Consider the following 57,671-nt stretch of genomic DNA (forward strand, 5'->3'; position numbering starts at 1 on the left):
TTGTGTGGATCGCCGGGATCGAGTTGGATCTGAAAAAAGCCTGGCAGGACAGGCGGGATAGCTGCGTTACTGCCGGATTGGCATTGGGTTGTCCGCTGTTATTAGGTTGTCTTGCGGCAGCGTTGCTGATGGCATTCATTGGTGCTGACTGGATAGGCCCGAAGGGCATGGATTGGCAGTTCATCATTGGAGTGGGAATGGCCTGTGCAGTCACTGCCTTGCCCATTCTCATTATGTTGATGGAAAAGCTGGAAATTCTGCGCGAGCCGATCGGCCAGCGGATCATGCGTTATGCCAGTCTGGATGATATCGCGATCTGGATTGTGTTATCGCTGGTTCTGCTGGACTGGGATAGAGTCAGTCTTCAAGTTATTTTCTTGGTGAGTTTTGTGATCGTCAGCTTTTTATATCGTAAACTGATGCTTTCGCTCCAGCAAAATGATCGCTGGTATGTGAGTTTCATTTGGCTGGCGGTTTGCGGTTTAGCGTCGGATTGGGCGGGTTTGCACTTCATGGTTGGAGCCTTCTTGGCGGGCGTAGTGATGGATTCTGAATGGTTTAATCAGGAGGACATGGACAAACTGCGCCACTTCATAATGATGACGATGTTGCCGGTCTATTTTATGAGCACCGGTTTGCGCACCAATTGGGAAATGGATGGCGTCGCGGTGTTAGCCGCGGCCGGCATATTGTTGTTTGCCTCCATCAGTGGAAAATTGGCAGGCGCCTACGCCGCCGGCAAGATTCTAAAATGGGAAAAAGGTGAAGCCTGGATTATTGGCTGGCTGCTGCAGACCAAGGCCCTAATCATGATTGTTTTTGCGAATGTCTTGCTGGATAAACAGATCATCACCAGCCAAACCTTCACAGCTCTGCTGGTGATGGCGGTAGTCAGCACCATGTTGACAGTGCCTGTGGTGACGCCGAAGCTGTATCGGTATCGGCATCTAATTTTTAAATGACAACAAAAATTCTGGTTTCAGGATATTTGAATATCATTGGTTCTGTTGATTCATCTTCATCAAAAAATAGATCAGTGGTTGTCGTTTTCTGTGTTAGAAAGACCTTAGGGAACATGGCGTCGCTTAACTGATCGATTGATTCGTTTTCCGAAGAAATGCGGGAAAATGAACAATTTCCTCGTCTTTACAAATACAAAGGCCACGCTGTAATATTAGTCCCAATTTTAAGTGGGAATACGCGATAATTTCATTATTATTCAATATAAACATGTGGTTATTTGTCGACATCTGATTGCTTTTCGCCGTTTTTGAGATCAGTAAGGACTGCGACAACATGAGCTGCAGAAGAATGAGATTGATGTTTTCTGAATCGAATCTATAAAATAAACATTCAAGCAATGACTAATTCTATCGACAACACTCACCTGACTTCCAATTTAGAAAGGGAAATTGCCAATCTTATTGTGTCGACATTAAATCTTGAAGTCGCATCGGAGCATATTGATCCAAATTTGCCCTTGTATGGGGATGGCTTAGGGCTTGATTCTATTGATATTCTGGAATTGGCATTGGCGGTATCCAAACAGTACGGTTTTCAAATAAAGTCCGATGATCCTGAAAATAAAACGATTTTTAGTTCATTACGGCATTTGGCCGCTTATATCGCTGCTAATCGCACCAAATAACCCATTGGATCTATAAGTTAATGTAATCTTCAATGAAGTCATTGTTAAAAACCAAGTCGAGTAAAATCATAACGGTCACAATCACCGCTATTGCCGCCATTGTAGGCTATCCATTACTGATGCATCATTTTTTACACAATGGACAATATCAGGATTTAGCATTGGTTTATCTGTTGCAATTCCTCGTTACTCAGCTTTTGCTCGCGACAGTCTTTGCTTCAACACTATTTGCTGGTAAGACACCGCTGATTACTCATTTTGCTCAAATGGCCTACGGATTGGAATTGCCATCGGAAGTTGATCGATATTGTAGGAATACCACATGGGCATGGGCTTTGTTTTTCGTTGCGTTGGCATTGATAAGCATCATACTGTACCTATGCGCGTCCGCGGCAGTATGGTCTTTTTTCTGTAACATATTGTATTTTCCATTGATTGCGATGATGTTCGTGGTTGAGTATGTCGTACGTTCCTATTCCTTGCCTCATCTGAAAAGATTGCCGATTCTGAAAGGATGGAATCTCTACTGGGAAAATAAAAAATCTTCCTGAAGCTTTTCGTTAAGCGAGTCTATGCCTAAGCTGATTGCCCACCAGATACCGGATGCAATAATTGCTTATACGCAAAGTCATGCGAAGACTGCACATGATTTTCTACGTGACTGTGGCTGTCTGGCAGAGCGACTGCCAAACAGGCCTTTTCTGCTGAATTTTTGCAAAAGCCGTTATTTGTTCGCTGTAGGGATGGGGGCGGCGGCCTTGAACCGGCAAACGATGCTGTTACCGCCTACCTATAATCAGGGCATGCTTTCTCAATTGCAGAAAACATATCCTGATTTTTATATCCTTTATGACCAGGATATGCTTGAGATAGCCGAATTTCCACGGTTTAAGCTGGAGTACCCAGCTATGCCAAGTCATGCAGGCCGTGAGTTTTCAGCCGATTCAAAACAAGAGTTTTCAGTTCCGGAGATTCCTGCTGATCATGTGATGGCGTATGTGTTCACATCCGGTTCTACCGGTGAGCCTGTTCCGCATGCCAAGACCTGGGGCAGCATGACGCGTAACGCACAGGCGCAATTGCGCAGAATCAGGGAGGATGTCAGTTTTCTGAATAGAGCATTTACCGTGCTGGCTACCGTGCCCCCGCAACATATGTATGGATTGGAATCGAGTGTATTGATCGCCCTGCTCGGTGGTCAGGCGTTCAGTGCGGCGCATCCTTTTTTTCCACAAGACATTTGCACGGAATTGGCACGTTTGCCGCATCCGCGGGTATTGGTGAGCACGCCGTTTCATCTGAGAGCGTGGATGGAAAGCGGTATCGAATTACCCGCAGTGGATTTGATCATCAGCGCTACGGCGCCTCTGAGCATGCAGCTTACTGAGAATATCGAAGCAAGATTCCAGATTCCTGTCCAAGAAATTTATGGATGCACGGAAACCGGCCAGATCGCCACTCGTTTGCCCACGGTTAATCCAGTATGGCAAACCTATGGTGAGGTAGAAATTATACAAGTCGAGGGTGGAAATGATGGGTGTGGCGGCGCAGTGGCACAGGGCGATTATATCTTGTCACCTACCGAACTCAATGATGTACTCGAAGTGATCGATAAAAATCACTTCAGGCTGCTGGGGCGCAAGGTTGATCAGGTCAATATAGCGGGTAAACGAAGCTCATTAGGCTATTTAAATTTTCAGCTCAATACCATTGACGGGGTAAAAGACGGTGTTTTTTTTATTCCGGACAATGCGGACACGCTGAAAGATAAGCTCGGCGAAACCCGTCTGGCGGCCTTTGTGGTTGCTTCGGGCATCAGTAAGGCTGACATTCTGAAAGCCCTGCGTAGCCGCATCGACGCGGCGTTCATGCCCCGACCGCTTTTTATCGTGGATGAGCTACCTCGTAATAGCACCGGTAAGCTTCCGCATCATGTATTGACAGAACTCGCTCAAAAATTACAAGCGGTGCAGAATGCAACAGAACCTCAAAAGCAGTAGTCTTGCAGAGCTTACCCCGTCGTTTCTCACTGGTGAAATAACATTTATTCCTCTTGAACAATGTATCGATCAATCTGTATGGATTATTTGGCGTATTTCTGGGCATCATGCGAGAAAAGAGGATGAGAATGCATCCGAGTGGATCTGGCCGTATTCTTGGAAAAGATGACTGATATAAAAACAGATGTGGATTGGATGAAGCGAAAAGAGCGTGGCAGTCTCTTTCTGTTACGTTTACTGGTCTGGTTGAGTCTGTTTTTTGGCCGAAATTTCGCGAGGCTCCTGCTCTACCCTATCAGTTTGTATTTCATGCTGGTCGCTACACAAGCCCGACAAGCTTCGCGCCAATATCTACAGAAGGTTCTGGGGAGACCGGTGCGCTGGAGGGATATCTTTAGCCATTTTTTTTGTTTTGCGACCATATCGCTCGATCGGATTTATTTTTTGAATGGACAGGTTCAGCTATTTTCTATCACCCTAGAGAACGAACATCTTCTGCGCACAGCCATGCAGCAACATTCCGGAATTTTTCTTTTCGGTGCACATATGGGCAGCTTTGAAGCGCTGCGGGCGTTGGGACATCAACATACGGATTATTCGCTGGTACAGTTGATGTATCAGGAGAATGCAAAAAAACTCGGCCAAGTGCTGGCCGCCATCAATCCGGAACTCCAACAGGAAATCATACCGTTGGGTAATCTGGAGACGATGATGCGCGTGCATGAAGCGCTCAAGCAGGGTGCAATGATTGGTATACTGGCAGACCGTACCTTGCAACAAACAAACCTTAAGAAACAGTGGTTTCTGGGTGAAGAAGCTGCATTCTCCGAAAGCGCCTTCCGGCTTGCAGCGATATTGCGCAAGCCTGTGCTGTTGATGCTGGGTTTGTATCTGGGTGGGAATCAATATCGATTGGTGTTTGAAGAGATTTATGATTTTTCCATAGTGCAGGAAGATCAAGCACAGGCCATAACAGTCGCTCGCGAACGATACGTAGATTTGTTGGCAAAATACTGTCAAGAACATCCTTATAACTGGTTTAATTTTTATAATTTTTGGCAAACGTCATGCAAAGAATGAGTCATTATCAATATTGGTTTGCTGGCTTATTATTGTTGCTTAGTTCGAACATTCGGGCACAAGTTGAAGCTGATCAAATCAGTCTCGACCAATTGATGCAGTTCATGGCCAAACATAAAGAAATCCATGCAACTTTCGTTGAAAATAAATACATCAAAGGCGTGGATGTACCGCTGGAGTCTTCCGGAGAGCTAATGTTCATGGCGCCTTCAACCATGATCAGGAATACGCTGCTACCCAAACCGGAAATGCTCAAGCTCACAGGCAATACCGTTACAGTAGAGCGCATGGGTCGAAAGCACAACTTGCAGATTGATGACTATCCCGAAATCAGTCTGCACTTTGAAGGGGTACGGGCTTTATTGGCAGGCGACGTCGAACGGTTGACCCATCTTTATCATGTTGAATTAACCGGTACCCCCGTTGACTGGAAGCTGGTGCTGAGCCCCTTGCGGCAGGGCACCGCTCTAAAATCGCTGAATCTGCTGGGAAGCCATGACAGTGTAAAGGCGGTTGAAGTGCATTTGGAAGATGGTGATTATTCCATTATGCAAGTCAGCAGAAAAGATGTAGCTGAGTAGGCCGGGACTGTACGACCTGACCTGATTGCTTATAGAATTCAATGTACGCTACTCAAAAAAATCAACTCATACTGCAAATTCTGTGGTTTTTAGGTGTGCTATTGTGCGGTTGGGTAATAGTCAATACCGACTACAGAACCGATTTATCGGTTTTCTTGCCCTCCGAACCCAACAAGAAAGAAGCCATGTTGCTGGGGCAATTACAGAATGGCGCCGCGAACCGCATCCTTTTGGTCGGTATCGAAGGAAGTGATACCGCTACCCTTGCTCAGATAGGCAAATCCTTTGCCGGGAAACTACGAAATCATTCCGTTTTTTCTCATGTACTGAATGATCAGAGTGTGATCGATCCTGCCGAGCAGGAACTGATTTACACCTATCGCTACTTATTATCTCCAAATACAAGCGCTGAGCTGTTTACTCCAAAAAGCCTCGAAACCCTGATCCACGGCAATTTACTGGAACTGTCCTCCGCTTCAGGGCTATTGAGCAAGTCACTTTTCATGCGTGACCCTACCGGAGAAGTCATGGCTTTGGTAGATCGGCTGACCCCTGTGCAAGGCCCGCAAACTATCAATGGGCAGTGGTTCAATGATCGGGGCGATCGCGCATTGCTATTGGTGCAATTAGCCAGCACTGGTACGGATACCAAGGCCCAGGAAACTGCATTACAGCTCATGCAAACCGGTTTCAAGGACGTGGTGCAATCATATCAAACGCAGAACCAACAACATGCACAAAAAACGGAAAATATCAGGATAGTCATCAGCGGGCCTGCCAGTTTTGCCGTCTCAACGCAAAATATCATCAAGGAGGAAGCGTCCCGTCTATCTGGAATCGGATTGATACTGATCATCACGATTTTGCTCTATGTGTTGCGCAATCTTAAGCTGCTGTTTGCGGGTTTATTGCCGGTGTTTAGCGGAGTGTTTGCAGGAATTGTGGCCGTAAGTCTGGGTTTTGGCAGTGTCCATGCCATGACGATCGGCTTCGGCATCACATTGATTGGAGAATCCATAGACTATTCCATTTATTTTTTCTTGCAACGTTCACAAACTGCAGAAAATAGCGGTAATAACCCAATGTTTTGGCGTACGGTAGGTTTAGGCGTGATGACGTCCATTTGTGGCTTTTCGACTCTGCTGTTTTCCGGTTTTACCGGATTGATGCAACTGGCTACGTTCTCAATTGCAGGTTTGCTGGTAGCCGTTCTCTGCACTCGATGGATCTTGCCCACGCTACTGCCGCAGCGGCTGAGTATCCATGATCTCAATCCCGTCGGAGCATGGCTAAGGCAGATGATGAAGAAGGGCCACCATTTCCGGTATTTCATAGGGTTCTTGACGTTAAGCGCTGTGCTGTTGCTTGTGAGCAGACAGGATCATTTGTGGAGCTATGAGTTAAATGATTTAAGCCCGATACCCGCAGCATTGCTCGATTTGGATGGCGAACTGCGCGCCGATATGGGCGCAGCCGATGTGCGGCATATGCTGTTGCTACAGGACAAAACGCAAGAGCAGGTTTTGCAGCGCTGTGAGCAGTTTTTGCCCAGATTGGATGCGCTCGTTGCACAGGGTTTGTTGGGAGGCTACCAAGCGCCGTGTGTGTATTTGCCAAGTCAGGCCAAGCAAATACAACGACAGCAGGCGCTTCCGGATCGGGAACGACTCGAACAGGTGCTTCAAGAAGCCGCCCATGCCTTGCCCGTATCAGCGCAGAGTTTGCAGGGTTTCGTCGAAGATGTCGCTTACAGCAAGACACTGCCTTTGTTACGAGCAGATAAGCTGGAAAACAGCACGTTCGGAATCACGTTGGGCGTTACGCTCTACTCGGTAAAAGCGGGAGAGGATCTGATTCATCATGCGTTGATACAGTTGCAAGCGCCGTTGCAGGACGGTAAAGCCGCAAGCCTCAACCATGAGGCGCTGCAAACGGAATTATTCGATATATTGGATGAGCAGTCGGTATTATTGGATTTGAAACAGGATTTCAACTCGATCTATAAGACTTATCTGAGTAAAATCTTGAAATATTCGGCTGCTGGTTTTATTGCCATTATTGTTTTATTGTTAGCGGCGCTACGATCTTTGCGAGCAACGCTTTGGGTCATTTTACCGTTGGCGTGCGCGATGCTTTGTGTAACAGCCCTCTTGCATTTGCTCGGATCGCAACTGAATCTACTGAATGTTATCGGCTTATTGCTGATTTTTGCTGTGGGCTCAAACTATGCGTTGTTTTTCAGTTCTTCACAAAGTAATATGACTTTGGCGTCGTTGCTGTTGGCTACGACCACGACTGTCATTGGATATGGTGTGTTGATTTTTTCGCAAATTCCTATTTTACAAACGATTGGTATTACCGTTGCATCGGGAGTTTTTCTGGCGTTAATTTTTTCTGCACTGATGGCGCCTGTTGCGTTGCGGAAAGACTCAAGCTCTATCAGCCGGAACTGAATGAGTACATCAACGATTTATCGCTATAACGGGTTGTTGATACGTGTCAGTATCATAGTGCATTTACTGGCGGTCTGCCTGCTGTTTGTACCGGATGGATGGCGCTATGCTTTGTTTGTCATGTTTGGCAATCATGCTGTTCTGGTCGCACAGGGCCTATGGCCGCGCAGTCAGTGGCTGGGTAGGAATATAACGCGCGTGCCTCCTGCGAAAGCAGGCAATGCCGTGTATATCACGATTGATGATGGACCTTGCCCCGAAGTTACTCCACAAGTGTTGAAAATTCTTGAGCAATTCCATGCAAAAGCTACTTTCTTCTGTATCGGCAAGCATGTGCAGCAATATCCGGATTTGGCCAGATTAATCGTAGCCGCTGGTCACAAACTAGAGAACCACAGTATGGCGCATAGCTATACTTTTTCGTTGTGGGGTATGCAAAAAATATATGATGATGTCGCCAATGCGCAGACTGTGATACAGGAAGCGACGGATAGTCGCCCGTGTTATTTCCGTGCGCCGGCAGGGTTGCGTAATATTTTCCTGGATGGTGTATTGCAGAAGCTCGGATTGTGTCTGGTGAGCTGGACGCGCCGGGGTTTCGATACGCGTCAGCGCAATGCAAGCGCAGTCCTTGAGAGCTTATGCAGGAATCTGCAGGCGGGCGACATATTGTTGTTGCACGATGGTAACGCGGCGCTGACATGCAATGGCAGGGCGGTGATCGTGGAGGTGCTGCCGGTATTGTTGCAAACGTTATCTGATAATAAACTCAGTCCTGAGGCGTTGCCGGATGATTTATAGCTATTTCCTCTCTAACTCAAAAGATTACTAGGAATGGGTCATTTCTTACCGTCTGAACTCCTAGATCATATTTGTAAGCCTTACCAACGCGCAGGCAAGTTTGCCTGGCATTTCGCCCGAGGTAAGCTGGATCGGGATCCAGTATTTGCGCACATTCTGCAAGCACGCTACATATCTCATCATGCCCGGGTACTGGACATTGGGTGTGGGCAAGGCTTGCTGGCTGCTTTACTGTGCGGAGTGGATAATTACGCGTGTGCGTATCCCGAACACAAGGCAGAGTTCAAGGCGGTTTCGATCACTGGAATTGAACTCATGCACAACGACGTGATGCGAGCGCAGCAAGCGCTGCAGGATTTTGGTCCACGTATCCGGATCGTACAAGGCGATATGCGCCAGACCGATTTCGGGGTTGCGGATGTCGTTGTCATTCTCGATGTGTTGCATTATGTCCCTTATAACGAACAGAACGACATACTCAAGCGAGTTTATGCATGCTTATCCTCCGGTGGGTCACTTCTGCTTCGAGTGGGAGATGCTGCCGCAGGCCTGCCTTTCTTGTTCAGCACGTGGGTGGATGCGGTGGTATTTGCATTACGAGGGCATACGTCGGTTCGTGTTTATTGCCGATCTTTAGCGGAATGGAAGGATCAGCTTGAAAACATCGGTTTCAAGGTCACGGATATTCCCATGCACCAGGGAACGCCGTTTGCCAATATTCTGCTGCATTGTCGACGCCCCTGATCACTAATGAGTTTTATCTGAATCGCCTATGAGAAGCCCAGCATTTCTAGCGATGCCTGCATTTACCGCAACGTCCAGTCTGGGTAATGGTTTGGCGAGTTTGCGCTCCAGTCTTGTGGCGCAACATACTGGCTTGGTGCCCTGTCAGTTCGAATCGGTTGATTTGGAGACTTATATCGGAATCACGAACATTCCGGAGGATGACGTATTTTTACCTGCCGAGTTGCAGGCCCTTGATTGCCGCAACAATAGGCTGGCTTTTTTGGGCTTGCAGCAGGATGGTTTTATCGATGCCGTGGGAAAAGCTAAATGCCATTTCGATAACACCCGGATCGGCGTGTTTCTCGGCACCAGTACTTCCGGGATGTTGCAGACAGAAAAGGGTTATCGCGAGCTCGATCCACAAACCGGGGCATTACCCTCGTGGGTGAATTATCGTTTCGCCCAGAACACAGGCTCGGCTGCGCATTTCGTTCGCCTGGCGCTCGGCTTGGGTGGTCCCGCAGCAGTGGTGTCTACGGCCTGTTCTTCCAGTGCAAAGGTATTTGCCATGGCGCAGCGTATGCTGCTATTGGGCGCCATTGATGCCGCCATTGTTGGCGGTGTCGATAGCTTGTGTCTGACGACACTATACGGCTTTCATTCCTTGCAACTGCTCTCTCGGAATCCATGTAAGCCGTTTGACACTGGCAGAGATGGTATTTCGATCGGTGAAGCAGCGGTTTTCGCACTATTAACACGCGATGATGCACATACGCCGTCTGGAAGTTTATTGATCAAGGGCGTGGGCGAAAGTAGCGATGCTTATCATATGTCCAGTCCTCATCCAGAAGGGCTGGGTGCTCGCCAGGCCATGCAATCGGCTTTGCAGCAGGCGCGACTTGGTACACCTGGAATCGATTATATCCACTTGCACGGCACCGCTACAAAAAATAACGATGCAATTGAAAGCATTGCAGTTTCGGCGATTTTTGGGGAACAATCGCCCGCGAGTTCAACCAAAGGCGCTACCGGGCATTGTTTGGGGGCGGCGGGAGCATTGAATGTGGTCATCGGAGCGTTGGCCCTGCAACAACAGACTGCATGGGGCAGCCCTGGTACCGAGAAGCTGGATGCCACTCTCTCTCCGATTCATTATCTGACGCAAAATGCGGCTCGGCCGATGCGTCATGTGCTCAGTAATTCATTTGGTTTTGGAGGATCGAATTGTAGTGTTGTTCTTGGACTGAAAGATTGAGAATGAGTGGGGGTGCTGATTTCTCGGAAGATCGACTACAGTGTCATGTGCAGAGTATTGCTATCCTGGGTCCCGGTTTGCCCGATTGGAATGCGGCTCAGTCAATTTTGGACGGAGAGCGGCACTATGAGCGGGCAGACTTCGAAATTCCTGCGGTGACCTGGCTGCCTGCTACGGAACGTCGGCGAGTCGGAAAAATGGTGCGTCTCGCACTGACTGTCGGGAATGCTGCAGTACAGGCTGCAGCTATTGATGCCCGCCAACTGGCGACGGTATTCACTTCCTCATCGGGAGACGGAGACAATTGCGATGCGATTTTCACAACGCTTGCGCACACAGAAAAAAGCGAGCGGTTTATTTCACCGACACGCTTTCATAATTCCGTCCATAATGCGCCGGCGGGTTACTGGAGCATTGCCAATCAATGCACGCTGCCATCGACCAGCTTGTGCGCGTATGATGCAAGTTTTGCAGCCGGGCTCGTGGAAGCCTGCAGCCAGGCGTTGTGGACGGGTGAATCCATCTTATTGATATCCAGTGATGTCATGTACCCTTATCCATTGAGTGACATCCGACCCATCGGCAGTAATTTTGCAGTGGCTATGGTGTTGAATCCGGTCGTCACTGACGCTGCTCTCGCAACATTGACGCTAGGATATGCGGCTGAATCAGAGACTCGAATGGAAATGCCTGAATTGGATGAGTTGCGACTGTCCAATCCAAGCGCACGCTGTCTTCCGTTGCTGCAAGCGATTGCACAAAAGGCGCTTCATTCGGATCATACTGCTCCAAAAAAGGTTCATCTCGAATATGTTGAGCCCTTGTCCCTGGAGGTCATGGTCGTTGATCATGCATAATAAAGTACATGCGCTGGTCACTGGCGGCAGTGGCTCGATCGGAACCGCAATCAGTCGCGCGTTGGCGCAAGCCGGACATCATGTCCATATTCAAGCAAACCGGAACTTCGAAAAGGCGCAAATTCTAGCAGACCAATTGCAACAGCAAGGGTTAGCTGCAAGTGCCCTGCAATTCGATGTCACTGATGCCGAGCAGGCGCGTCAGGTATTGGAAGAACTGACAGAGCAGATGCCCATACAGATACTGGTCAATAATGCCGGAATACATGAGGATGCTGTTTTTCCGGCCATGCAGCCGCAGCAATGGCAGCGTGTTATCGATGTATCGTTGAACGGTTTCTTTAATGTTACCCACCCTTTGATCATGCCGATGATACGTAGCCGTTTCGGCCGTATCGTCAGTGTTTCTTCAGTTGCAGCAATGATGGGGAATAAAGGGCAGGTGAATTATGCCGCAGCCAAAGCAGCACTGCATGGTGCCAGCAAATCCTTGTCTTTGGAACTCGCCAGCCGCAACATCACGGTAAATGTCGTGGCGCCAGGCATCATTGCTTCGCCCATGATCGAGAATGCGTTCGACGCGAGGACAATTGCAAGTCTTGTCCCGATGAAACGCGTTGGAGAGCCGGAGGAAGTTGCCAGTCTGGTTGCCTATCTGTGCAGCAGCGGTGCAAGTTACATCACAGGACAGGTGATTTCTGTGAACGGGGGAATGATTTGATTTCAGAGCTTCATTTAGCGGCTTGATATTCCGAGAAAATCTTTAATTCACGATGCCGCCGGACGCATGAGAAGCCGACGCTCTCCAGTGCTTGAATGATGGTCTGGGGCGGAACGCAGGCTTCTATGCTATCCCAGTAATATTTCCACAGCCTGGACGTCTGTCCGGTCGTAGAAATCGCTTTGGCGAGCAACGGAACGATGGTTCGCATGTAAGTCTTCAGTAGGCTGGAACCCAATCGTGTTTCTGGCCGGGTAATTTCAAGGATACAGAGTCTACCCTCCGGTTTGAGCACTCGGTGAAATTCACGGAACACCTTTTCCAAATCAGTCACATGACGAAGCGCATAACCCATGCTTAAGAAATCAAAGCTATTGTCGGGAAAAGGGATGTGTTCTGCTTTGCCTCCAATCAACGCGATCTGTTTGAATAAGACGCTTGCCTGCAACATGCCCAAACTGGGGTCAAGACCAGTCAGTAGCGTTGATGAACCGATAATTTCAATGGCCTGGGTTGCCACCAACCCTGTGCCGCAACCGACATCCAATACCTGCATTCCCGATTGCAATCCGGCTCGCTTCAATGCCTGGCCGCGGTACCACTGACCGGTGCCGAATGCCAGGAGGTTTTCGATACGATCATAATCGACACCGGTGGCATCGAACATGTCACGCACAAAACTGGTGCGCTCCGTTTCAGTCGAGTAATAGCCTGCAATGGGCTTATGGGGAGCTTTTACGGAACTGCTGGATTGCTCTGAATCTGGCATGATGAGGTCAGAAGTTGAATTTGCGCCACACTAGCAGCGGCAGGCGTACCATTAAACCGGCAATCAGACGGATGTGCATCCACGTTAACAATGCGTTGTCGCGCCAGTAGTTGAAATGCGATACGCCGCCTTCGTTCGCGTTTAGATATTTTACCGGCGCATCGACATTGATTGGACGGATGTTTTTCCAGCATAAACGCACCGCTGCTTCGATGTCAAAATCAAAACGACGCATAAAACGATGTTTCTGCATGATGTGTAGAAGCGGAGCAATGGGATAAACGCGAAAGCCGTAAAGACAATCGCCGATGCCCATCCAAAGGGTGTCAAGATTCGCCAGGAAATTTGAGATTTTGCGTCCCTGCACGCGTAGCTGAGGCGCGCTGTCATCAAAAACGGGTCTGCCGAGTATCATGCTGTCGGGATGGTCCTTGGAGCTGTTCATGAAGTGGGGAATGAGGTAGGCGGGATGCTGACCATCGGCATCCATCGTCAACGCATGGGTAAATCCTGATTCCACTGCCTGACGCAAACCTTCCATGACGGCCGCGCCTTTACCTTGATTAGACGACAATACGATCACCCTCAGGTTGGAAACATTTTCGCTCATCTTTTGAAGGATTGCGGTACTCCCGTCGGTACTGCCGTCGCAGACCACCCACACCGGTTGCCATTGTGCTAAGGCATCCTGCACCGTATTGACAATCAGGTTACCCGGATTATAACTGGGTATAAGCAGCACGTGGCTGGTGGAAGGAGTCATCGAGGGTGCGGTCATAATAATTTTGCAAAAGATTGATCATTTCTGCGGTTTTGCCTGCGGGTTCGAAACGTTGACCCATAACCGCTCTGAAAGAGATGGGAAAGGAGGGAATTTTCCAGATGGGCCAATGTTTGGACAGGTAAGGTGAATCGGTAAGCAGCAAAACTGTTTGAATAGGGGCTTGCGCTTTGGTGCTGATAAGCCCTACGCCCGACTTCAGGCGATTGATGGGATGCCGCACCGTTCGAGTACCCTCCGGAAAAATCAACAAATTACTGTCACTGTGGAGCTCCTTGACCGATCGGCGAACCATGTTTTTGATGGAGTCGTTCCGTACATAGCCGGCCAGTCTGGCGCCCGAATGTAAAAAAGTACTGCCCCAGAGGCTGGCTTTCATCAAACAACTGGTGTTTTGAATGCGCGATAGAATCAATAGCGCATCCAGCATGCTCGGGTGATTGGGCGCGATGATAATTCCTTTCTCGGCATTGAGCGTATCGAGCGCTTGCAAATCTAAGCGCATCAAGCCCAGATGACAGCACCCGTTCAAGAAGAGCCGAAAGACAAAGCTGTTCAGTTTTCTTCCAAAGGTTTTCCCGGTGTCGCGGGGAAGCGCGTAATAAAGAAAAAATACCACGAAATTTCCGATCAACAGCATGAGGGCAAGCCATAGCAGCACCAGATAAAACGCTATGATATGAAAAAAACGTAAAACAAATTTAGTCATTTTAAGCGGTTATATTGCCAGAATGCGGAATGAAGCAATTCGCACTTGCTTCCATCTCCAATAATAACTCTGTTCTGCAAATATCGGCTTCTACATAGACAGCTTGGCTGATACCCGCTTGCTCTAAAACGCTTCGTACGATTGTTAGATGTTCCGGTAAGCGGATATACACGCGCCAGGAAAGCTCATTCAAACTCAAGGAATATGGGGTGCCGGTAGAGTCCATTGGGATTTTTTTCATGATCCTATTGGCTTGAGTCAGTATAGTATTCAAATTTTGCAATGTTTCACAGGCTTGTGCTTGAATATTATGTGCATGACGCGACTCATGTCCAACGATGCTGGCAGTGCCGCTGATGAAAAGTGCAGCACCGGCTTGTTGAGGAAGAAGTGTGGCGCGCGAAAAAAGCGGAGGGACAATACCGTATTGTTCAGGATAAAAACTGGAGCTCATTTGCCGCGGATTCTCGATGAAATAGGGCTTGTGAACAGATGCCAAGAAAACGATCCGCAGAGTGCCGTCAAAAGATCCCAGAGCACAAGCTGCGGGATATCCATCCTGGACTAGCTGGGGATAAGCGTCAAAGGCCATTTTTCTGCCGATATTAAATAAACGATAGCGCTCAGTGGTACCTTCAACTTCATTGATATGAGGCACATAATTCCAGATGCGTAAAAGATTTGGTATTCGCAGTGCCTGGCATAATTCCAGTATGGCGAGGTAGGCATGCCGACTTGCTTCTTCCAAATGTTTCAGGCCTGAATATTGTTCAGTTTCGAGATATCCGAAAACAAATTGCCGAGTCTGGCTATACCGGATCGTTCCATAAGGAAAGGAATATTGCTGTGTTACAGGAAGCGTATCGATCAGGAACACTTCATCCAATCCCGTTCTTTTTTCCAGCAATGATAGAGGCAAAGGCAATACGGTGCCTCCCTCAGTGGCTGGTTCATGGGTATGGCGAATGCCTCCCAGCACGTGCTGACCGGACTTCAGTTGCTGTGCTGATGGCGAGATCGTCAACGTCTCCATGGCGCACGATACTTTTTTACAGATTCGGGAAATTGGATTGTTTTAATGTCTATGAACTGAGAAGAGAGTTTTATGATGCGTCACGTCGTGAAACTAATTTCAAATCATCGATTGCCCGGGTATCTTACTGCACGGTGTTTTCCACGTCACGAATATTATGGGCACGCCGCTTCATTGCTATCCATGTGCGTTTGAAATTCATTGCAGATGACAAATAATAGATGAATTTGAAAGCATACAAAGACGGCCAGATTTTCGGGTTATCGAAAATATCGCCTGCCAGGACACTGAGGATACTGGCTTTAGTTTTCAGAATATTTCGCGGATGCATAAACAATTCTCGTATCATCGGATTGGTTACGCGATGTATAAACCAGGAAAATTCTTTCGGGCCATGCGTAATAATATGCTGAAACTCTTTCAGTTTACCAGCAGCTTCCGCGGATTGGTTCAAAACGGCCTCAGCGACTTCCGCGCCTTTGAAAGCGCTGTTCATTGCCAGCATAACACCGGACGAAAAAACCGGATCGACGAAGGCATAGGCATCTCCGATCATGATGAAGCGCTTGCCGTGGGATACCGTACTTGAGTACGAGTAATTGCCAGTCGCATAGGTTTCGGATACCAGTGTCGCATGCTTCATGCGTTCAGCCAATTGCGGACTTAAGCGGATGGTATCCCACAAAAAATCATCCAGAGGTTTTTTTCGGGAATTGAGGTAATACGGCCAGCAGACCGCACCCACACTGGTCGTTCCATCAGCCAGGGGAATGAACCAGAACCAGCCATGCTCAAACCAGAAAATGGAGATATATCCCTCTTTATCCCCGGGCAATCGGGTAGCCTGATGGAAATGCCCGAAAATTGCGGAACTACGATGTTTCTTGTTTTTTTGTTTGGTGTTGTATTTGTTGGCCAGAAAAGTATCGCGCCCGGAAGCATCTACGATGAATCTGGCTTCAAAGGAAATTGCTTGACCGGTTTCCATTTCTGCATGGATATGAACCGGGGCAGTGGCAGTAGTATTATCGTCAATTTGAATATCTCGAACACGACATTTTTCTAGCGTATGCACCCCTTTGTTTGCCGCATTACGAAATAATATTTCATCGAATTCTGATCGCCTGACCTGGTAAGCCCACGATAAATCCTTATTCCAACTCTCTGAAAACTCTATTAGAGAGACATCTTCATGATCAGGTGAGTTAAATTCGATGCCAAGTTTTAGTAGGCCGATTTTTTTTATTTCCTCGGCAACGCCCAATCGTTCCAACAGAGGCATATTAGCGGGCAGCAGCGATTCGCCGATATGAAATCTTGGGTGTTGCTCTTTTTCCAGCATAATGACTTGGAAGCCTTTCTCAGCCAATAACGTGGCGCAGGTTGAGCCGGCAGGGCCGCCACCGATGACGAGTACATCGCATTGCATGGGTGCGGCTCCAGCTCCAGGTGTCGGCGTCGTCACGGCGTCAGTGCTGTCCATTTTTTGCTTAATCCTTATGTAATATCACAGAAGAGAAGTGGTTTTTATCCATTCGAAATATACTGAATGTTAAATATTTAATCAAACTGCCATTGAACGGCTCATAGGCGATGAAAGAGCGGCTGTCGACTCTGAACAACGGGGCACGTACTGCAATGTTAAGCCAAATTTCATTCCACCTTTTTCATTACATTAACCTTAGACGAAGAAGTGTTTTTTTCTATACGAACCTGGAAAAGGTGTTAAGCTGAACTTCGAATGAAGGCAAAAGAAATTGGAAATGGCAAATTTGTTAATAAACGGTTACGGATTTATAAAAGATGTGGCTACATAACATCTCCGACTAAGGTATCCATCTCAATCAAGAGGAGATGGATTATGAGCAGGATTAAGACATTTGCGGTGCTTGCAATGGTATCAGCTGCGGTCGGTTGTTTTCATTGCCTGAATTAGCATTGGCGAACGGCAATTGTAAGAACATGAATGGTAATTTAAGTGTTGTTAATAACTTAGATGGCACGACGAGCGGAACAATTACTCAAGGGGGAAAACTCAACGGAACCACAAAAGCCATTTTCAACAGTGCTCCAATCCCTAGCGGTAGGGGTATATCGGTGGGCACAGTCACTCATAACTTAGATATTTCAATTTGTATAATCAAATAGTTATAAGCAATTATTGATCGGTGTGGATTTAACTCAGGTGGTGACCTGATCCTACAATTGATGTTGATTTAAATTTTTATCAAATAAAAAATATTCATTTTTCGTATGGAGTAATACATCATGAGCATACAAAACTCAACGAAATCATTAATAGCTACATGCAGTTGGAAAAACATATTTGTTATTTCGACGCTACTGATAAGTATGTTTCCTATAACAGTTAAAGCTAGTTCATTAGAAAAATCTAATTCACAGGTTAATTACAAAGAATGCATAGATGTATCCCATCGTCCACTCTCGCATTTCCTGGATAATCAAGGAACTCTAAATAACCCACCGTTATTCTTTCCTGGTGTGAAAGATTATGTAGGCTGGACCGATAATAATCCTCAGACTACCTTCGCTCTTGTTGACTATGCGGGTTTAGCAAATAAATATATCAAAAATCAGACCGGACATTCTATGGGTACCAAGGTCAGTGGTTTCATCATCGAATGTGCACTTTCGGATGGTAGAGCTCAGGTCACGGTTAACATTATCGCCACAAAAGCATTAGGTTTTGCACAGTCTATCGATGAGTTGGTAAAGAACAATTTTGATTTTCTGAACACACCTACCATTTTTGGTGCCAAGGCTCAGGAGGTAATAGCAGGAAAAAAACCCTCTGTTGGGCCAGTTCTTTTCTCAATTTCTTTTTCAATTCCCACGCCGGGTGCTAGTTTGCCCGACTTGATAGATGTAATAAATCTTGATTCAAATAATAAATACGCACCAGTCAAACTGAACTTTAAATCAACTACCTTTGGAAAGTGCGCCAATGGAATGAAAGCTCGTTTAGAAGTACATCAAATAGCCTCCACTAATGATCTGAATGCGTTAATTTTTACAAAAGAAAAAGTGGAAATTACTGATAGCAAAGGGGGCAAATGTTCTGAGTAAAAAAGCTTAATATTCGGTTACTTTTTGATTCTTTAAGTTTGAGGCCTTTGCGAAATCACGACAACTCTATTTCACTGTAATACATATTAATAAATAATTGTGCCATCTGAGCTATCGTTTCAAGGATTGTAACCGTGCAAAGGTCTCCAAACGTATTCCGCCAATAATGCAATCAACTAAAACACAATAAGACTTGGTGTCATTCATGACGTGTATTGACTTGAGGTTGAGTGAGTATCAGCAAAAAAATAACCGCACTAGCCTTCTTAATCACAACTAGTACCGAATCAGTTTTTGACTATATGTCATGGGCAATACTTCGACGAAATTGATCTTTTGTGGGATCTTATATGAGGAAAGACGATTTCGGCAAAAGTTGATTAATTCTTCTGCATCGCATTGTTTTTTGCCATCAGCCAAGACAATTTCCGCCTGAACGCGCTCGCCTAGGAAACCGTGCATAAAGCCGCTTATCCGGCACAGTTTTACCGCAGGATGCTGGCTCAGAACGGCCTCCACTTCTTCTGGAAACACTTTATTGCCCGCGACATTGATCATGCTTTTCATTCTCCCTGCGATGCGTATCAATCCATCGGTGTCCATTGAAGCAAGGTCGCCGGTATGAAACCAACCGTTTTTCAGAATTTCTTCTCGGGCGCGGGGAGGATCAAGATAACCGTCTAACATGCCAGGGCCGCGTATGATCAGATGTCCCACCTGTCCAGCAGGAAGGGTATTTCCCTGATCGTCGATGATGTGTGCTTGGTAATCCGGCAGCGCATAGCCTATCGCGTCAGGATAGTCTTTATTTTTTTTAAGATTGACGATGGGAAGTCCAATTTCGATAATGCCATACGCTTGGCTGACGGGGAGCTCAAATCGGTTTGTAAATGCCTGGCATTGCGCCTTGGCAATAGAGACGGATGTGGAGATGACCTGTTTCAAAGAGGGCATTTTCCGGCCACTGTGATCATTGACCAACAGCCGTATGTGCAGGGGTGAACAATACAACAGAGTCGCGTGGTGGCGGTTGGTCGTTTCAATCACGGTGTCTGCGGTGAAATCTTTACAGATGACAATGCTGCTTCCATAACGGAGATAAAGAATGATCGTCACTACGAAATGGTAGGCCATCGACAGTACCCAGGTGATGGTGTCTGCCGGGCCGAGCTGGAGTGCCTTGTTGGCTGACTCTGTGCGTTCTGCGATGCTTTCATGAGAGAGAACGACCCCTTTGGAAATACTCGTGGTGCCGGACGTGAAGCGAACGAAGGCAGGATTCCTGACATGTGGGGCAAAGGGAATGCTCTTATCAGCATTCTTGAGAAAAAATAAATGCCATTCCTGGTGCGCCAGTTTGATCAAATCCGCTGTGTCATCAAAATATGCTCTGCCGGTTTGATCCTCCAAGATAGCGTGTAAGCCCGTGGTTTCGATTATTTCATTGATTTCATCTGTTGTTATCTGATTGGAAATTGGAATGACCACAGCGCCGCATTCCATCACGGCAAAACATTGCGCAATGAAATAACGGCTATTTTTCCCGATGACGGCTACCCCAAGATGAGGGGTAATACCCAATGCGAGTAGGCTTGTTGCAATGTGTCTTACCAAGGCTTCCAATTCGGCATAGGTCATCATGCCCCATTCATCGATGACAGCGGGATTGTTCGGCCAACGGCGCGCGGATTGATAGAGGAAATCCGGTACTTTCATCATCGCTTTTATTCGAAGAAGGTCGATCGTTGAATCGTGGTTATGGCTGCTTCATAGCTTTCATCACGGACAACAGCCGCTGCGAGGTGACCCGCAGCATATCCCGTCGCTAAACAAGTCCCGATGACTCTGGTGCTGGCCAGCGCATCTTCAGAAGCCGAAATGTTTCTGCCCGCAAACAATAAATTTGTTACAGACGCTGATTGTAAGGCTCCAGCCGGTATGTCGTAGTGATCGTTTGAAGCGAAATACTCCAAGTGAAGCTTTTTTCCGGGAGCCCAAAGTTCAATGGGCCACGTGCCCCGAGCCACGGCATCGCCTACTTTGCGGCAGTCCATGACGTCTTCTTTTTGCAGGACGGTTTTTCCGGCATTCCGTGGCCCCGTGCGGATGCCTGTTTCGGGGGCTATCATCGACAGCACGGCATTCTTGAATAAATGGTTGTGTATTTGCAGATAATGCGCAATTTCAGTTACCGCTTTTCTCGCAAATAATTGCAATCGAGTCATCTCGGATGGGTCGTTTCTCACTTCAAACGGGAGTCCCAACTTGAAAACGGCCCGGCTCCTTTTCAGGCTGCCAGGCACGACCGACAGCATGTCGTAATGTTTTTGGTACGTTCCATCGTCGATACCTTTGCAGATGCTGCGTAAAAGACTCAGATGAAGTATTTGCTCATCATCGGTCGCAATGCCCGTCATGATAAAGATTTGGGCGGCAGCTTGATAGGTTTTGTTTTCGACAGTGTCCATACCGGCAAAACGCGCAACGGTCGATTCGCCGCTCGTGTCTATCACGACTTTGGGATGAAAAGTAATGGAGCGATTATGAATCACTGCACTGACTTTATGAATGCGATGACCATCCTTTTCGACGTGCATTAGATGGGCATCAAGGTAAAGCGTGACTTTATTTTGTTGCACAACATCATCACATAATTGAATAAACGCGAGGTGATCGTAAGGCAGAAAGCGAAGACCATGCTTATAAAAAAAGGGCGATGAATCGCTCAAGCGCTGGAGTTTTTCTGCAAAAACGCGAGGAAAGCCATTGGCTGCATATCTGACGACAGGATCGTCGTTACGATAATAGAGTCCACAGACCGTACCCACATAAGCGGCGGTTGCTTTACCGCCGAGAAAGGTATTTTTTTCCAATAATACAACGTCTGCTCCTGTTTCCGCTGCTCCTGCCGCTGCGGCTATGCCTGCTGAGCCGCCACCAATGATGAGGACATCGGGGTGAGCCATTATGTTATTGGTAAGAAAATTGTTCACCCACAAAGATTTTTCCGCAACGATGATTCAAAATAGGCTATGTCTTCCTCGTTTGCAGTGGCTTCGGTGTAGGCGATCATGCCTTGTAGCTTGTGTTGAAAATCCATGAAGATAATGGTGAAGCCTGGGTGACTGCTATTGGGAGGATAGTGGGCGGCATTGCTGACGGGTAAGCCGCAGAAGTCATTGAAATCTTCCAATGTCTTGCCGGTATCGGAAAAGAAGAAACTGGCTAGCGCCCCTTTAGTAGGTGATTTAACGATTTTGTCATATAACCATAAAGGAAGTCTCAGCAATAAGTCCATCATGATGCTAAAACTGGCGGGAATGCCTTCGCGCATCTGGTCGATCATTTGTTGCTGGATAACGTCAACGGTTTTTTGCATGGTTTCCAAATGTTGAGGGAAAAGACGGTAAAACAGATAAGAAAGCTGATTACCGACGACTGGACCGAAGCCACCTTTCTTTCTGTTGTTTTGGGGAATGGGTACCCAGATTGCGGTGTTGATTATCCCTTTGCGTTTGAGCAAATCATTGAAGCTGTGCATGCAAGCCGCCAGTAAAAAAGGGCTTCTTCCGAACCGTGCGCCAGCATGTTTGCAGTTGGCGATGATCTGTTCAGTTTCCGTTTTTGAAAACTGCAGCGCGTGATAAGAATTGATCTGCCTGCTGTCGCGTTTTCCCAAGCAAGAAATGAGGATCGGTTTATTTTCAAAAAAAATGAAATCCCTCGTTTTTTGTGACTGTTTCAACTGTTCGATAAACGAGCGCTGCGTATCTTTTGAGGCAAAAAGCTGGATCGGTTGGTCATTCAACGCATTGCCCATATGGCGCACCAAAATTTCCGCACCGTACGCATCCAGTAATATGTGACTCCAACTGAATAACAGAATAGTGCGATCCTGTTCAAAATTGATCAAGTCCAATCGGCAGGGTGGATCGTGATAGGGATTGATGTCCCTCTGGAATAATTGGGTAAGGATGTTTTCATCCTTTTGAGATGCTTCAAACCTATTAATCGGAATCGGATCGGCGGATTGAACCCGTATCCATTGAGGCAATCGGAACGGCAATAGCTTTTTTAAACGCAGCGAATGTAACCAGTAGAACATTGGATCGTCGTTGATGATTCGTTCCAACTGGCGGACATCTAATCGCCCTTTCACTTCCACCGCAAAACGACCGATATTGCCCTGTAACCCATGCCGACGGTGGTGGTTGTCGAGCAGCAACTGAAAATAATCCGAGCCACTAAGTAACAGCCTGGCAGGCCATTCTTGCTTGTCTGGATTCATAACAGGTGTTGGTGAATATAGTTGGCCAACGTTTCGGAAGAACAGATATTTTCTTGGGTAAGCGCTTCGTCGGATAGTTGTAGTTGATACTGCCGCTCTACAAAAAGAATAATCTCGATCAATGAAAATGAATCAAGACCCAATCGGGCCAGCGGCGTTGCAGGCGTTACTTCCACACTTCCGATCACGAGATGGTTGCGAATAAAGAAGCAGATATTTTCAGCGATAGCGGAAGGTGAAATGTGTGCTGTCATGAGATTGATATCTTTTTCCTAAACTAAAGAAATCTCTTGTGCGACAGAGTCATTTGTTTTCATGGAGAACAAATTGATATTCATTTTTCTTTGATCGATTCAGCGGTGTATAAGGAAGAGGAAACTCTGAAAAACTGCTGCGCTGCATTCAATGGGGTCGCAGGTTGCATCAGGCACCGCCATTCATGCTGTTTGACATGTGTTGCCTGATCGTCGCTCGCCAATTTTTCAGAGTTTAAATGCTTATTTTTGATAGACGATAAGATTTTTGGTGACCGGATCGGTAACGATATCCTTGACCTGACCGTTTTCATTCCATAGCAACTGATATTCGCTGAAGCTGTCAGTCCACATCCGCCACAGTGGCGCATCCATCGTAGGATTTTCGTCCGTCAAAGGGTAACCCACGGACATGATCACCTGTTCCTTGGTCATGCCATTCATCACTTTGCCCTGTTTGATAGCATTCTGAATTTCCTTGGGAAAAGTCGCCAGTTTGATATTGGGATCTTCGGGAACAATAATTCGTCTTACATATTGCTCAAGCGACAGGGATTTCCGAGTGTAATCTTGGCCAAGGCGCATAGGCTTGCCGCCCAAATCCACATGAGCACGGTTCCGTCCATACTCAGTTACTGCCGCCGGAGTCCCTAAAGGAATCATGTTCCACTTGATATAAGTGAGCTCGCTTATCCAGTCTCCGCCCCCTTCATGGCGTAAGTTACAACAGGTATAACCGGAAATAAGTGGGATATTTTCATTGGTATTGCCGGGTACTCCGGTTGAGTTACATCCTGCTATCATCATGCTGCTGAGCATTAATATCATGATAAAGCCAAGATTCCTGGTTTTCATTCATACTCCCCTTTGTTTTCATTGAATAATCTATATCCGACAAGAATTTATTCAAATACAGATGCTTAGTTCGCGTGATTTATTTTTGCAGCAATAGGGTACTAGCAATAAGGTACTTGAAAATATATTCAGTAAGACCATGTCATAGATTTTTTTGATCATAGCACAGAAAATCATGGCGCTTGTTTCTTAAGGAAACTTTGAAGAACCGCTGTGCACAGTGATCAAATAGTAAGAAAATTCGAATCAAGCGAACAATATTCCCCTAACGAATCATTAATTCCCGCGGATCTTCGCCTTTCATTCCGTATTCAGTGATAAAGCGCAGCAGGCCGACACTGTATGGCGATGTTGAAGCTGCGCCGCTGAAAATTCGGCCCATATGTTTGTCGATATGCGGATAAAGCAGTTTAACCAAAAAATTATTTTGCATGCTTTGCCCAACCTTGAAACACGTAAACAATCGTCCATCGTAGTAGTAGCTGACGATCTCCTGCCAGATTCTTAAATGATGTTTTTCTTCATTTTCATAACGCTGGAATGCTGCTTCAGAGCCATCGCAGATCGTCTTTGCGAGTTTGAAAGCGCCTTGCATCCCGAGGAAGAGTCCGCTCGAAAACACGGGATCAATGAATCCTGCGGTATCACCGACGAGTACCCAGCCATCGCCGAACATTCGTTCGGAAATCAACTGATAGTTCGTGTATTCCATGACCGGAGTAATTCTTTGTGCGTCAGCAGCGACGGTTTTCAGCACCGAGTCCTGCTTCAGCAAATTGTCATAGCGCTCCTCTTTAGTTTCACCGAACTTTGGCAAATGCGCCGAATTGATCACCATACCTAACGAAACGCGGCCTGGCAGCGGAATTCGCCAGCTCCAGCCATGATCCAGCCGGGTTGTGTGCACATGACCATCGTAATCCAAATAGGTTTGATCGACATGCGCGAATAAGGCGGTATCTTTACGTGCGCCTTCCTTGCTTGCGATATTAAGCAGCTTTGGCAACAAGCGCACCCGGCCTGTTGCATCGACAATCATATCAGGATGCTGTGTAAAGAAACCGTTGGTTCCTGCTAGTGTCTCCGGGGTCAATGTTACTTTTTCGGTATTGGGAATGCGCTCGAGGTTGGCAGGTGATTCAAAAACCATTGCGCCATTCTCTTTTGCTGCGTTTAATAGGGTAATGTCGAATTTATCGCGCGGCACATTGTATGCATAGGTTGCCGTGGTACCCGTGAGATTCTTGAAAAAGAAAGAAAAATTGATTTCCTTGCTCAAATTAAAGGTTGCCCCGGGCTTGAACATACTAAAGTCGCGGATAGCGTCTTCGACACCAAGATTTTGCAACATTGGAATGACTGCGGGTACCAATGATTCCCCTACTATCAGCGGCGCAGTTTTGGGTTTATGCCAGATAGCCACCCTCAAACCAGCCCGGCACAATAAAATCGCCAGTGCGCAAGCAGCGGGTCCGCCACCCAGTATGGCTACCGTATTAATTTTCTGATGGGAGTGATTACCGGAATTCATGCATTAGCTAAAAGGAGTGAGCGCCGGTCAGTCGAGACCGAAGCGATGTGAAACCGCAGCTTATCCGTGATAAATGAATCTTTTGAATCTGATTGCAAAGCAACACGTTCGAGCACGGTAGGTTTTCAGAGTTTTTTAACACATATAGAAAAATCAAAGGCAATGTAACATATCCAAAACCATGACACGAGCAATTATTTTTTGAATCCGCCAGTTAAAGATATTCTTATCACTGAATGTTTACTCTACATTCATCAGATTATTAGCCCGGTGACTGAAGTGTGAAGGATCCTCCGGATCCTGATTTATCGAAGGATGATAGGGTGCAAACCCAGTAGTTCCGGAATTTCTCGATCTATCGCATAGTAAATGGTAGTTTGTCCGATGATTATCCATCCGGTGCAATTTTCGTGATAGTGCAATGTTCTCAATTTGATGGATCAAATGCATGCCAGAAGCAATATTAGCGTAAAATGCCGTCCACGCCCTGGTAGCTCAGTGGATAGAGCAACCCCCTCCTAAGGGGTAGGTCGCACGTTCGATTCGTGTTCAGGGTGCCAGCAATAAGTAAGAATAATTGTCTGTTGGCATAGCATTGATCGGGGTTACTCTGGGGGTTACAAACATTTGCAACAAAAAACCCGCCAAGGGGCGGGTCTTAGTTGGTCAATGAAGTTAGTATTAATCTACTTTATTTTTAATCTCTGACGATTTGTCCTTGATTACCTCTTTTGCTTCTTCGGCTCTATTCTCGATTTTTCGTTTAGCGCATTCTGTGTCTGTTCCTGTACAGGCTGCCTCATCGACTCGGTGCATTGATTCATGGGCGTCTCGTTTAATATCATTTTTAATAGCTTCAGTTTTTTCAGCTACAGTTTCGGCAGCATGAACATTGGAAAAAACAAAGCTTGCTGTAATCAATCCAATCAATAATAAGTATTTCATTTTCCTTCCTTTTTTCTTTAGGTTATTGTTCATTCTCGAGGAATGCGACTCAAAGATACCGAATTAACTGAAGCTCATCTGTACGGTAAACCACAAAATCTATTTATCGTTGGTTGGCCTCAAGGAACTTCCAGCAGGAATGAAATAACTTTGCTTGATTTTGTAGAGATAGTTTTTTTGTTATGCTGAAAATTAATAATTAAGAAGATGTGGACTAGTAAAGCAGTTTTACCAAAATGAATTTCCTTAACTTGCTAATTTACGCATTCGATATTCGTGAAGGTTGATAACCGAAGCGATATTTGTAGAGATTTCCGAACTCTTAATAATTGATATTCCATCAAATTCTTGGTATTCCTGATTATGATTTGATTGGCTAAAAAGGTGGATCCGATAATCATTCTTTTCCCCCTTGATCTCATATGGCTTAGCATTCTCCCAAATGTAATTATAGATTTGTCTTGGTGATAAATCTAAATCCTTTATTTTTGAAATATCAAAAAAAGTGTTGCAGACAAGTAAATTCGTTTTACGATCAATAAAGGAAATCATAACTTGCATTTAAGAATGCTCCAGAAAACATAGTCCGTTAGTTTTATACGTCTAAATTACCATGCTCCTCATATCCGGAAATCGATTATAAGAGCCATTTAAGCCCTTCTATTCACTCGGATTATTTATTTAATTTTTAATATTTTCCTGCTTCACTTTTCAAATTACGTGCAAGTATCTGTAACACTTCCTAATTGGCTTACTTTGCTCTATCGGAGACGGTCTCACTCGGAACGTTGCGAGTGATCTTGTTTTGTCCTTGGATGTTTATATTTGGTCAACTTGTGATTCCCCGTGGTCTTGCCGCAGGGATCTAATTAGGTTTTAGAATGTAGGGATGCGAGATGTTGTAGAGAAAGCAAGCCACTGTGCATGGCAGATACATTATCACATTGTGTTTCCTGTGAAATACAGGCGAGGACTGCTAGATGAGGCGGTTGTAGAAATTATTATGCTGACAGCGAAAGAGATAGAAGAACGATACGACATTGAGTTTGAGCAGATAGGTTGTGGCAAAGATCACGTGCATATAGTTTGTACGGCTCATCCTAAAATTGCATCGGGTCATATTGTTAGGGTATTCAAAAGCATAACAGTGCGGGAATTATTTAAGAGGAAGCCGGATTTGAAATGAGATTTGTGGGGCGGTAAGTTTTGGACAGACGGCTATTATGTTGCAACTGTCGGGGAAAGGCAGATTGGGGTGTAGTCGAGCGATATGTAAAGAATCAAGGCAAACCAAAAGAGGAGTTGCGCCAACTTGAGCTTTTCTAATACCCCGTGGTCTTACCACGGGGTGGTTTATTGCCCTCCCTCTTCTAAAACTCAATCGCTTACGTTACGGTCGATTTTTTTATATCACATCATCCTTAAACGACAATAATAACGCTCATGTCCGGATCAATGGTCACCGTACCGATAATGCCTATACCGCCATTGACAGCGGTAAATTGATACACGCCGCCTCCCGCATTGACCCAGTTACCTGGTTGACCATTGGAGACATTATCCAGACTAACGGTATCTCCCGCATTGCCATGAATTTTCAGAGCACCGGCTTCATTCAAATGCAAAATATCGGTAATGTTGAAACTGATCGTGCTGTCGCCGCCGTTTTGTAATAAGTCGATGACTTCTATGCTACTTAGTTTGGTATCCGCCAGCAAACGCAGATCCAAATTCAACGGCGCATCAAAGCGCAGAGTATCGCTGCCACTGCCTCCATCAAGCGAAGCAAAATTCAGATCAGACACTGCCAGAATGTCATCCCCCGCACCTCCTCGCAGTACATCCGCGCCGCCATTACCCAGCAAAAGGTCATCGCCACGACCGCCCACCAGTTGGTTTGCACCCCCGTCACCCGTTAACGTATCGTTACCCGTGCTGCCGGCGGTTGCCGAACTGAGTTGCCCTCCAAACACAACAAAGCTGGCGCCGCTCGCACTGACATGCGGATCATCACCCGGTGCCCCAATGATCAGATCCGCAAAGCCATCGCCATTGACATCCCCGGCACTACTGACAGAGCGACCACTGTAATCCTGATAATTGATGCCGTTGATGGCAAAACCGCCAATTCCCCGCTCTACATTGGACAATTCTACTGCGGTGCCATCGCTCTTACCATACACCACAAAGCTAGCGCCACTATAGGAGCTATGCGGATCATCACCCCATGCGCCCACCAGCAAATCGTCCAGACCATCGGCATTGACATCCCCGGCATTGCTTACAGACCAGCCACTGACATCACTCGCACTGACCCCGTTAATGACAAAACCGCCACTGCCTAGTTTAATATTTGATAGCTCTACCGGAGTACCATCGCTCTTGCCAAACACCACATAGCTGGCGCCGCTCTTACTGCCATTGGGGTCATCACCAAATGCTCCCACAATCAAATCATCCCGCCCATCGCCATTGACATCCCCGGCATCACTGACAGACCATCCACTATAATCACTCGCATTAGCTCCGTTGATGACAAAACCGCCTATGCCATTCTCAACATTAGACAGCTCTACTACAGTGCCATCACTTTTACCAAACACGACAAAGCTCGTACCACTGGAACTGCCATGCGGATCATCACCAAATGCGCCCACGATCAGATCATCCAACCCATCGCCATTGACATCTCCGGCGCCGCTGACAGACCTGCCATTGTAATCACCTGCACTAACCCCGTTGATGACAAACCCGCCGATACCTGCCTTAATCGCAGGCAGTTCCACTAAGGCACCATCACGCTTGCCAAACACTACATAACTGGCATCATGAGCTGATCCTATAATCACATCATCCAGACCATCGCCATTGACATCTCCTGCATGACTCACAGATAAACCGGCCATAGCATTCAATTCATTACCGTTAATGACAAAGCCACCGATACCTGTCCAAACCGAAGACAATTCCACCGCCGTACCATCACGCTTGCCAAACACCACATAACTGGCGCCGTTGTTTTTATGTTCTGGTAGATTAGATACCTGAGTACGTGGTGCTCCCACAATCAAATCATCCAGGCCATCGCCATTGACGTCTCCTGCGCTGCTAACAGACACTCCAGTTTGAGCAAACTTACTATAGAAGTTGATGACAAATCCGCCGATACCGCTTTGAATCGTTGACAGCTCCATGGCAGCGCCATCGCTCTTGCCAAATACGACATAAGTGGGGCCGCCATAGCCATCAGTCCGATTCATAAGGTTTGTTCCTATAATCAGATCATCCAACCCGTCGCCATTGACGTCCCCAGCACCGCTGACAGACCAGCCACTTTGTCCAAATTGAGTCGTTCCGTTAATAACAAAACCACCATTGTTATCGCTTTGTTCGATCGTCGAAAGTTCTATTGCCGTACCAGCCTGGGTAGTAAAATTGAAGGTGACAGAGTTGCTGATACCGGTATAGGCATTACCAGCCATATCCTTGATGACACCGCTGGCCATCTGCACGCTATAGATAGTATTAGCATTAAGATCTAATGTGGGGTTGATGGTCACCGTATTGTTATTGAAGGTAACCTGACTATTATCTGTGATTGCGATTGTGCGGGTGTCGGTACTACTGCTTAAAACGATATTGCCCGTTCCGGCCTTCACATTTTCGCTAAAGGTCAGTATCACGTTAGTACCCAGTGCAACCACACTCGCATCGTCGGCCGGAGTACTGCTAACGAGAGTCGGGGCAATCATGTCAGAGGTAGTAAAATTCAACGTGGTAGCATCGCTGATGCCGGCATAGGCTACACCTTTGGTATTCATAATGACACCGCTAGTCATCTGTATGTTATAGGCGGCATTGGGATTCAGATTGTTGATCGGATTGATGGTCACCGTGTTGTTATAGAAGGTGACTTGAGTGCTGTCCGTTATTGCGATGGTGCGGGTGTCATTACCGCTGCTTATTACGATGTAACCCGTTCCTGCCTTCACATTTTCATTAAAGGTCAGTTTGATATTACTGCCCACCGCAACTGCAGTTGCATCATCGGCTGGACTGCTGCTGATCAAGCGCGGGGCAGCCGCAGCAAGCGTGGTAAAATTCAGCGTGGCGGCATCACTGATACCGGCGTAGGCCACACCCTTGGTATTCGTAACGACACCGTTAGCCATCTGTACGCTATAGGTAGCATTAGGGTTCAGATTATTGGTCGGGTTGATGGTCACCGTCTTGTTATTGAAGGTGACTTGAGTACTATCCGTCACAGCAATGGTACGAGTGTCAACGCCGTCACTGATAACAATATAACCCGTTCCTGCCTTCACATTTTCATTAAAGGTCAGTTTGATATTACTGCCCACCGCAACTGCGGTTGTATCATCGGCCGGACTGCTGCTGATCAAGCGCGGAGCAGCCACAGTAAGCGTGGTAAAATTCAGCGTAGTGGCATCACTGATGCCGGTATAAGCAATACCCTTGGTATTTGTAACGACACCGCTAGCCATCTGTAAACTATAGGTAGCATTAGGATTCAGATTGTTGGTCGGGTTGATGGTCACCGTATTGTTATAGAAGGTAACTTGAGTGCTATCCGTTATAGCGATGGTGCGGGTGTCATTATCGCTGCTTATTACGATGTAACCTGATCCTGCCCTCACATTTTCATTAAAGGTCAGTTTGATATTACTGCCAAGCCCCACGGCACTGGCATTGTCACTCGGTGTGCTATTTCGAAGAATGGGAGCAGAAATTGCCATTTGAGAATTTCCTTAAAATATTTTTTAATATAATTATTTTCTTTTAATATCGCTTAATTGCTATTAAGATTCAAAGAAATATATCAAAATAAATTTTCAGGGTATAGTGGTTTTATGTCCTATAAATTTCAGTATAAAAACCGGTAATTTTTATTAGTAAATATGGGACAAAGATCCCAAATTTTGTAGTGATCAGCTATCAAAACCATTAGTACAAAGTTTTTAATCTTCAAAGTTATTTGTAATAATTTCATAGTATTATCTTTTACACGCTAATAATCCCATAATTTTCCCCCGTATCTCAATCCTACATTTGGCCCCTCTCAGCCACCGATAACCTGCCTCTCACTTTTCCCAAGCTCATGCGCAATTTTAAAAACTGTCCACCCCAGTTCAATCAAAGCTCTCAGCTCGCGCTTTATCATTGCCTGGCGGCTTTGTGCCTCTATGAACACCTGTGATGTGTCAAATACCTTCGATGATGCATTGCGCTTTTACAGGACTTGATCAGGTCAAAGTCAAATATAAACCGCGATTATTAAGTGACAATGGCCCGAGTTATATTTCGAGTGAATTGGCGCATTATCTTGAAGATCGAAATATGATCCACACACGCGGCAAACCCTATCATCCACAAACTCAGGGCAAAATCGAGCGCTGGCATCGTTCTTTGAAAAACCAGATTTTGCTGGAAAACTACTACTTCCCTAATGAATTGGAAGATCGCATCCGATAGTTTGCCGATTACTACAGTTACCAACGCTACCATGAGGCATTGAATAATCTAACACCGGCTGATGTCTTTTTATGGTCGGGGCCAATTTATTCTGGATAAAAGAGAAAAATTAAACGGCGAACCTTGGCTTTGCGACACCAGATGTTTTATGCTAACAAATCAGTCAACCCAACCCCGATGAGCTAAACCATCTCTTAATTCAACCAACCTTTAGTCCAAATTGCTTTGACGACGTATACCATGATAGCGTCTGGATTTATCTCAATGAGAATTTCAATTTTTTAGATTTCGCCTGAGGTTGTTCCTCAAGAGATTTGGAATGATTCGAGTTCGATTGCCGTGCGGCGATTGGGAGCCATGGATTAGATGCAGCGCAAGTTTAGAGTCATTATCAAGCATACGGTAGATTTTTCCCATATTTGTTCTTCTGATCTTTTTGAGAATCTGGAAATACAATGAGCCAAGTCGAGATTCATAGGTCACATCGCTCAGGATGGTTACGAGCTGCCGTTCTGGGTGCCAATGATGGCATTGTTTCCACCGCGAGTCTTATCATAGGGGTTGCGGCAGCCCAGCCCGCTCATGCTGAAATTATTCTTGCGGGTGTTGCTGGGCTTGTCGCCGGCGCCATGTCTATGGCTGCTGGTGAATATGTATCGGTAAGCTCCCAATCGGACGCAGAAATGGCAGATCTTGATCTTGAAAGACAATCTCTGAATGATAACTATGCCGATGAGTTGAAGGAATTGGCACATATCTATGAAGCGAGAGGACTCGATTCGAATTTAGCGCATGCGGTAGCAAAACAATTGATGGCCCATGATGCCTTAGGAGCTCATGCAAAAGATGAGTTGGGTTTGGTTGATAGGGTTCGAGCACGTCCTATTCAAGCGGCATTATTTTCTGCGAGTACATTCACCATTGGTGCTGCCCTGCCCTTGTTCGTCGCATGGAATATACCCGGTTCGCTGCTCATACCATCCGTAGCAATATCTTCGCTTGTTTTCTTAGCCACTTTAGGCGCTTTGGCAGCCCGTGCAGGAGGAGCTGAAATGTCCAAGGGCGCAATCAGAGTTACATTTTGGGGGGCGCTTGCGATGAGTTTAACTGCAGCCGTAGGCGGATGGCTGGGTGTGGTTGTTTGATCATTATGTGTATTATCAAAAGGCCAGCCACCCATTGAAATAAATCAAATCATTGCCCGCACTATTACGGCCAAATCCATCATAGTTATGATGTGCTCCATTAAATTGGAAATTGTGAATATATTGCGCAGCAAGTCTCAGATTAGCAAGCGTCGCTAAGGTTGACGCAGATTTACCAAAAGGGGTATAGCTCACTTCCACGGTGAATGATTGACTGTTGGGTTTACCGGTTCGACTCCCAGTAATAGACTCTTCTGCACTGAATATGATTTGATCTTTGGTACCTGTAGTTTGGGTATAGAATAAATTTAAGCCGTACGTTTGCAAGAAAGTATACCCGGCTCTAATTTTCGCGATATCCAAACTACTAAATTTTTTCTCTGCTAGTCCTAGCGCCACACTGGCGTTCATATCCCGTTGTTCCCTGAGATAAGTGGCATTAAGCTCAAAAATATGCGCCATATCTCCTAAATATTGATAGGTAGTATCAAATCCATAATCATAATAACTATCCGTACCTGATCCCTGGAATCGCTGGGGATTGACGTTGGCCTGCAAGCCATACGCGCCAATTGATGCATATTGACCATTCCAGTTATGCTGTAATGCCACCCTCCAATAAGGAGCGCCGCCATTAATTCTATTTTGCTCAGAATCAAATGTTCCAATTCCTTTTTGAGCATTCTTGGGTAGCATGGTATATGCACCCGCTTCTATATATAAAAGATCCCTCCACATGACATAACCGGTTGCTCCTATAACCTGACTTCCCAGCGAATCAATTAATGGGCCGGCAGAAGGTGTAGGTGCGAGTTCAGAGGACGCCCAGGGAAATCCCCACGCTGGGGTCGTATTCCAGAGATCGGATACCGAAGGGGAATTATTGGTTGAAATGCCATATACCAAATGATTGTTACTCAACGTTGTATGATCTGCCATGCGAATGTCTGCATTATCTAATTCCCATTTGTCTTCAACCCCGCCATAAGTTCCTTGAACAAAAGCCCCTAGATGGGATGTAATCCGGCCCGCGTAGAAAACTGAGGCTTCATCGATGGTGTTATTGTTATTACGGCCGTATCGCTCTGCTGCTCCGCCCGGTTGATCATTCATGGTATGGGTGAAAGATCCCCGGAGCATACCGCTGATCGGTGGTATATATTTTAATTTGCTGTCGGTTTCTTTCCTCGCTGTATAACCGTTTAGTTTGAAATTTCGCCCAGTTGGCGTCAGATTGGGACCAAAAGATTGGACGTGACAAGAGCTGCACGCCATGCCCGTCTGACGGGCAAAACTTGGCATGGCTATACTGTCGAAGCTAAGCATTGAAATCGTGAACAGCAATAAAGCTGAGTACAAAACCTGTTTAGATAAAATCACAATTGACTCCTTGGAAGATATTCATCAATGAACTGGTAGTGAGTGCATTGGAGTTCTATTACGCATAACGCTCTTGACCAATTGATATATGCCAATTAGGCTCAACATTGGAATTATTTTGGATCATTGCTAGATGTCATTATCAAGAATAATAGTATGTTCTTGGTTATCTCAATCTTTTGTGAAGTGAAACAATTAATAATTAAACTTCCTGTGAAGAAAAGAGGTTTACCTCTAATTTCAAAAGTAAAGTTTTAATCTCTGCGGGTACAATCCCCCGCCCCTTGGGGGCGAAAGCTGGTTGAAAACCATCAGATTGAAGAGCGAAATTAATAACTCGCTGCTTGCGGCGGAATGCTTTATTTGTCTCTAGGTTAGCTTTTGGATATTGATTTAGAGGTGAAAAGTTACGAAGAAAGTAATAAGCCCATCATTGCTAGCTGTACAGTTCTATTGATATGTAGAAGGAGTCGGTTGCGTTTTTGATTAAACAATGGTCTGTTAATGACTATGAAGGATTGATAAATCGCAGCAGAATCTGGTGCAGCTCTTCAGGGTCGAATGGTTTCGGCAGGAAGGCATCCATACCGGCAAGGATGAAGCCTTGCTGATCGGATTCCATGACATTGGCTGTCAGCGCAACAATGGGAGTCGTTAACTGCATATCCTGACGAATGTACCGCGTTGCTTCCATTCCATCCATGACTGGCATCTGAATGTCCATAAAAATCAGATCATAGGGGTGGTCTGCCGCCTTCAGTAAATCGATGCATTCGGCGCCATTTTGCACCAGGCTCACTCCAATGCCCCAATTTCCCAGCAATTCGGACATGAGTAATTGATTGAATTCATTATCTTCCGCCACCACAACGTGCGCATTGGAGAATTGCTGATGTGCATCGTTTCCCATTTGTGTTCGATTAACCTCTTTTGCTATTTTTTTATCAAATAGTGCGACCACCGCTTCAGTTAGACCCACTGCAGTGAATGGCCTGATGATGGCGCCGATCAAGCTGTTCCGTTCGATGTTTTTCGAAAACATAGCATCCATGGTGCCGGTAATCAACAATATCTTCGGTTGCCGCTCAGTGGGCAGGGCGGTTTCGATATCGTGCAACACTTGGAAAGGATCCGGGTCATGTTTTCTGATGGTGATCAACAGCAGATCGAAGGGTGAAGCCTTAAAGGCGGCAAGCTGTTTGATCGCATGCGTGCCCGAGATGGCAGTAACCGTCTTCCATCCGAGCGATTGCACAATTTCCAGAACGACCTGCCTGGTCGCGGCATGATCATCAACGATCATTACATTTAAGGAATGCAAGGATTCCGGTATCTTCATCCAAGACGCAGCAGCCTCCTCGGACTGTTGCAATCGGACGGTCGCATGGAAACGGCTGCCTCTGCCATATTCACTGTCAACGGTGATGGTGCCGTGCATCTGCTGCGCCAATCGCTTTGAAATGGACAAACCTAGGCCGGTGCCTCCGAAACGACGGGTAATCGTGGTATCAGCCTGAGAAAATGCCTGGAAAAGCGTGCTCAGTTGTTCGGCTCTTATGCCGATGCCACTATCCGCCACGCTGAAAGCAAGCATGATGATTCCAGGCTGATCAGTAGCTTCGGCGGAAATGCGGATGATCACTTCACCGCGGTCAGTAAATTTGATCGCATTATTGGTGAGATTGACGAATATCTGACTCAACCTGATGGGATCGCCGACGAAATAGCGGGGCACAGCCGGTTCGACATAAAACAACACATCGATTGCCTTATCGAGCGCGGCGGTTGAAGCCATGGCCGCCAGATTTTCCAGGACGTTGTTCAAGTCGAAGTGTACGTGATCCAATTCGACTTTATTCGCTTCAATTTTAGAGTAATCCAGGATGTCATTGATGACTCCTAAAAGAATGTTCGATGAGCCTTCTATATTGCGAAGGTACATATTCTGGCGCGAATCCAGATCGGTTTTGCTGAGCAGGTAAACCATTCCCGATACCGCATTCATCGGTGTACGGATTTCATGCGACATCATCGCCAGGAACCGGGTTTTGGCAATATTGGCTGCTTCCGCTTGCTGACGAGCCTCGATCAGCAAGGCCTCACGCTCTTTCAGATCGGTGATGTCCTGGTGAGTGCCGAACATCATCAGCGGCTTGCCATCGTCAGTCCAACTCAATACCTTGCCGCGATCCAACACCCAGATCCAGTGTCCGTGCTTGTGGCGCATGCGCGCTTCGACTTCATAATAGGAAAGTTTTCCAGCAAAATGGGCCTTCAAAAGCACTTCGGATTTATGCAAATCATCCGGATGAGCATATGTAAGCCATGTCTCAATCGAAATCGGCGCCAGTTCATCCAGTCGATATCCGATAATCTGGGCCCAGCGTTCATTGAAAATCACTTCTCCGGTCTGGACATTCCATTCCCACGTGCCGATGTGCGTGCCTTCGATGATATTGGATAAGCGCATACGCTGATACTCCAATTCTTTCTGATGCGACTTACGGCTAGTGATATCGCGCGATGAAGCGTAAATGAATTTTTTGCCCGATATTTCGATTCCCCGGGCATTGATCTCGACGTCGAAAATCGTGCCATCGCTACGTTGATGAAGCGTCTCGAATACGCGCGGTGAACGGAGGATTTCACGCGCCGTGCCAATCAATTTATCCTTGGGGATCTTGGCGTCCCAATCCATGACGTTCAGACGCGCCGTTTCTTCATAGGTATACCCCAGCATTTTTGCGAATGATCGGCTGAAATGCACGACATTGCCGTCTTCATCCAGAATATGGATGCCATCGCTGGCTGAATCCAGCAAGGCTTCAAATCGTAACGAAGCATTCTTGAGCTCGGTGATATCAGTCGCATAGCCATTCCAGACGATACTGCCATCGCTTTGCTTTTCAGGTTTGGATTGAGCATGGATCCAGCGGATTTCACCTGGTCTGACAATAATCCGAAATTCAAAATACCAGTCGTTCAACGATTCCGCCGACTTCCTGATTGATCGACCAAGCTTATTCGCGTCTTCAGGATGAATAATGGCCGTTATCGGCGCGACATTCTCGATGACCGCCTCGGGAGATATTCCCATGAGTTTTTGTATCCCTTTACTGGCGAAAGGAATACAGCTGTGTCCATCCGGGAAACGCTGAAACTGATAGATAAACCCAGGGATACTGTTGGAAAGATCTTCAAGGAATTCATGGTTTCTGACCAGTTGATTTTCCAGATTCTTGCAGGCAGTGATGTCTATCAGGTCAATGAGATACTGCTTGCCGGCGGCATTGGATTTGAATAACGAAGCCGTTGCGACCATGGTGCACAAAGCGCCATTCTTGCCCTGAACAGTGATATCCAGCGGTTCGAAATCGGTATTTCCCTGGAGCGCTGTTTGTTGGCGGTGAGCCCATGTGGACGTTACCCATTGACGATATGCTGCGTCGGGAAAAGCTTGCTGTCCCCAAGCCGAGAGCGTCGGAATATCCTCCAGCGTATACCCCAGTAATCGAGTGAATGATTTGTTCACCAAAAGAACAGTGCGATCATCGCAGATCGCCTTGGGAATCGGCGATGAGTTGATCATGGCGTAGAGCTTGGTTCTGCTTTCCTGTAGTTCCAATGTTACCTTGGTGTTTTCGGTGAACAGTACGCTGACGAATTGCGCTGTCAACGAAATGCCCACGATAAAGATATTCATATCGAAGATATTAGGACTCTGATCCACGACAAACGGGCCATAACCATGCGCAGTATCATGCAAAGCCAGCCAGGTGATCCCGCTGCATACCACCGATACGGTGGCCAATCCACTCTTTATAGCAATCCAGATCAGCAAGGGCACGTACATCACCAACGCCAGCGAAACGCTGCCAAAAACTGTGTTGCCAAACACTATCCAAGTTACTGGCAAAATCAGTGCCATCGGCAGAATCGCTGCACGAATCGACCGTTGAATAAATTCAAGCCGCCGGGATTGAGTCGCAATAATCAACAGTACCGGAGTAATCAGAAACTGTCCCATGCAATTCCCGATCCACCAGAACGACCAGGCTTGAAACAGGTCTGCTGATTTCTGAATGGCTTCAAAAAACCATAGTGTCGCGGTTCCCAGCGTGGCGCTGAATGGCTGCAGAATCAAGAAGATCATGACCAGCAACCGGCTGAAATCGCGAACGCTATCGAGGTGCGGATCAATATTCCAGCGCCTGAACAGGCTTACGCCGATGATGGCTTCAATGCTGTTGGTCGCCGCGACCAGAAAGGAAGGTAAAAATCCCAGATCGGTAGTTAACGCCAGTGCCAACTGACCCAAAAAAATACCCGGCCAAACCTGCGCGCCCCATCGAATAGCCGCGGCAAGCGCAATGCCCTCGGCCATGAAAAAAACCGGCGTCACGACATGATTTGAAACGGTCGTTAAGAAACTGATATAGCCAAAAGCAAAATACAATCCAGCCAATAGCGACCATTGAAGAAGATACCGAAGATAAGCAGCTAGAGAATGATTGCTCGACATGAAGTGGAAGAATTTTCAATAAAAATCATTTTCTTGCGCTGCTCGGTGGATGGATGAATGTATAAAATGCAGAAGGCTTGGTTGAGAGCGCTTTCCTGTCCTCGTTCGCGATCTTTTCATTCTCATGATGCGAATGCTTACCTAAAAACGTTGATCTCAACATATGATCAAACTCAGCGGCCATAATACCCTTCTTCTGATACGAAAGGTAAATCTGACAGTTTTTTAAGAAAATTCTTAAAGAGTTAGCCTGCGTGGTAAACAGTGCTGGAATCAGTCCAGCCCTGCAATTTAGGAGAATGGATGAGTATTTTGAGCTTGATTTCAACGCAACTGGCCGAGTGCGGCAGTATTCCAGCGCAATTTCAGCGGGGAACCAATCCCACATCATCTACTCTGATAAGAGCGTTCCTGTTATCAACGAGATCGCGTGTTAGGACAGCACTGATTAATTGGCTGAGCGAGCGATTCTCTCCGTTGCGCGGTACTCACTCCCTCGGTTCGCAACATTAATCAGCGTTCATTAAGTAATATGCATACTGTACGCGCTATCATTTCTCCAGTTAATCATGTTTTATCTCGCTTTAATTCTTGTCATTCTGCTCACAATATTGATCGTCGGGCCTTCGTATTGGGTTAAGCATACGCTTGCAAAATACAGTCAGCCGGATGATCGATACCCAGGGACGGGTGGCGAATTGGCGCGCATTTTGCTGGACTGGGCGAATCTGCAAACCGTCACGGTAGAATTATCCGAGATCGGCGATCACTACGATCCGATAGCCAAAGCTGTGCGGCTTACTCCTGATAAATTTCATGGCAAATCGCTGACAGCGGTTACTGTGGCAGCACATGAGGTTGGGCATGCCATTCAGGATCGGGATGGTTATTTACCGTTGAAATTCCGCACTCGCCTGGTGCAGATCGTCGCCCCGGCTGAGAAACTCGGGGCTGCCATTCTGATGATTGCTCCGATAATTACCATCATCACCCGGGCGCCCACGGCTGGCGCATTGTTTTTGCTGGGAGGATTGTTGACACTGGGTAGTGCAGCCGTGATACATTTGCTGACATTGCCCATGGAATTACATGCCAGTTTCGCTCGCGCCTTGCCCATGCTCCAGCATGGTAAATATTTGTTTCAGGATGATATCCCACATGCAAGAAGAATCCTTCGCGCCGCAGCCTTGACCTATGTTTCAGCTTCACTCATGACACTGCTCAATATTGGGCGATGGTGGGCCATATTGCGGCGATGATTGTTGCGGAGACTTGGAAAGATGTCAGGAGGGCTCTGACAAGGCGGCGAGCAATGGACAAGGCAGGGCAGACCCAGGTAAAAAAGGCGACTGAGCTGTCGTAAATGAACTTTTGAGCCCGATTCCAATGCAACAGCAGGGAGCACAACAGTTTTTCAGACTTTCCTTTGGTCTATTTTGTCTTGACCCTGTGAAATAAGCCACTTACCATGCGTATTTATCGTTAATCAATCATTTACCCCGTAGTAGAATAACCCGTAATTTTAAGTTAGAGGACTCATATGATGCATTTGATCAGACAGCAATCAGTCAAGGCAGTACGTGGTTTTACATTGCTCGAACTGCTTGTTGTGATGGTGATCATAGGCTTGCTTGCGGCCTATGTCGGACCGAAGTATTTCTCGCAAGTGGGTAAATCGGAAATAAAAATGGCGCAGGCGCAAATCGACGGACTCGAAAAAGCGCTGCACCAATATCGCCTCGACGTCGGCAGTTATCCGGCCACTGAGCAAGGACTGGCTGCATTGGTGACCCGTCCCAGCAATGAGGCCAGATGGCAAGGCCCTTATCTGGCGAAAATGCCGCCTCCTGATCCATGGGGACGTCCTTACATCTATAAATACCCTGGCGAGCGCTCGGAATTCGACTTGCTGTCATTAGGAAAAGATGGCCAGCCAGGCGGCGAAGGTGAGGCCGCCGATATCAAAAATTGGTAATGATTGCTCATGCGGTATGAAGTCAAAGCGGTGATGGCCGGGCAAGGTACCGTATACCTCGAGCTGGAAGCAAACAGCGAAGAGGAGGCGCGTCTGCAAGTCACCGATCAGGGTGGTATGGTATTAAGTGTGCGGCGCAGTTTTTCAGGTTTTTCCCTGAAAGCCCGGCACCATTTTCCGCTCGTACACTTCAGCCAGGAACTGCTGTCGCTGCAAACCGCTGGACTTAGCTTGGTAGAAGGCATAGAAACCTTGCTTGAGAAAGAACAGGATGCGAGCAATCGCAAAATCATCCAGAATCTGCTGACTCGGCTTTACGAAGGCGTGACCTTCTCGCAAGCATTGGAAGAATATCCGCTTGCGTTCCCGCCGCTGTATATTGCCACGGTCCGCGCCAGCGAGCGCACCGGCGATTTACCGGAGGCGCTGACACGCTTCATTTCCTACCAGACACAAATGGATTTCGTGCGCAAAAAATTGGTCGGCGCATCCATTTATCCGGTGCTGTTATTGGTGGTCGGCTTTCTGGTATCGATTTTCCTGATGGTATTTGTCGTTCCGAAATTCAGTGCGATTTATGACGATATGGGCAGCGATCTGCCGTGGTTGTCATTGCTCCTGATCAAATGGGGGCAATTCGTGCATGAGCGCGGCTTCGAATTAGCGGTAATTGCCGCAGCAGCGGTGGCGATGATTTTTTACACCGTCAGCCGTTCTTCGTTTCGCGCCGGCGTGCTACGTTTGTTATGGCGTATCCCGGCGATAGGCGAACATATGCGCGTTTATCAACTGGCCCGCTTCTATAAGACGCTCGGCATGCTGCTGCGTGGCGGGATTCCGATCACGCAGGCGCTGGAAATGGTCAGCGGCTTGCTGCAATCCCATCTGCGGCCGAAAGTGGAAGCGGCCGCGAAACATATCCGCGAAGGCAAGACGATTTCCAGTGCGATGGAACAGGAAGGACTTACGACTGCGGTGGGCAATCGCATGCTGCGCGTCGGAGAACGCACCGGACTGATGGGCGATATGATGGAGCGCATCGGAAACTTTCACGACGAGGAAATCGCCCGTTGGGTCGAATGGACCACCAAACTGATTGAACCGCTGCTGATGGCATTCATCGGCATCATTATTGGCGGCATTATCATACTTATGTATATGCCCATTTTTGAATTGGCTGGAAGCATCAATTGATCGAGACCACGCTAACCTCCGAGGACAAACCGCCGATCAGCCTGAATGATCTGATCGGCGCACGCAAACGCGCCCTGAGTCAGGGCATTTCAGTGATTCAGGCTTTGGAAGACGCTGGCGGCCATACGCCGGACGAACTAACGCAGCAGCTTGGGCAATTACTACACATGCCTGCGCTGGAGATGAAAACGATCCATACGCTGACGCCGGCATTTGACGTACTGCCCTTTGCCGAAGCTATCATTCATGAATGCGCGTTATTTCGCCATGAGCAGCGCTATCTGCTCGCAGTCAGCAACCCATTTTCCCCCAAACTTCGCGCCTGGGCGGAAGAGCGTTTCAATCTGCCGGTGGAATGGCATTTGGTGCATCCAGGCGATTTAACGGCTTTTTTTGCCCAGCAAGAAAAAACCATGCGCGCCATGGATCAGGTTTTGCACTCTACCGAGTTGGACAAGATGCAAACGGGTATCGAAGATTTATCGTTAAAGAGCATCAATGAGGGCACCAGTCAGGTCGTCCGGTTGGTGCATTCGACGCTCTACGATGCTCACAAATCCCAGGCCAGCGACATTCACCTGGAAATGACGGTCGGCGCGCTATCGATCAAATATCGCATCGACGGCGTGCTATCCTCGATCGGCGTGATCCAGGGTGGGGATTTGGCGGAGCAAGTGATATCCCGCATCAAGGTCATGTCCGAATTGGATATTGCAGAGCGCCGCGTGCCGCAGGATGGCCGCTTCAAAATTTCCATCCAGGGTCGCGAAATCGATTTCCGCGTCTCGATCATGCCGAGCATTTTTGGCGAAGATGCGGTATTACGTATTCTCGACCGACAAGCGCTGTCCGACCATATTGAGGGATTGACGCTGAATCAGTTGGGATTCAATGCGGCGGCGATCGCGAGCATCCGCCGCTTGAGCTCAGAACCATACGGCATGCTGCTGGTGACCGGGCCGACCGGAAGTGGCAAGACCACATCGCTGTATGCCGCAATCTCTGAAGTCAACAAAGGCAGCGATAAAATCATTACCATCGAGGATCCGATTGAATATCAACTGCCGGGGGTGCTGCAAATCCCCGTCAATGAGAAAAAAGGGCTGACCTTTGCCCGCGGCCTGCGCTCGATCTTGCGGCATGATCCCGACAAGATCATGGTCGGCGAAATCCGCGATGCTGAAACCGCGCAGATCGCGATCCAGGCGGCGTTGACCGGTCACCTGGTGTTTACGACCGTGCACGCCAATAACGTGTTCGACGTCATTGGCCGATTTTCGCATATGGGCGTCGATCCTTACAGTTTCGTATCCGCGCTGAATGGAATCGCCGCGCAACGGCTGGTGCGGCTGTTATGTCCGCATTGTTCCACCGATGAGCAACCGAGCGAAGAACTGCTGGCAGACTCAGGAATCGAGGCCGATACCGTGAAACACTATCATTTCCGCAGCGGCAAGGGCTGCGGCCAATGCCGGGGAAGCGGTTACCGGGGACGGAATGCGATTGCTGAAATTCTGCTCCTCAACGATGAAATCCGTGAACTCATCGTGGCGCAAGAACCCATCCGCCGTATCAAGGAAGCCGCCCGCAACAATGGCACGAGATTTCTGCGCGAGGCGGCATTGGATATGGTCAAGCAAGGTTTAACCAGTCTGGAGGAGGCCAACCGTGTCACGATTGTGGCGTGATCAGATACAGGTTTTTCTTGCGCCCGAGCGAGTGGATCTGGTCCGCTTTTCGCGGGGCCTCAAACCGGTGCAAACCGCCAAAATCACTGCGCATTGCCAAGCTTTGCAGGGCGCTGCTGCCTGGCAATCGGCGTTGCAGCAGTTGGAAAAAAATTTGATCGATGCTGCCGCAACAGAATTGTCGGTTACCTTATCGAATCACTTCGTGCGTTATGTGACGCTGCCTCCCCAGGCAGAAATCGCCAGCCCAGAAGAGGTCAAGTCATATGCGAATTTCCGGATGCGGGAAATCTATGCCGAGCGGATGGATGCGTGGGTACTGAGTGTCAGTGAATGGCACCCCATCACCGGCGCCATTTGCGCGGCAATTCCACGGATATTGGTGACTCAGTTGGAAGAGCTGGCTGCGCGGCATCAATGCAAGCTTAAAACTATCGAGCCTTACCTGGCATCGATCCATGATCACTGGCACAAGCTGCTGAATGGCCATACCATTTATCTCGCCGTGATAGAAGCCGGCCGGATCTGCGTCTCCATTCTGATCGATGGCGTCTGGCGTAGCATTCGCAACCAGCGCATATTGCACAGCGCTGCTGATGAACTGCTGGCGATATTGGATCAGGAGGCGATTTTTCTGGGAAACAAGGAAACTGTGGATTCAGTGTATATATTCGCACCGGAACATGTGCAACTGACATTGCCGGTCAATTGCGGATGGAATATCGTGCCGATCCCGACTGAACAAATACCCATCCCGGCACATTATCCATCGGTGAATACCGATCAACCCGAGATTGATCAATGTCCCGCCTGAAATTAAAATTCCCGTATCAGGAACAGTCGATTCCGCAGGTCGATTATGCGATATTGCTGATTGGCTTGTTGATCATGATCGGTATTTTCCTGCAATACCGGCATATTACCGAAGAGGTCAATTACTGGAGCAGCCGGGTTGAACGCCTGGAGAAACAGCAGCAGCAAAAAGCTGCGCCACGCAGCCGCTCAACCCGTGTCAGAGAATTCAGCCAGGAAATCCGCAAAGAGATTGCGCAGGCCAACACGATTCTGGATCAACTGAATTTGCCGTGGGAAACATTGTTTGACTCCATTGAATCCGCGTCGACCGAGCATATCGCGTTATTGTCCTTGCAACCGAATGTCGGGAATCGCACACTGCGCATCAGCGGAGAAGCCCGATCGATGTCTGAGTTGCTCGATTTTGTCGAAGCGCTGGAGCGCGAATCGGTATTTGAAAATGTGCATTTATTGAACTATAAAATCAAACAGGATAATCCGCACCGTCCGATCATTTTTCTGCTGACATCCACATGGATTTAAAACGATTAAACGTTGAAACTCTGTCTACGAGATTGACCCAATGGATGCCGCAGTTGCGTTGGCAAGCCGGGCGGCTCGGTACGCTCGGCAAGATCGGCATCGGCCTTCTGGTAGTCGCGGCCATTTATTTCTTCTCGGCGGTCGTGCCGCAACAAACGGCCCTGCAGCAACTCAAGGAGCGCGCTGAAACGTTACAGATACAGGCCCAGAAACCCTCCACGGGCGATGCCGACGCTGCGAAAAAAATGACCGGCGATCAGGCATTGCAGGCATTTTATGACTTCTTCCCGATGATCGATTCGTCGCCATTCTGGATCCGCGAATTGGTGCGCATCGCCAAGAAACAGAATGTGGAATTGAGCAGCAGCGAATACCGCCTGATCAATGAACAGGATGCCCGGCTGGCGCGCTATGAAATGGTATTGCCGATCCGCGGCAATTATGCCCAGATCCGCGCGTTCATTGCCGATGCGCTCGAAGCCGTGCCCGCGATGGCCATTTCCGCAATCGCCATCAAGCGCGATGCCGTCTCGTCTGACCGGCTTGAACTGCGTCTTGAAATTAATCTTTTTCTGAACAAATAACGCGATGGATTCAGCCGAAAAGAAACGTAAACTGCTACTGGGCGGCGCGCTCCTCGCAACGCTGATCGCTGTGATTCTGGTTGAGGAAGAGCCGGAAGAAGAAGGCGCAATCACCGCTACGGTCGAGCCGGTGCAATCCGCGAAATCAGGCAATGACCGTAACAAAGCACCTGAAAAAAATACTGAACACCTGGACATCAGCAAGCTCGGCCAGCGGACATTCGACCCGTCTGCCGGCAAGCTGTTCGCATCCACCAATTGGACGCCAAAAAAACCAGCCCTTACGCTGGAAGAACAGGCCGCCAAGGCCGAAGAACAACGCGCCAAAGCAGCCGCGCCGCCTCCCGCTCCCACCGCTCCCCCGTTACAATTCAAATACGCCGGCAAAGCGATTTCCGATAATCAGACCTGGGTTTTTCTTTCACGCTCAGGAGAAAATCATATCGCCAAGATCGGCGGAAAAGTGACTGATCAATATCGACTGGACGCCATCAATGACACCGCAATCACATTGACCTATTTACCCCTGAATATCAAACAAACCCTCACGATCACTAATAAATTGGCAGGAAATATCCAATGAAGAGCTGGAAAATCATTGTTCTGAGCATATTGCTCGCGATAACGACCGGGTGTGCAATCAATAACCGGACATTCGGTACCCGGAATATGGCATTTGACGATGGGCAGAAGCTGATTGCAGCCGGTCAGTTTGAAGCCGGACTTGAAAAATTAGACCAAGCGCGGCGTGAAGAACCTGAAAACAGAGATATTCAAAGTGTAGTTTTACGTTTACGGGAGGAAGTTAGTGGGAAGCTTTTATTTGAGGCAGAAAATTTGCGATATTCTGGACAATTGGATCGTGCAACACAATCCTTTCAACGTATACTCAATCTATTTCCATTTAACGAAAGAGCTAAAGAAGGTTTAGAGTCAATAGCATTAGATCGTCAACATATTGCCAAAGTCGACACAGCGAGAGAGTTGTTAAGAAATGGAGAAGCTGCAAAGGCAGAGACACTGGTGCGCGCCGTGTTACAAGAAAACCCACAGCAATCGCATGCGCGCCAATTGATTTCGGAAATCAATCTGAATCTGGCTCGTCCTGAGGTCACACATCTGGCCCTGGAATCTGCCTTCAAAAAAACGGTCACGATGGAATTTAAGGATACCGATCTCAAATCGGTGTTCGAATTAATGTCGCGTACCGCCGGCATTAACTTTGTGTTTGACAAAGACATACGCCAAGATACCAAGATTTCGATTTTTGTAAAAAATAATACGATTGAAGATATTCTCAAGTTGATCCTGACGACCAATCAGATGGCGTTTAAGGTACTTAACAATAATTCCTTATTGATCTATCCCAATACACCCGCCAAGCAAAAGGATTATCAGGAACTGGTCGTGCGCAGCTTTCAGATTGCGCATACTGACGTAAAACAAATGGTTGCGATGGTCAGAGGTATCGTCAAAGCGAAGGATATTTATGTCAATGAGCAACTGAATCTGTTCATCATGCGCGATACGCTCGAGGCCATTCGTTTGACTGAGCGATTAATCAGCTTGAATGATTACGCGGAACCTGAGGTAATGCTCGAAGTAACCATTCTGGACGTCACACGCACGAATAATTTTTTATTAGGGCCAAATTTCCCTCAATCACTTCAATACAGTTGGTCAGGTGCTGCTTCTCTTACTCCTGCAGGAGCTTTGATTAGCCAATTTGGTTTTGAAGGGCTTAAAAGTTTTGGTATGGCCAACCAGGCAAAAATTGATTTTCTACAAAATTTTTCAGCAGGCGATATATTGGCAAACCCCCGAATTCGAGTCAATAATAAAGAAAAAGCAAAAATTCATGTGGGTACCAAACAACCCTTTTTCTCTGCTAACGTCCAGGCTGGAGTCGCTGCTGCTTTAGTTACGTCAACGCCAACTTTTATCGATTTGGGTGTCAAGCTGGATGTTGAGCCTCGTATCGGACTAAACGACGACATAACACTGAAGGTTACTTTGGAAGTTAGTTCATTGATAACTACTATATCAGGTCCGGGAGGGGCAACTGCCCCAGTTGTCGGAACACGCAATGCTGAAACTCTTCTCACGTTAAAAGATGGGGAAACGCAAGTTATAGCAGGCCTTATCGATAATAGAGAAAGCAAAGAAATCAAAGGTCTTGCAGGATTGCTCAACATTCCAGGATTGGACCGATTAACCTCCAATCAGGATATTAGACGAGTCAAAAATGAAGTGGTGCTATTGATAACGCCTCGCATTGTTCGCAATATTCCCAGACCGACTAATTTGGAAAGCGAATACCACTTCGGCACCGCCAGCGAAGCCGGTAAATTACCGGTCAAAATCGACAAAACCAAGGCGCAATCGCTGGCAATCACCCCCGGCGGTACAGGCCAGGGTTCTGCACGAGGAGGTGCCAATCCATTCGCTGCGCCGGTTGATGAAGATGTTCCGAATCCGTTCGCAAAAGCCGCAGCAGCCGCGGCATCGTCTACGCCGTCTTTGACGCTGCAGGCGCCGACCAATGTCGGATTGGATAAGGAATTTTCTGTCAATGTCCGGTTGGTGGGCGCAAAAGCCACGACCAATACCGAACTCCAGCTCAGTTACGATTCCGGTTCGTTTGAACTGCTGGATGGCGGGGCCAAATCCGGTTCGCGCAGCATACGGCTGGGCAAGGATCAGATTGCCGGGCTGGCGACGCAATTGCGCTTCAAGGTCATCGCCACTGCGGCCGGTACTGGGGAAGTCAGTATCCAAAGTGCCAACGGCGAAGACATCGAGCTTGGCGATGTCGTTGACGTCACGTTGCCGCCACCGGCCACGATCAATTTCAAATGATGGTTTCGTTTCGATTCGTTGGAAAGCACAAAGGCTTCACGCTGATTGAACTGATGATCGTGGTGGCGATCATGGGCATTCTGGCAACCGCTGCATTGCCGTTTCGCGAAATGATGGTCAAGCGCGAAAAGGAACAGGAGCTGCGCACCGCGCTGCGGCAGATCAGAACGGCGATCGATGCGTATAAACAGGCGGTGGATGATGGGCGCGTCGCCAAAAAAGCCGATGAAACCGGTTACCCGCCGCGGCTGGAAGAATTATTCATCGGCGTTCCCGATATCAAAAGCACCGACAAAAAAGTGATTTATTTTCTGCGCCGCCTGCCGCGCGATCCGATGTTTGTTGAGCCCGATCTGATGGGCGCTCCTCCCACGCCTGCAGTGGATACTTGGGGGAAACGCAGTTATGAAAGCCCATTTGACAGTCCCAAGGCTGGCGATGACGTGTATGACGTGTTCTCGATGTCCGAAACCCTCGGCTTAAATGGCATTCCGTACCGGGAGTGGTAGCGTTTATGGGCAAACTTTGGCAGCCTAGAGGCTTCACACTGATCGAATTATTGGTGGTCATGGCGATTATCGCAACCCTGTTGACCATCGTTGCACCGCGTTACTTCAATTCCTTGGACAAGGCTAAAGAAGCCGTGCTGCGGCAGGATCTGGGCATCATGCGCAACGCCATCGATCAGTTTTATTCGGATTTCGGTAAATATCCGCTCGATCTGCAGGAACTGGTCGACAAAGGCTATATGCGCAACTTGCCAACCGATCCTTTTACCGAACGAAAAGATAGCTGGGTCGAAGTGCCCCCGAAGAATCTGACCGAAGCAGGCGTCTACGATGTGCATAGCGGTTTCAATGGGCGGGCGTCGGATGGTACGTTCTATGAAGAATGGTAGCAGCCGGTATTCGTCATTAATCCGTAAGCCCTCGCATTCGGAACACGGTTTCGTGTATCTCTGGGCATTGTTCTCGGTCGTGCTGGCGGGTGTGGCGATCGCTGGCGCCGGGCAGATGTGGCAGGTGAAATCGCAGCGGGACAAGGAAGCGGAGCTGATGTTCATCGGCGAGGAATTCCGCAAAGCCATCATGTCCTATCATAACGCCAATAAACAGTATCCAAGCACGCTCGAAGACTTGCTCAAGGACAGTCGATCGGTCAACATCAAACGCCATTTGCGCAAAATATACACCGATCCGATGACCAACAGCACCGACTGGGGCCTGGTGGATGAGCCGCCACCGGCGACAACGACCGCAGCATCGAAGGCCGGTGCGGCGCAGAATAAAAATTCAACCGGCAGTAGCAGCACCACCTCATCCACTGGCTCGAGTTCGGGCTCCACTGCGAGTACCGGCACTGGCAGCACCAATTCATCGACAACCAATTCCAACCAGTCGTCTGCGCTCAATCAAACCGGCAGTACCGGCCAAACCACGGCATCGGGTCAAACCTCGACGACCAATCCAGGATCGAATGTCGGTACGACTCCGGAAAGCAAACCGCCTGTCACCAGCAGCTCAGGCATGAGTTCCAGCATAGGTACAAAGATCACTGGCGTTTACAGCCTTTCCGAAAGGAAACCCATTAAGAAAGACCGCTTTCCGGAGCAGTATGCCAAGTTCAAAGAGGCATTGAGCTATCGGGATTGGCAATTCATCTATAAACTGGACGCCAAATCCTCGGGCACGAGCGGATCCGGTGCATCCTCTACCAAGTCCGGCGGCGCTTCTACGCCGGGGGCAGCCAATTCGCCGTTCTCATCGTCAAATTCTTCGTCTTCGCGCGGAAGCGCATCTTCGTCATCTGGGTCATCGGCCAGTGGTAGCGGTTCGCCATTTGGTTCCCCATCTCAATCCGGTGCATCCGGAAGTGGTGCTGGCTCATCGCCTTTCGGATCTTCAGCGAATGATGATTAAAAAACGTTCAAGTCGCTTGCGACTCGCAATCATCTCTGGCTGAGTTTGCTGTCGAGATATTCGACCCTTACCTTGCCGACGCCTTGTAATCCGATTTTCTTCGCTGCGCCGTGCGACAAATCGATCAGCCTGCCTTTCTTGAAAGGCCCGCGATCGTTGACGACGACATCGACCGCGCGGCCATTATGAAGATTGGTTACCCTGACTTTCGAAGGCAGCGGCAAGGTTTTATGCGCGGCGGTCAAGCCCTGCGGAGCGAAACGGGCACCCATCGCGGTGCGGCTGCCCGATTCCGAGCCATACCACGATGCTGTGCCGGTTTCGCGGTATCCCGCGGCTGTCGCCAGCGGTACATAGGTAACGCCCCGCACGGTATAAGGGCGATTGTAAGCGGCCTGGGCGTTGGGTGTGCGATAGCCGGAAGCTGATGAGCGAGACGGCGAGTCGGAAAACATCGATGCGCAACCGCTCAGCATGCCAGTCATCAATAGCAGCACGCCCAATGATTGACCAGACAGGGATCGATGGATGGATAACATTTCGAATATCTTGCCTAATGATGCAATGACCCGATTATAACCGGAAATCTTCTCGTCATGATGCCTTGCCTCAGCATAGCAGAACGCTCAAATACCAAGGACTCACCAAAACGGGAAGCGGATATCCACCGGCATGCCATTGATCAATTGGGTTTTGGTGGGGCCGGTCAGCGCCACGTGCGCCAAGATAGCCGAACGCGGCGACTCGAGCAGATTGGCCCCTTCGATGATTGATTTTTGCGTGATGCCGGGAACGGAGATAATCCGTCCTTGTGCAGTTTCCCCATTTGGAAATGCGATCGAAACGATCTGATCGACTACTGCGCGATCATGATGCTTGGGTGGAATGAACGCGGTGATATAGGCCTGCTCCGGAAAAATGATGTCCAATAGCGGCTGTCCCTGACCCAGATATTCTCCCGATTGCACGAATAGTTCCGTGACCAGCCCGGCCGAGGGAGCAGCCAAGGTCAGTTGCTGTTTCTTAAGCCCAAGTCCATCGAGCTCGAGCGATAATTCATTGATGCGGCTGCTCATCTGGCGGATTTCCGCGGACATGCCATGATCGCGCGACTGAATCGTCTGATGCGCCGCCAGGCTTTGCAGTGCGCTGCCGTATTGGTTGCGGGCGGTGGCGATTTCAGCCTGGGTAGCCGCGCCCTGTTTGAACAAGGATTCATATTGCTGCACGCGGTGCTGATAGAATCTTGCTTGCTGCTGGGCAAAGCGGAGTAATTGCATCGAATGAGATTGGGCATTTCCAGGTTGTCCGAGCAATTTGTCGCGTTCTTGATTCAAGAAATTGACTTCGGTGGCGAGGCGCTGTTGACGGTCTTCGAGGGTCAGGTTATGCAGAACCGCCAATCGCTGATCTTTGTGCACGGTTTGCAAGGGTTGGACCAGAAGTTCCTGAACATAGCCGTCGACAGATGAGCGCACGCGGATATTCGGTATCGTAACCCGCCCGTCTGCCTTGATCACGATCATCTCCAGTACGGTCAACCCAATCAAATAGAGCAGCGGAAGACTGGCAATGAGCACGATCAGATACCAGCGCCAGGCAATTCTGGCGCGCTTTGCCGCGCCGTAATGAATGCGGATGCCCCGATCCTGGTCGGGTATTTTCTGCTCCGGTTGATTAAAACGGATTTTCATCGATATACGCCTCCCAATCTTTCCATGACTGAATCGCAAGTCCATTGAAGTTCGGAGCTTGCAATTGATTCTGCAATTGCTGCATAGCGCGCCTGAAGGCAGCCTGAGGCTTGTGCGCGTAACTGTTTTCCGGTTCCAGTTCCGGCTCCAGGCTTTGAGCAAGACTGAAGCTTAAGCCCGGGAATTGTTGCATTGCCGATTGCATGGTTGTTACCACATTCGCTACGTTGACCGAGTAATACATGACCGTGACTTCCTTCACGCCAATTTTTGCAAATTGGCACAGCACGCAGATGCCAAGGGACGATTCCTGCGCCAGATAGCGATGGTGGACACTTACTGCAACCGGCCATGGAGAAGCAGCCGTTGCCCGGCGGATGGTTTCGACGAATTCCTCCAGCGTTTTTTTGTCGATCTGCACGTCACTGAGCTGTTCCGGCTCGATATCGAGATGCAGGCCATCGAAATGAATATGTTTTAATTTTTTGATGATTGCCAGCAGGTGAGGGCGCTCTTCCGGGAGAATCCAATAAGGATCGCCCAATAATAATTCAACACTGATTCCGTTGCGGCGCGCGTTCTGCAGGAAATTCCTGAGATGCGCCGGTTTGGCGACGGCGGCGTTGATCTGCCGCGCCGTCAGCGACAGCAAAATGCGCTTGATCCTGAGTTTCTTGGCTTTTTTCCAGAAGTTCGCGCGCGCCTGAATCTCGCCGAAATTCCACAGATAGACGGAATAGTTTGCCGCATCCGCTTCAGGCTGGCCAGGCGGCTGTTCATGCGGATGGGCCGATGCGCCAGTGCGTTGCTCGAAGTACTGCCGGGCCTTGTCGAGCGGCGTAATGATGCTCGATTGTTCTGCCTGCGGATTCACCGGATCGACTCCATTGCTCACTGTGGACAAAAACTGGCGCAGCCGGATGTGCAGTTTCCATTGCTCTGATTCGGCTTCGACATATTCCAGCGCAGTGCGGTAATAGGTATTGATCGCCTGGAGGTATTTCTCGATGACATCGCCATCCAGCGCGTGCAGGCGCAAATACCGTTCACGCACCGATTCTTTCGCTGCGCCCAAGCGGGTATGCTGGAAGCGGATTTGCTGAACGAGCTGATGATAGCGGCCCAGCATGGACTTGAACTCCAGATCCAGCTCCTGTCCGCGGCGGCTGAATTCGGTCTGCAAGCTGACCAGTTGGCTGCCCAGGCGGGATTGCTCGTTTCTGCGGTAACTTACGATCTCGAGCGGCATCCTGAAATTGAAACCGACCGCGCCGCCATAGCCAAATTGTGAAGATTCGGGCGATGGATGAGGAATGGCAGGGCCGCCAAACGCCACCAGCGATAAATCCGAATCGATGCCTTGCCAGTGTTCCGTTTCACGGATTTTACGCAGATGATCGGTTTGCGCCTGCAGGATCATTAAATCGGGTTGTTGAATATCCGGCTGTGTTTCGCGCGCAACATTGCTCAAGCCGGGCTTGACTGAATCAAAAGGCGCGATCGGAAGATTGGTCAGATGCATGAGCCGGGTCAGCGCCTGATCACGATTGTTGATGAATTCCAATTGTGCACGTTCGGCGCGTTCGAACGCCGACATGAATTCGAAATAATCCGACATCAGCAGCAATCCGGTCTGATTGCGTTGCTGCAATACTTTTTCCACGCCGAGATTGCGCAGATCCAGATAAGTTTCAGTCAACGCCAGCATTTTTTGCGCGCTCCAATACGCGGCGTAATTTTCTTCCATCACGAGCGCGGCCAAGCGCTTGCTCCAGTCATGGCGTATCGTTTCGATCTGCACTTGCGTCGCGGCATCGCTGATCGCGCGATCCTGCCGCTCGGCGCTGCCGAGCAACGGATAACGCAGACCTATGCGCGCCAACGGATCGAAGAACCGCCCGAACGGCTCGCGTGCAAACGGGCTTTTTTGATATCCGCCGGACACCGTGCCGAACACTTCCCATCCTTTCTGCGCCTCATTCGCCTGTAAATGGTATTGCTGCGCTTCCAGATCGGCTTTGGTCTTCAGCACCGAGGCCGCCTGATCTACATGGGACTGGAATTCCGTCAATCGTCTGATCTGCGTTTCCGCATGTGCCGTCAGCGTGCTCAGACCCAGCACTAGAAAAAAGCCATAAATATTCACTGTTTACCCTTTTTCAGCACCCAGAAAGGCGCCATTGCGGAATCGAGATGACCTTTGTTGAGAATTTGATTGGAAATGGCCACAGCGCTCCATAGGCGCACTGCAAATTGAAATAAGGGATATATGGGAATGATCAGAAAAGCACGGCTGTCCTGTCGTGGCCGATCGGAGATCACGGCCAGGTAGAGAACGAATTGAATCAGCGTCAGGCAGAGATAAAAAAGATAGACCAGCGTCATGCTGGCCAGAAAGAAGGGTAGCGGCAATACCACGATCATGTAGATCATGTACAGCACAATCGTGAACGGCATGACGATCTGAAACAAAATGCCATACCACAGGATAAAAATGAAGTTATTCCAGCCCATGATCGAGGCGGAAATCCCTAACCGGTGCTTATTGGCGTAGATGTACAACAAGTCACCATCCCAACGCAGCCGTTGCTTGAGGAAATCGGTCAGTTTTTCAGGTACATCGGTATGCGATACCGCACCCGGCTCGAACTCGAAGCGCAATTCCGGATGACGGCCCTGGTATTGTTTGATTCGTAACGTGAGATCCAGATCTTCGGCGGTGCCGGTGTTCCATCCGCCGATCTGGTGAAGAAAGGATTTTCTGAAAATGCCGAATGCGCCGGGCACATTGTTGATGACGTTGATCTCTGTTAAACCCAATTTGCCGGCTTGCATGCTGAGCATGTATTCCAGGCTCTGCAGGCGGGTAACGATCGATGCGCCGGCGTTGCGCACCCGCATCGGGCCAGTGACCGCAACCACATTTTCATTCCGGAAATGAGCGCTGGCGCGATGGACCATTTGATTATCAAACGACGTATCGCCATCCAGAGCCAGAAAAATGTCGCCCGTCGCACGGCTCAACCCGGCGTTCAGCGATGACACCCGGCCACCCCGCTGTATCTTCGGAATGATGATCAAGGTGCGTTTGGGATAATCGGCGATACGCGGCAGCAGGTCTTTCAATGCCTGATAAGTGGGTTGATTGCGCTGCACGCCATCGACCATGGCAATGATCTCTATATGTCCGGAGTAGGTTTGTTCCAATAAGGAAATCACGGTATTCTGAACCGCCTGGCCTTCGGAATAGCAGGTAATCGCGCAGGTGACTTTGGGCGTATACGGCGGCGTAAAAGCCGTTTCATAACTGACTCTGGCGGTATAGCGGAAAACGCCGAACCAACTGATCACATACAACGGTAATTCCAGAAACAGCACGAACGGCACAAACATCAGCAGATAGGGAACGATTCCCTGATCCTGAATAAAAAATGCACTCAGAACTTGCCACGTCTGTGCCAATGTCTGCATAGTCGTCCTTAAGCTAATTCGCCTTGTAAGCGCGCGAGCAGCAGCTCGGCATTCTCCTGGTTGGATACTTGCGATGAGGTTGCGCTGATGAAACGGCAGTCGAGCTTTCTATCGCTATCTTCCAGCAGTAACTTGACGTTGTTTTCAATGCGTTGATGTACCACTCTGACGCCCGGGCCATCCGTTTGCGGCAGCAACAGCCAAAGCATATTTTCAGCGGTGCGCGTCGACAAATCCGGCGTGCGCAGCATCGTTCTGATTCGCTGCGCGAATGACTCCAGCATTTGCAACAATTTGGTATGGCCAAATAAATTGGAAAGTTCGGGTAAATTTGCAAAATAAATGCCGAAGATACTGAACGTAATGTCTCGATAGCGCCGGGACGAAATCAGCAACCAGTTCAGATCATGGACGAACAAATCCTTGGAAATAAAATTGAGCTGGTCAAAACTGGAAGCGACATCAAACACTTCTCCGCGAATCGCAATGATCCGGCCGCGCTCGCTCAGGCGCCAGCCCTGGATCTTGTTCTCGGTCAACTCTTCCGGCGCCATTTCTTTTTCGCACATTGCACATCGCACCGTAACGTCACTTTCTATAAACGTGTAGCTGCAGGATAGGCAATGGTGATTTTCGATGGGGCGATCGTAATCGCTGCCGATGTGTCGCAACTGGGTAGTGCATTTGGGGCACATGAGCGTCCCGCTTTGAAAGAATTTGTCCTGAATATCGACATAGCCGCAGGTGAAGCAATGGATCGACGGTTGCAATTTGATATTGAGCGAGTGGCAGTTGGGGCAGATATCGATGAAGCTCAAATGAGACGAATGGCAGAATTTGCATTCGCGTTGCCGGTCGATCAATCCGGTCGGTTCCAGCAGTTTGGTATTGGTCAGGCTTTGCAGCCATTCAAAAGACCCGAATCGATCTTGACTGAGCGCCTCCAGCAAAGGATAGCGGTAATAGCGCGGATGTTGCCATTCATGAGTCGGAAGCAGGATGAAATTGGGCCTCAACCATAAATATTTTATGAGCCGCCCTAATTCCGAAACATGGGTTTCGCTGTTCTTATAGGCGTTTAGTAAATCTCCATAATGGTCAATGGCTGACTTGAGTTGTTGCGGGGGCGGTAATTGTCCATCCGTGAGATTGAGGTTGAATGCGGGAATGGCGTCGCTCACAAAACACAGTGAGGCGTACGCATCGTCATCACGGCGTATGCTGTTCAATAACCGGGTGGTGTACTCCGGATTACCTGTGACGAGAATTGCGGATGGCGTGATGTTCTCCTTCTTCCAATCGGAGACATCGAGAAAATAGTGGGTTTGAAAGGCGGTGCTGTATTGATCGGAAAGACTTATTGTTTCTTGTGAAAAGACTATAAGTTGATCGCTCATTGATTCTCATGACGTTGAATTAGAAAATCTGCCCTCACTGTTTTTCGAAGGTAAAACATCCAATCCTGTAAGTCAACACGAATGCTTTAATCCGACCAAGAATTACCGGAATTTTTTAACTAGTTGACAAAAATCACAATTCGATCCAATGAAAATTTCGGAATGTCAGAAAAACAAACGGCAGAAGAATTTATTGGTGCCATTTGCTTGCCACGATCAAAAGACATACCGCAGATTAATACCGCCGCCCCAATCCGGACTGCGATCTGAAAAACCTCTCAAGCCGTAGATATTGAGTCTGAAATGATTGCTGACGCGCTGCGACAGATAGAGCGAGAGATCTCGGCTATCCTCCAGCCTGACTGGCGATTGTCCCATGTTGTAGCTTGTGCCCAGCGTCACGCTGTCAGACATGCGATAGGCCACGCCAGCAGCGCCATACAGGACGTTATGGAAAGTCAAACCGGATGGATTGCCCAGGATGCGGTAGCCAAATGTCGCGCTGAAAATGAATTTCGACATGGTCTTGTACAAGTCACCTTGAATCGCATAATCGATCTGGCCGGTTCCTAAATTACGCTTGGCGCTGGCGGTAGGGATTTTGAGGCGTGCGGTGATATCGAAGGCGATTCCCGTCG

General features: G+C 48.2%; 49 protein-coding genes and 1 tRNA gene (1 of these 50 running past the window's edge). 28 read left to right on the plus strand and 22 right to left on the minus strand.

What is annotated here, in order from left to right; all coding sequences use genetic code 11:
- From ABF87_RS00005 to fabG, 12 genes are all read left to right on the plus strand, one after another.
- A partial coding sequence (locus ABF87_RS00005) for a cation:proton antiporter (protein ID WP_160827079.1) occupies positions 1 to 962 on the plus strand: 962 nt, incomplete at its 5' end.
- 398 nt (positions 963 to 1,360) lie between these two features.
- Positions 1,361 to 1,648 (plus strand): phosphopantetheine-binding protein, encoded by a 288-nt coding sequence (locus tag ABF87_RS00010; protein WP_160827080.1) that lies wholly within the window; start codon positions 1,361 to 1,363, stop codon positions 1,646 to 1,648.
- Between the two features lie 32 nt (positions 1,649 to 1,680).
- A complete protein-coding gene (locus ABF87_RS00015; RefSeq protein WP_160827081.1) occupies positions 1,681 to 2,199 on the plus strand; it encodes a hypothetical protein in 519 nt (172 codons plus the stop codon).
- A gap of 21 nt (positions 2,200 to 2,220) precedes the next feature.
- A complete protein-coding gene (locus ABF87_RS00020) occupies positions 2,221 to 3,648 on the plus strand; it encodes an AMP-binding protein (RefSeq protein ID WP_160827082.1) in 1,428 nt (475 codons plus the stop codon).
- Positions 3,649 to 3,813: 165 nt separating this feature from the next.
- On the plus strand, positions 3,814 to 4,728 hold the full coding sequence (locus ABF87_RS00025) for an acyl-CoA synthetase (RefSeq protein WP_160827083.1): 915 nt from the start codon (positions 3,814 to 3,816) through the stop codon (positions 4,726 to 4,728).
- On the plus strand, positions 4,725 to 5,309 hold the full coding sequence (locus ABF87_RS00030; protein WP_160827084.1) for a LolA-related protein: 585 nt from the start codon (positions 4,725 to 4,727) through the stop codon (positions 5,307 to 5,309). Before ABF87_RS00025 ends, ABF87_RS00030 begins: the two co-directional genes overlap by 4 nt.
- Before the next feature lie 41 nt (positions 5,310 to 5,350).
- Positions 5,351 to 7,762: an MMPL family transporter gene (locus ABF87_RS00035; protein WP_160827085.1), complete on the plus strand. Its 2,412-nt coding sequence runs from the start codon at positions 5,351 to 5,353 to the stop codon at positions 7,760 to 7,762.
- Positions 7,763 to 8,563, plus strand: a complete 801-nt coding sequence (locus ABF87_RS00040) for a polysaccharide deacetylase family protein (RefSeq protein ID WP_160827086.1) — start codon at positions 7,763 to 7,765, stop codon at positions 8,561 to 8,563.
- Positions 8,564 to 8,596: 33 nt separating this feature from the next.
- Entirely contained in the window at positions 8,597 to 9,307 is a 711-nt protein-coding gene (locus ABF87_RS00045) for a class I SAM-dependent methyltransferase (protein ID WP_160827087.1), read from the plus strand.
- Positions 9,308 to 9,359: 52 nt separating this feature from the next.
- The gene (locus ABF87_RS00050) at positions 9,360 to 10,544 is read left to right on the plus strand and encodes a beta-ketoacyl-[acyl-carrier-protein] synthase family protein (protein ID WP_240143447.1); all 1,185 of its coding nucleotides are present in this window, start codon (positions 9,360 to 9,362) and stop codon (positions 10,542 to 10,544) included.
- 2 nt (positions 10,545 to 10,546) lie between these two features.
- Positions 10,547 to 11,401, plus strand: coding sequence for a beta-ketoacyl synthase chain length factor (locus ABF87_RS00055; protein ID WP_160827089.1), 855 nt, complete (start codon positions 10,547 to 10,549; stop codon positions 11,399 to 11,401).
- Complete coding sequence (fabG, locus tag ABF87_RS00060) at positions 11,394 to 12,122, plus strand: 3-oxoacyl-ACP reductase FabG (protein ID WP_160827090.1); 729 nt, start codon at positions 11,394 to 11,396, stop codon at positions 12,120 to 12,122. The genes ABF87_RS00055 and fabG overlap by 8 nt, the downstream gene beginning before the upstream one ends.
- Positions 12,123 to 12,132: 10 nt before the next feature.
- Here the strand turns inward: fabG and ABF87_RS00065 are convergent, their stop codons facing one another.
- The 5 genes from ABF87_RS00065 to ABF87_RS00085 all read right to left on the minus strand — a co-directional run bounded on the left by ABF87_RS00065 (position 12,133) and on the right by ABF87_RS00085 (position 16,897).
- Positions 12,133 to 12,891, minus strand: a complete 759-nt coding sequence (locus ABF87_RS00065; RefSeq protein WP_160827091.1) for a class I SAM-dependent methyltransferase — start codon at positions 12,889 to 12,891, stop codon at positions 12,133 to 12,135.
- Positions 12,892 to 12,898: 7 nt separating this feature from the next.
- Positions 12,899 to 13,669, minus strand: coding sequence for a glycosyltransferase family 2 protein (locus ABF87_RS00070; protein WP_205012636.1), 771 nt, complete (start codon positions 13,667 to 13,669; stop codon positions 12,899 to 12,901).
- Positions 13,611 to 14,381, minus strand: coding sequence for a lysophospholipid acyltransferase family protein (locus tag ABF87_RS00075; RefSeq protein ID WP_160827092.1), 771 nt, complete (start codon positions 14,379 to 14,381; stop codon positions 13,611 to 13,613). The genes ABF87_RS00070 and ABF87_RS00075 overlap by 59 nt, the downstream gene beginning before the upstream one ends.
- Position 14,382: 1 nt before the next feature.
- A complete protein-coding gene (locus ABF87_RS00080; RefSeq protein WP_160827093.1) occupies positions 14,383 to 15,414 on the minus strand; it encodes a hypothetical protein in 1,032 nt (343 codons plus the stop codon).
- Between the two features lie 124 nt (positions 15,415 to 15,538).
- Positions 15,539 to 16,897, minus strand: a complete 1,359-nt coding sequence (locus ABF87_RS00085; RefSeq protein ID WP_160827094.1) for an NAD(P)/FAD-dependent oxidoreductase — start codon at positions 16,895 to 16,897, stop codon at positions 15,539 to 15,541.
- A 785-nt stretch (positions 16,898 to 17,682) separates the two neighbouring features.
- On the opposite strand from ABF87_RS00085, the gene ABF87_RS00090 reads away from it, so the two are divergent.
- The gene (locus ABF87_RS00090; RefSeq protein ID WP_160827095.1) at positions 17,683 to 18,501 is read left to right on the plus strand and encodes a hypothetical protein; all 819 of its coding nucleotides are present in this window, start codon (positions 17,683 to 17,685) and stop codon (positions 18,499 to 18,501) included.
- A 276-nt stretch (positions 18,502 to 18,777) separates the two neighbouring features.
- Here the strand turns inward: ABF87_RS00090 and ABF87_RS00095 are convergent, their stop codons facing one another.
- From ABF87_RS00095 to ABF87_RS00120, 6 genes are all read right to left on the minus strand, one after another.
- Entirely contained in the window at positions 18,778 to 20,220 is a 1,443-nt protein-coding gene (locus ABF87_RS00095) for a class I adenylate-forming enzyme family protein (protein ID WP_160827096.1), read from the minus strand.
- A 5-nt stretch (positions 20,221 to 20,225) separates the two neighbouring features.
- Positions 20,226 to 21,467: an FAD-dependent oxidoreductase gene (locus ABF87_RS00100; protein WP_160827097.1), complete on the minus strand. Its 1,242-nt coding sequence runs from the start codon at positions 21,465 to 21,467 to the stop codon at positions 20,226 to 20,228.
- Positions 21,468 to 21,490: 23 nt separating this feature from the next.
- A complete protein-coding gene (locus ABF87_RS00105) occupies positions 21,491 to 22,789 on the minus strand; it encodes a hypothetical protein (RefSeq protein WP_160827098.1) in 1,299 nt (432 codons plus the stop codon).
- Positions 22,786 to 23,043 carry an acyl carrier protein gene (locus ABF87_RS00110; protein ID WP_160827099.1) on the minus strand — a complete coding sequence of 86 codons (258 nt, stop codon included), beginning with the start codon at positions 23,041 to 23,043 and terminating at the stop codon, positions 22,786 to 22,788. Before ABF87_RS00110 ends, ABF87_RS00105 begins: the two co-directional genes overlap by 4 nt.
- Before the next feature lie 243 nt (positions 23,044 to 23,286).
- On the minus strand, positions 23,287 to 23,898 hold the full coding sequence (locus ABF87_RS00115) for a hypothetical protein (RefSeq protein ID WP_160827100.1): 612 nt from the start codon (positions 23,896 to 23,898) through the stop codon (positions 23,287 to 23,289).
- A gap of 265 nt (positions 23,899 to 24,163) precedes the next feature.
- Positions 24,164 to 25,429: an NAD(P)/FAD-dependent oxidoreductase gene (locus ABF87_RS00120; protein WP_160827101.1), complete on the minus strand. Its 1,266-nt coding sequence runs from the start codon at positions 25,427 to 25,429 to the stop codon at positions 24,164 to 24,166.
- Positions 25,430 to 25,913: 484 nt separating this feature from the next.
- Between ABF87_RS00120 and ABF87_RS00125 the strand changes: the two genes are divergently transcribed.
- A tRNA-Arg gene (locus ABF87_RS00125) sits at positions 25,914 to 25,989 on the plus strand.
- A gap of 121 nt (positions 25,990 to 26,110) precedes the next feature.
- Here ABF87_RS00125 and ABF87_RS00130 read toward each other — a convergent pair.
- The 3 genes from ABF87_RS00130 to ABF87_RS00145 form a co-directional block, all read right to left on the minus strand.
- Entirely contained in the window at positions 26,111 to 26,374 is a 264-nt protein-coding gene (locus ABF87_RS00130; RefSeq protein WP_160827102.1) for a hypothetical protein, read from the minus strand.
- Between the two features lie 246 nt (positions 26,375 to 26,620).
- The gene (locus ABF87_RS00135) at positions 26,621 to 26,935 is read right to left on the minus strand and encodes a hypothetical protein (protein WP_160827103.1); all 315 of its coding nucleotides are present in this window, start codon (positions 26,933 to 26,935) and stop codon (positions 26,621 to 26,623) included.
- 860 nt (positions 26,936 to 27,795) lie between these two features.
- On the minus strand, positions 27,796 to 31,131 hold the full coding sequence (locus ABF87_RS00145; RefSeq protein WP_160827105.1) for an Ig-like domain-containing protein: 3,336 nt from the start codon (positions 31,129 to 31,131) through the stop codon (positions 27,796 to 27,798).
- Between the two features lie 460 nt (positions 31,132 to 31,591).
- On the opposite strand from ABF87_RS00145, the gene ABF87_RS00150 reads away from it, so the two are divergent.
- Both ABF87_RS00150 and ABF87_RS00155 read left to right on the plus strand, forming a co-directional pair.
- A complete protein-coding gene (locus tag ABF87_RS00150) occupies positions 31,592 to 31,867 on the plus strand; it encodes a DDE-type integrase/transposase/recombinase (protein WP_160827106.1) in 276 nt (91 codons plus the stop codon).
- 455 nt (positions 31,868 to 32,322) lie between these two features.
- Complete coding sequence (locus tag ABF87_RS00155) at positions 32,323 to 33,012, plus strand: VIT family protein (RefSeq protein ID WP_160827107.1); 690 nt, start codon at positions 32,323 to 32,325, stop codon at positions 33,010 to 33,012.
- 15 nt (positions 33,013 to 33,027) lie between these two features.
- On the opposite strand, the gene ABF87_RS00160 is transcribed toward ABF87_RS00155, so the two are convergent.
- Positions 33,028 to 34,392, minus strand: coding sequence for a cytochrome C (locus tag ABF87_RS00160; RefSeq protein ID WP_345789856.1), 1,365 nt, complete (start codon positions 34,390 to 34,392; stop codon positions 33,028 to 33,030).
- A 508-nt stretch (positions 34,393 to 34,900) separates the two neighbouring features.
- Positions 34,901 to 38,914 carry a PAS domain S-box protein gene (locus ABF87_RS00165; RefSeq protein WP_160827108.1) on the minus strand — a complete coding sequence of 1,338 codons (4,014 nt, stop codon included), beginning with the start codon at positions 38,912 to 38,914 and terminating at the stop codon, positions 34,901 to 34,903.
- Between the two features lie 569 nt (positions 38,915 to 39,483).
- On the opposite strand from ABF87_RS00165, the gene ABF87_RS00170 reads away from it, so the two are divergent.
- From ABF87_RS00170 to ABF87_RS00225, 12 genes are all read left to right on the plus strand, one after another.
- Positions 39,484 to 40,173, plus strand: a complete 690-nt coding sequence (locus tag ABF87_RS00170) for a zinc metallopeptidase (protein ID WP_160827109.1) — start codon at positions 39,484 to 39,486, stop codon at positions 40,171 to 40,173.
- A 281-nt stretch (positions 40,174 to 40,454) separates the two neighbouring features.
- Positions 40,455 to 40,889: a type II secretion system major pseudopilin GspG gene (gene gspG, locus ABF87_RS00175; protein ID WP_160827110.1), complete on the plus strand. Its 435-nt coding sequence runs from the start codon at positions 40,455 to 40,457 to the stop codon at positions 40,887 to 40,889.
- A gap of 9 nt (positions 40,890 to 40,898) precedes the next feature.
- A complete protein-coding gene (locus tag ABF87_RS00180) occupies positions 40,899 to 42,083 on the plus strand; it encodes a type II secretion system F family protein (protein ID WP_160827111.1) in 1,185 nt (394 codons plus the stop codon).
- The gene (locus tag ABF87_RS00185; RefSeq protein WP_345789861.1) at positions 42,083 to 43,771 is read left to right on the plus strand and encodes a GspE/PulE family protein; all 1,689 of its coding nucleotides are present in this window, start codon (positions 42,083 to 42,085) and stop codon (positions 43,769 to 43,771) included. The genes ABF87_RS00180 and ABF87_RS00185 overlap by 1 nt, the downstream gene beginning before the upstream one ends.
- Positions 43,752 to 44,585, plus strand: a complete 834-nt coding sequence (locus tag ABF87_RS00190) for a hypothetical protein (protein ID WP_160827113.1) — start codon at positions 43,752 to 43,754, stop codon at positions 44,583 to 44,585. Before ABF87_RS00185 ends, ABF87_RS00190 begins: the two co-directional genes overlap by 20 nt.
- Entirely contained in the window at positions 44,573 to 45,109 is a 537-nt protein-coding gene (locus ABF87_RS00195) for a PilN domain-containing protein (protein WP_160827114.1), read from the plus strand. The genes ABF87_RS00190 and ABF87_RS00195 overlap by 13 nt, the downstream gene beginning before the upstream one ends.
- Positions 45,100 to 45,693, plus strand: coding sequence for a hypothetical protein (locus ABF87_RS00200; RefSeq protein ID WP_240143448.1), 594 nt, complete (start codon positions 45,100 to 45,102; stop codon positions 45,691 to 45,693). The genes ABF87_RS00195 and ABF87_RS00200 overlap by 10 nt, the downstream gene beginning before the upstream one ends.
- 4 nt (positions 45,694 to 45,697) lie before the next feature.
- Positions 45,698 to 46,276, plus strand: coding sequence for a hypothetical protein (locus ABF87_RS00205; RefSeq protein ID WP_160827115.1), 579 nt, complete (start codon positions 45,698 to 45,700; stop codon positions 46,274 to 46,276).
- Positions 46,273 to 48,552, plus strand: a complete 2,280-nt coding sequence (locus tag ABF87_RS00210; protein ID WP_160827116.1) for a secretin and TonB N-terminal domain-containing protein — start codon at positions 46,273 to 46,275, stop codon at positions 48,550 to 48,552. Before ABF87_RS00205 ends, ABF87_RS00210 begins: the two co-directional genes overlap by 4 nt.
- A complete protein-coding gene (locus ABF87_RS00215; protein WP_275689389.1) occupies positions 48,549 to 49,061 on the plus strand; it encodes a type II secretion system protein in 513 nt (170 codons plus the stop codon). Before ABF87_RS00210 ends, ABF87_RS00215 begins: the two co-directional genes overlap by 4 nt.
- A gap of 5 nt (positions 49,062 to 49,066) precedes the next feature.
- Entirely contained in the window at positions 49,067 to 49,450 is a 384-nt protein-coding gene (locus ABF87_RS00220) for a prepilin-type N-terminal cleavage/methylation domain-containing protein (RefSeq protein ID WP_160827117.1), read from the plus strand.
- Positions 49,437 to 50,471 carry a hypothetical protein gene (locus ABF87_RS00225; RefSeq protein WP_160827118.1) on the plus strand — a complete coding sequence of 345 codons (1,035 nt, stop codon included), beginning with the start codon at positions 49,437 to 49,439 and terminating at the stop codon, positions 50,469 to 50,471. Before ABF87_RS00220 ends, ABF87_RS00225 begins: the two co-directional genes overlap by 14 nt.
- A 29-nt stretch (positions 50,472 to 50,500) precedes the next feature.
- Here ABF87_RS00225 and ABF87_RS00230 read toward each other — a convergent pair whose 3' ends face one another.
- The 6 genes from ABF87_RS00230 to ABF87_RS00255 all read right to left on the minus strand — a co-directional run.
- A complete protein-coding gene (locus tag ABF87_RS00230) occupies positions 50,501 to 51,010 on the minus strand; it encodes a septal ring lytic transglycosylase RlpA family protein (protein ID WP_160827119.1) in 510 nt (169 codons plus the stop codon).
- Positions 51,011 to 51,112: 102 nt separating this feature from the next.
- Positions 51,113 to 52,165: an HlyD family efflux transporter periplasmic adaptor subunit gene (locus ABF87_RS00235; RefSeq protein WP_160827120.1), complete on the minus strand. Its 1,053-nt coding sequence runs from the start codon at positions 52,163 to 52,165 to the stop codon at positions 51,113 to 51,115.
- Entirely contained in the window at positions 52,149 to 54,311 is a 2,163-nt protein-coding gene (locus tag ABF87_RS00240; protein WP_160827121.1) for a TolC family protein, read from the minus strand. The genes ABF87_RS00235 and ABF87_RS00240 overlap by 17 nt, the downstream gene beginning before the upstream one ends.
- Entirely contained in the window at positions 54,308 to 55,636 is a 1,329-nt protein-coding gene (locus ABF87_RS00245; RefSeq protein WP_160827122.1) for a glycosyltransferase, read from the minus strand. Before ABF87_RS00245 ends, ABF87_RS00240 begins: the two co-directional genes overlap by 4 nt.
- A gap of 8 nt (positions 55,637 to 55,644) precedes the next feature.
- Positions 55,645 to 57,033, minus strand: a complete 1,389-nt coding sequence (locus ABF87_RS00250; protein WP_160827123.1) for a diguanylate cyclase — start codon at positions 57,031 to 57,033, stop codon at positions 55,645 to 55,647.
- 216 nt (positions 57,034 to 57,249) lie between these two features.
- On the minus strand, positions 57,250 to 57,671 hold the final stretch of the coding sequence (locus ABF87_RS00255) for a hypothetical protein (protein ID WP_160827124.1). The gene runs 853 nt beyond the window's last position; 422 of the gene's 1,275 nt are visible here — the last part of the coding sequence; its start codon lies off the right edge, out of view; the stop codon is at positions 57,250 to 57,252.

This window comes from Nitrosomonas sp. JL21, assembly GCF_009833095.1.
Taxonomy (GTDB): Bacteria; Pseudomonadota; Gammaproteobacteria; order Burkholderiales; family Nitrosomonadaceae; genus Nitrosomonas.

What these genes read in the sequence shown, in the direction of transcription:
- ABF87_RS00010 (WP_160827080.1), top strand. Translation starts at nt 1,361, where the DNA reads ATGACTAATTCTATCGACAACACTCACCTGACTTCCAATTTAGAAAGG.
- ABF87_RS00015 (WP_160827081.1), top strand. Translation starts at nt 1,681, where the DNA reads ATGAAGTCATTGTTAAAAACCAAGTCGAGTAAAATCATAACGGTCACA.
- ABF87_RS00020 (WP_160827082.1), top strand. Translation starts at nt 2,221, where the DNA reads ATGCCTAAGCTGATTGCCCACCAGATACCGGATGCAATAATTGCTTAT.
- ABF87_RS00025 (WP_160827083.1), top strand. Translation starts at nt 3,814, where the DNA reads ATGACTGATATAAAAACAGATGTGGATTGGATGAAGCGAAAAGAGCGT.
- ABF87_RS00030 (WP_160827084.1), top strand. Translation starts at nt 4,725, where the DNA reads ATGAGTCATTATCAATATTGGTTTGCTGGCTTATTATTGTTGCTTAGT.
- ABF87_RS00035 (WP_160827085.1), top strand. Translation starts at nt 5,351, where the DNA reads ATGTACGCTACTCAAAAAAATCAACTCATACTGCAAATTCTGTGGTTT.
- ABF87_RS00040 (WP_160827086.1), top strand. Translation starts at nt 7,763, where the DNA reads ATGAGTACATCAACGATTTATCGCTATAACGGGTTGTTGATACGTGTC.
- ABF87_RS00045 (WP_160827087.1), top strand. Translation starts at nt 8,597, where the DNA reads ATGGGTCATTTCTTACCGTCTGAACTCCTAGATCATATTTGTAAGCCT.
- ABF87_RS00050 (WP_240143447.1), top strand. Translation starts at nt 9,360, where the DNA reads ATGCCTGCATTTACCGCAACGTCCAGTCTGGGTAATGGTTTGGCGAGT.
- ABF87_RS00055 (WP_160827089.1), top strand. Translation starts at nt 10,547, where the DNA reads ATGAGTGGGGGTGCTGATTTCTCGGAAGATCGACTACAGTGTCATGTG.
- fabG (WP_160827090.1), top strand. Translation starts at nt 11,394, where the DNA reads ATGCATAATAAAGTACATGCGCTGGTCACTGGCGGCAGTGGCTCGATC.
- ABF87_RS00065 (WP_160827091.1), bottom strand. Translation starts at nt 12,891, where the DNA reads ATGCCAGATTCAGAGCAATCCAGCAGTTCCGTAAAAGCTCCCCATAAG.
- ABF87_RS00070 (WP_205012636.1), bottom strand. Translation starts at nt 13,669, where the DNA reads ATGACCGCACCCTCGATGACTCCTTCCACCAGCCACGTGCTGCTTATA.
- ABF87_RS00075 (WP_160827092.1), bottom strand. Translation starts at nt 14,381, where the DNA reads ATGACTAAATTTGTTTTACGTTTTTTTCATATCATAGCGTTTTATCTG.
- ABF87_RS00080 (WP_160827093.1), bottom strand. Translation starts at nt 15,414, where the DNA reads ATGGAGACGTTGACGATCTCGCCATCAGCACAGCAACTGAAGTCCGGT.
- ABF87_RS00085 (WP_160827094.1), bottom strand. Translation starts at nt 16,897, where the DNA reads ATGGACAGCACTGACGCCGTGACGACGCCGACACCTGGAGCTGGAGCC.
- ABF87_RS00090 (WP_160827095.1), top strand. Translation starts at nt 17,683, where the DNA reads ATGAGCATACAAAACTCAACGAAATCATTAATAGCTACATGCAGTTGG.
- ABF87_RS00095 (WP_160827096.1), bottom strand. Translation starts at nt 20,220, where the DNA reads ATGATGAAAGTACCGGATTTCCTCTATCAATCCGCGCGCCGTTGGCCG.
- ABF87_RS00100 (WP_160827097.1), bottom strand. Translation starts at nt 21,467, where the DNA reads ATGGCTCACCCCGATGTCCTCATCATTGGTGGCGGCTCAGCAGGCATA.
- ABF87_RS00105 (WP_160827098.1), bottom strand. Translation starts at nt 22,789, where the DNA reads ATGAATCCAGACAAGCAAGAATGGCCTGCCAGGCTGTTACTTAGTGGC.
- ABF87_RS00110 (WP_160827099.1), bottom strand. Translation starts at nt 23,043, where the DNA reads ATGACAGCACACATTTCACCTTCCGCTATCGCTGAAAATATCTGCTTC.
- ABF87_RS00115 (WP_160827100.1), bottom strand. Translation starts at nt 23,898, where the DNA reads ATGAAAACCAGGAATCTTGGCTTTATCATGATATTAATGCTCAGCAGC.
- ABF87_RS00120 (WP_160827101.1), bottom strand. Translation starts at nt 25,429, where the DNA reads ATGAATTCCGGTAATCACTCCCATCAGAAAATTAATACGGTAGCCATA.
- ABF87_RS00130 (WP_160827102.1), bottom strand. Translation starts at nt 26,374, where the DNA reads ATGAAATACTTATTATTGATTGGATTGATTACAGCAAGCTTTGTTTTT.
- ABF87_RS00135 (WP_160827103.1), bottom strand. Translation starts at nt 26,935, where the DNA reads ATGCAAGTTATGATTTCCTTTATTGATCGTAAAACGAATTTACTTGTC.
- ABF87_RS00145 (WP_160827105.1), bottom strand. Translation starts at nt 31,131, where the DNA reads ATGGCAATTTCTGCTCCCATTCTTCGAAATAGCACACCGAGTGACAAT.
- ABF87_RS00150 (WP_160827106.1), top strand. Translation starts at nt 31,592, where the DNA reads ATGTGTCAAATACCTTCGATGATGCATTGCGCTTTTACAGGACTTGAT.
- ABF87_RS00155 (WP_160827107.1), top strand. Translation starts at nt 32,323, where the DNA reads ATGAGCCAAGTCGAGATTCATAGGTCACATCGCTCAGGATGGTTACGA.
- ABF87_RS00165 (WP_160827108.1), bottom strand. Translation starts at nt 38,914, where the DNA reads ATGTCGAGCAATCATTCTCTAGCTGCTTATCTTCGGTATCTTCTTCAA.
- ABF87_RS00170 (WP_160827109.1), top strand. Translation starts at nt 39,484, where the DNA reads ATGTTTTATCTCGCTTTAATTCTTGTCATTCTGCTCACAATATTGATC.
- gspG (WP_160827110.1), top strand. Translation starts at nt 40,455, where the DNA reads ATGATGCATTTGATCAGACAGCAATCAGTCAAGGCAGTACGTGGTTTT.
- ABF87_RS00180 (WP_160827111.1), top strand. Translation starts at nt 40,899, where the DNA reads ATGCGGTATGAAGTCAAAGCGGTGATGGCCGGGCAAGGTACCGTATAC.
- ABF87_RS00195 (WP_160827114.1), top strand. Translation starts at nt 44,573, where the DNA reads ATGTCCCGCCTGAAATTAAAATTCCCGTATCAGGAACAGTCGATTCCG.
- ABF87_RS00200 (WP_240143448.1), top strand. Translation starts at nt 45,100, where the DNA reads ATGGATTTAAAACGATTAAACGTTGAAACTCTGTCTACGAGATTGACC.
- ABF87_RS00205 (WP_160827115.1), top strand. Translation starts at nt 45,698, where the DNA reads ATGGATTCAGCCGAAAAGAAACGTAAACTGCTACTGGGCGGCGCGCTC.
- ABF87_RS00210 (WP_160827116.1), top strand. Translation starts at nt 46,273, where the DNA reads ATGAAGAGCTGGAAAATCATTGTTCTGAGCATATTGCTCGCGATAACG.
- ABF87_RS00215 (WP_275689389.1), top strand. Translation starts at nt 48,549, where the DNA reads ATGATGGTTTCGTTTCGATTCGTTGGAAAGCACAAAGGCTTCACGCTG.
- ABF87_RS00220 (WP_160827117.1), top strand. Translation starts at nt 49,067, where the DNA reads ATGGGCAAACTTTGGCAGCCTAGAGGCTTCACACTGATCGAATTATTG.
- ABF87_RS00225 (WP_160827118.1), top strand. Translation starts at nt 49,437, where the DNA reads ATGAAGAATGGTAGCAGCCGGTATTCGTCATTAATCCGTAAGCCCTCG.
- ABF87_RS00230 (WP_160827119.1), bottom strand. Translation starts at nt 51,010, where the DNA reads ATGTTATCCATCCATCGATCCCTGTCTGGTCAATCATTGGGCGTGCTG.
- ABF87_RS00235 (WP_160827120.1), bottom strand. Translation starts at nt 52,165, where the DNA reads ATGAAAATCCGTTTTAATCAACCGGAGCAGAAAATACCCGACCAGGAT.
- ABF87_RS00245 (WP_160827122.1), bottom strand. Translation starts at nt 55,636, where the DNA reads ATGCAGACATTGGCACAGACGTGGCAAGTTCTGAGTGCATTTTTTATT.
- ABF87_RS00250 (WP_160827123.1), bottom strand. Translation starts at nt 57,033, where the DNA reads ATGAGCGATCAACTTATAGTCTTTTCACAAGAAACAATAAGTCTTTCC.